At 64.9% G+C, this 55,327-nt stretch carries 56 protein-coding genes, 1 tRNA gene and 2 pseudogenes (1 of these 59 running past the window's edge); 32 read left to right on the forward strand and 27 right to left on the reverse strand.

The window, feature by feature from the left end; translation table 11 throughout:
* Positions 1–50 precede the first annotated feature (50 nt).
* The 4 genes from VHC04_RS21570 to VHC04_RS21585 form a co-directional block, all read right to left on the reverse strand.
* On the reverse strand, positions 51–812 hold the full coding sequence (locus tag VHC04_RS21570; RefSeq protein WP_325684799.1) for an SDR family NAD(P)-dependent oxidoreductase: 762 nt from the start codon (positions 810–812) through the stop codon (positions 51–53).
* Entirely contained in the window at positions 809–1,759 is a 951-nt protein-coding gene (locus tag VHC04_RS21575; protein ID WP_325684800.1) for a 3-hydroxyacyl-CoA dehydrogenase family protein, read from the reverse strand. Before VHC04_RS21575 ends, VHC04_RS21570 begins: the two co-directional genes overlap by 4 nt.
* Positions 1,760–1,763: 4 nt before the next feature.
* Entirely contained in the window at positions 1,764–3,455 is a 1,692-nt protein-coding gene (locus VHC04_RS21580) for a thiamine pyrophosphate-binding protein (protein ID WP_325684801.1), read from the reverse strand.
* A gap of 77 nt (positions 3,456–3,532) precedes the next feature.
* On the reverse strand, positions 3,533–3,904 hold the full coding sequence (locus VHC04_RS21585; protein ID WP_325684802.1) for a hypothetical protein: 372 nt from the start codon (positions 3,902–3,904) through the stop codon (positions 3,533–3,535).
* A gap of 163 nt (positions 3,905–4,067) precedes the next feature.
* Between VHC04_RS21585 and VHC04_RS21590 the strand changes: the two genes are divergently transcribed.
* Both VHC04_RS21590 and VHC04_RS21595 read left to right on the forward strand, forming a co-directional pair.
* The gene (locus VHC04_RS21590; RefSeq protein WP_325684803.1) at positions 4,068–5,111 is read left to right on the forward strand and encodes a zinc-dependent alcohol dehydrogenase family protein; all 1,044 of its coding nucleotides are present in this window, start codon (positions 4,068–4,070) and stop codon (positions 5,109–5,111) included.
* 84 nt (positions 5,112–5,195) lie between these two features.
* The gene (locus VHC04_RS21595; RefSeq protein WP_325684804.1) at positions 5,196–5,396 is read left to right on the forward strand and encodes a YqaE/Pmp3 family membrane protein; all 201 of its coding nucleotides are present in this window, start codon (positions 5,196–5,198) and stop codon (positions 5,394–5,396) included.
* A gap of 4 nt (positions 5,397–5,400) precedes the next feature.
* On the opposite strand, the gene VHC04_RS21600 is transcribed toward VHC04_RS21595, so the two are convergent.
* The gene (locus VHC04_RS21600; protein ID WP_325684805.1) at positions 5,401–5,838 is read right to left on the reverse strand and encodes a hypothetical protein; all 438 of its coding nucleotides are present in this window, start codon (positions 5,836–5,838) and stop codon (positions 5,401–5,403) included.
* Positions 5,839–6,017: 179 nt separating this feature from the next.
* On the opposite strand from VHC04_RS21600, the gene VHC04_RS21605 reads away from it, so the two are divergent.
* On the forward strand, positions 6,018–8,981 hold the full coding sequence (locus VHC04_RS21605) for a glycosyltransferase family 4 protein (protein WP_325684806.1): 2,964 nt from the start codon (positions 6,018–6,020) through the stop codon (positions 8,979–8,981).
* Positions 8,982–9,064: 83 nt separating this feature from the next.
* Here the strand turns inward: VHC04_RS21605 and VHC04_RS21610 are convergent, their stop codons facing one another.
* Positions 9,065–10,105 (reverse strand): site-specific DNA-methyltransferase, encoded by a 1,041-nt coding sequence (locus VHC04_RS21610; RefSeq protein WP_325684882.1) that lies wholly within the window; start codon positions 10,103–10,105, stop codon positions 9,065–9,067.
* A 367-nt stretch (positions 10,106–10,472) separates the two neighbouring features.
* Positions 10,473–11,090 (reverse strand): annotated as a pseudogene (locus VHC04_RS21615) (ribonuclease HII); the annotation flags it as partial.
* Positions 11,091–11,223: 133 nt separating this feature from the next.
* On the opposite strand from VHC04_RS21615, the gene VHC04_RS21620 reads away from it, so the two are divergent.
* Positions 11,224–12,111, forward strand: a complete 888-nt coding sequence (locus tag VHC04_RS21620; RefSeq protein ID WP_325684807.1) for a YicC/YloC family endoribonuclease — start codon at positions 11,224–11,226, stop codon at positions 12,109–12,111.
* Positions 12,108–12,740, forward strand: coding sequence for a guanylate kinase (gmk, locus tag VHC04_RS21625; RefSeq protein WP_325684808.1), 633 nt, complete (start codon positions 12,108–12,110; stop codon positions 12,738–12,740). The genes VHC04_RS21620 and gmk overlap by 4 nt, the downstream gene beginning before the upstream one ends.
* Positions 12,741–12,935: 195 nt before the next feature.
* On the opposite strand, the gene VHC04_RS21630 is transcribed toward gmk, so the two are convergent.
* The 4 genes from VHC04_RS21630 to ettA all read right to left on the reverse strand — a co-directional run bounded on the left by VHC04_RS21630 (position 12,936) and on the right by ettA (position 17,516).
* Complete coding sequence (locus tag VHC04_RS21630; RefSeq protein ID WP_325684809.1) at positions 12,936–13,658, reverse strand: SGNH/GDSL hydrolase family protein; 723 nt, start codon at positions 13,656–13,658, stop codon at positions 12,936–12,938.
* 62 nt (positions 13,659–13,720) lie between these two features.
* Entirely contained in the window at positions 13,721–14,467 is a 747-nt protein-coding gene (locus VHC04_RS21635) for a hypothetical protein (RefSeq protein WP_325684810.1), read from the reverse strand.
* Positions 14,464–15,693: an OpgC family protein gene (locus tag VHC04_RS21640; RefSeq protein ID WP_325684811.1), complete on the reverse strand. Its 1,230-nt coding sequence runs from the start codon at positions 15,691–15,693 to the stop codon at positions 14,464–14,466. Before VHC04_RS21640 ends, VHC04_RS21635 begins: the two co-directional genes overlap by 4 nt.
* Positions 15,694–15,836: 143 nt before the next feature.
* Positions 15,837–17,516 carry an energy-dependent translational throttle protein EttA gene (gene ettA / locus VHC04_RS21645; protein WP_325684812.1) on the reverse strand — a complete coding sequence of 560 codons (1,680 nt, stop codon included), beginning with the start codon at positions 17,514–17,516 and terminating at the stop codon, positions 15,837–15,839.
* A gap of 240 nt (positions 17,517–17,756) precedes the next feature.
* On the opposite strand from ettA, the gene VHC04_RS21650 reads away from it, so the two are divergent.
* Positions 17,757–18,092, forward strand: a complete 336-nt coding sequence (locus VHC04_RS21650; RefSeq protein WP_325684813.1) for a metalloregulator ArsR/SmtB family transcription factor — start codon at positions 17,757–17,759, stop codon at positions 18,090–18,092.
* 21 nt (positions 18,093–18,113) lie between these two features.
* Here the strand turns inward: VHC04_RS21650 and VHC04_RS21655 are convergent, their stop codons facing one another.
* The 4 genes from VHC04_RS21655 to VHC04_RS21670 are packed head-to-tail and all read right to left on the reverse strand — an operon-like array spanning position 18,114 to position 23,061.
* On the reverse strand, positions 18,114–21,314 hold the full coding sequence (locus VHC04_RS21655) for an efflux RND transporter permease subunit (protein WP_325684814.1): 3,201 nt from the start codon (positions 21,312–21,314) through the stop codon (positions 18,114–18,116).
* Entirely contained in the window at positions 21,311–22,303 is a 993-nt protein-coding gene (locus VHC04_RS21660) for an efflux RND transporter periplasmic adaptor subunit (RefSeq protein WP_325684815.1), read from the reverse strand. The genes VHC04_RS21655 and VHC04_RS21660 overlap by 4 nt, the downstream gene beginning before the upstream one ends.
* Positions 22,304–22,333: 30 nt before the next feature.
* A complete protein-coding gene (locus VHC04_RS21665; RefSeq protein ID WP_325684816.1) occupies positions 22,334–22,696 on the reverse strand; it encodes a rhodanese-like domain-containing protein in 363 nt (120 codons plus the stop codon).
* A 29-nt stretch (positions 22,697–22,725) separates the two neighbouring features.
* Positions 22,726–23,061, reverse strand: coding sequence for an ArsR/SmtB family transcription factor (locus VHC04_RS21670; protein ID WP_325684817.1), 336 nt, complete (start codon positions 23,059–23,061; stop codon positions 22,726–22,728).
* A gap of 87 nt (positions 23,062–23,148) precedes the next feature.
* On the opposite strand from VHC04_RS21670, the gene VHC04_RS21675 reads away from it, so the two are divergent.
* The 4 genes from VHC04_RS21675 (at position 23,149) to VHC04_RS21690 (ending at position 26,025) form a co-directional block, all read left to right on the forward strand.
* Entirely contained in the window at positions 23,149–24,441 is a 1,293-nt protein-coding gene (locus VHC04_RS21675) for an NAD(P)/FAD-dependent oxidoreductase (RefSeq protein WP_325684818.1), read from the forward strand.
* Positions 24,438–24,872: a thioredoxin TrxC gene (gene trxC / locus VHC04_RS21680; protein ID WP_325684819.1), complete on the forward strand. Its 435-nt coding sequence runs from the start codon at positions 24,438–24,440 to the stop codon at positions 24,870–24,872. The genes VHC04_RS21675 and trxC overlap by 4 nt, the downstream gene beginning before the upstream one ends.
* Before the next feature lie 11 nt (positions 24,873–24,883).
* Complete coding sequence (locus VHC04_RS21685) at positions 24,884–25,087, forward strand: YgaP family membrane protein (RefSeq protein ID WP_325684820.1); 204 nt, start codon at positions 24,884–24,886, stop codon at positions 25,085–25,087.
* A gap of 80 nt (positions 25,088–25,167) precedes the next feature.
* Complete coding sequence (locus tag VHC04_RS21690) at positions 25,168–26,025, forward strand: phytanoyl-CoA dioxygenase family protein (RefSeq protein ID WP_325684821.1); 858 nt, start codon at positions 25,168–25,170, stop codon at positions 26,023–26,025.
* Between the two features lie 4 nt (positions 26,026–26,029).
* Here VHC04_RS21690 and VHC04_RS21695 read toward each other — a convergent pair whose 3' ends face one another.
* Positions 26,030–26,779, reverse strand: a complete 750-nt coding sequence (locus VHC04_RS21695) for an SDR family NAD(P)-dependent oxidoreductase (protein WP_325684822.1) — start codon at positions 26,777–26,779, stop codon at positions 26,030–26,032.
* Between the two features lie 131 nt (positions 26,780–26,910).
* Between VHC04_RS21695 and VHC04_RS21700 the strand changes: the two genes are divergently transcribed.
* The 8 genes and pseudogenes from VHC04_RS21700 to VHC04_RS21730 all read left to right on the forward strand — a co-directional run bounded on the left by VHC04_RS21700 (position 26,911) and on the right by VHC04_RS21730 (position 35,391).
* Positions 26,911–28,503: a lysine--tRNA ligase gene (locus tag VHC04_RS21700; protein WP_325684823.1), complete on the forward strand. Its 1,593-nt coding sequence runs from the start codon at positions 26,911–26,913 to the stop codon at positions 28,501–28,503.
* A 66-nt stretch (positions 28,504–28,569) separates the two neighbouring features.
* Positions 28,570–30,555 (forward strand): phosphatidylglycerol lysyltransferase domain-containing protein, encoded by a 1,986-nt coding sequence (locus tag VHC04_RS21705; RefSeq protein ID WP_325684824.1) that lies wholly within the window; start codon positions 28,570–28,572, stop codon positions 30,553–30,555.
* Between the two features lie 364 nt (positions 30,556–30,919).
* Positions 30,920–31,147, forward strand: a pseudogene (locus tag VHC04_RS23155) (cold-shock protein); the annotation flags it as partial.
* A 144-nt stretch (positions 31,148–31,291) separates the two neighbouring features.
* Positions 31,292–31,492, forward strand: a complete 201-nt coding sequence (locus VHC04_RS23160; protein ID WP_413789129.1) for a cold-shock protein — start codon at positions 31,292–31,294, stop codon at positions 31,490–31,492.
* 208 nt (positions 31,493–31,700) lie between these two features.
* On the forward strand, positions 31,701–32,723 hold the full coding sequence (locus VHC04_RS21715) for an NADP-dependent oxidoreductase (protein ID WP_325684826.1): 1,023 nt from the start codon (positions 31,701–31,703) through the stop codon (positions 32,721–32,723).
* A 30-nt stretch (positions 32,724–32,753) separates the two neighbouring features.
* Positions 32,754–33,608: an LLM class F420-dependent oxidoreductase gene (locus tag VHC04_RS21720; protein ID WP_325684827.1), complete on the forward strand. Its 855-nt coding sequence runs from the start codon at positions 32,754–32,756 to the stop codon at positions 33,606–33,608.
* A gap of 82 nt (positions 33,609–33,690) precedes the next feature.
* Complete coding sequence (gene phbB, locus VHC04_RS21725; RefSeq protein WP_325684828.1) at positions 33,691–34,413, forward strand: acetoacetyl-CoA reductase; 723 nt, start codon at positions 33,691–33,693, stop codon at positions 34,411–34,413.
* A gap of 102 nt (positions 34,414–34,515) precedes the next feature.
* Positions 34,516–35,391 (forward strand): TauD/TfdA dioxygenase family protein, encoded by an 876-nt coding sequence (locus VHC04_RS21730; protein WP_325684829.1) that lies wholly within the window; start codon positions 34,516–34,518, stop codon positions 35,389–35,391.
* A gap of 162 nt (positions 35,392–35,553) precedes the next feature.
* Here the strand turns inward: VHC04_RS21730 and VHC04_RS21735 are convergent, their stop codons facing one another.
* Positions 35,554–36,333 carry an ABC transporter ATP-binding protein gene (locus VHC04_RS21735; RefSeq protein WP_325684830.1) on the reverse strand — a complete coding sequence of 260 codons (780 nt, stop codon included), beginning with the start codon at positions 36,331–36,333 and terminating at the stop codon, positions 35,554–35,556.
* A 112-nt stretch (positions 36,334–36,445) separates the two neighbouring features.
* Here VHC04_RS21735 and VHC04_RS21740 point away from each other — a divergent pair, with 112 nt between their 5' ends.
* The 6 genes from VHC04_RS21740 to VHC04_RS21765 all read left to right on the forward strand — a co-directional run bounded on the left by VHC04_RS21740 (position 36,446) and on the right by VHC04_RS21765 (position 41,539).
* Entirely contained in the window at positions 36,446–36,856 is a 411-nt protein-coding gene (locus VHC04_RS21740) for a VOC family protein (protein ID WP_325684831.1), read from the forward strand.
* 116 nt (positions 36,857–36,972) lie between these two features.
* Positions 36,973–37,941, forward strand: coding sequence for an aliphatic sulfonate ABC transporter substrate-binding protein (locus tag VHC04_RS21745; protein WP_325684832.1), 969 nt, complete (start codon positions 36,973–36,975; stop codon positions 37,939–37,941).
* Positions 37,938–38,705: an ABC transporter permease gene (locus VHC04_RS21750; RefSeq protein WP_325684833.1), complete on the forward strand. Its 768-nt coding sequence runs from the start codon at positions 37,938–37,940 to the stop codon at positions 38,703–38,705. Before VHC04_RS21745 ends, VHC04_RS21750 begins: the two co-directional genes overlap by 4 nt.
* On the forward strand, positions 38,702–39,487 hold the full coding sequence (locus tag VHC04_RS21755) for an ABC transporter ATP-binding protein (protein WP_325684834.1): 786 nt from the start codon (positions 38,702–38,704) through the stop codon (positions 39,485–39,487). The genes VHC04_RS21750 and VHC04_RS21755 overlap by 4 nt, the downstream gene beginning before the upstream one ends.
* A 179-nt stretch (positions 39,488–39,666) precedes the next feature.
* Positions 39,667–40,716 carry a Dyp-type peroxidase gene (locus VHC04_RS21760; protein WP_408903848.1) on the forward strand — a complete coding sequence of 350 codons (1,050 nt, stop codon included), beginning with the start codon at positions 39,667–39,669 and terminating at the stop codon, positions 40,714–40,716.
* Complete coding sequence (locus tag VHC04_RS21765) at positions 40,709–41,539, forward strand: family 1 encapsulin nanocompartment shell protein (RefSeq protein WP_325684835.1); 831 nt, start codon at positions 40,709–40,711, stop codon at positions 41,537–41,539. The genes VHC04_RS21760 and VHC04_RS21765 overlap by 8 nt, the downstream gene beginning before the upstream one ends.
* 223 nt (positions 41,540–41,762) lie before the next feature.
* Here VHC04_RS21765 and VHC04_RS21770 read toward each other — a convergent pair whose 3' ends face one another.
* Positions 41,763–42,161: a PPOX class F420-dependent oxidoreductase gene (locus VHC04_RS21770; RefSeq protein WP_325684836.1), complete on the reverse strand. Its 399-nt coding sequence runs from the start codon at positions 42,159–42,161 to the stop codon at positions 41,763–41,765.
* 48 nt (positions 42,162–42,209) lie between these two features.
* Positions 42,210–43,355, reverse strand: a complete 1,146-nt coding sequence (locus VHC04_RS21775; protein ID WP_325684837.1) for an amidohydrolase — start codon at positions 43,353–43,355, stop codon at positions 42,210–42,212.
* A gap of 147 nt (positions 43,356–43,502) precedes the next feature.
* On the opposite strand from VHC04_RS21775, the gene VHC04_RS21780 reads away from it, so the two are divergent.
* On the forward strand, positions 43,503–44,246 hold the full coding sequence (locus VHC04_RS21780) for an NTP transferase domain-containing protein (RefSeq protein WP_325684838.1): 744 nt from the start codon (positions 43,503–43,505) through the stop codon (positions 44,244–44,246).
* Positions 44,247–44,347: 101 nt separating this feature from the next.
* Here the strand turns inward: VHC04_RS21780 and VHC04_RS21785 are convergent, their stop codons facing one another.
* On the reverse strand, positions 44,348–45,520 hold the full coding sequence (locus tag VHC04_RS21785) for an acetyl-CoA C-acetyltransferase (protein ID WP_325684839.1): 1,173 nt from the start codon (positions 45,518–45,520) through the stop codon (positions 44,348–44,350).
* A 100-nt stretch (positions 45,521–45,620) separates the two neighbouring features.
* Positions 45,621–46,331 carry a haloacid dehalogenase type II gene (locus tag VHC04_RS21790; protein ID WP_325684840.1) on the reverse strand — a complete coding sequence of 237 codons (711 nt, stop codon included), beginning with the start codon at positions 46,329–46,331 and terminating at the stop codon, positions 45,621–45,623.
* 140 nt (positions 46,332–46,471) lie between these two features.
* Here VHC04_RS21790 and VHC04_RS21795 point away from each other — a divergent pair.
* The 3 genes from VHC04_RS21795 to VHC04_RS21805 all read left to right on the forward strand — a co-directional run bounded on the left by VHC04_RS21795 (position 46,472) and on the right by VHC04_RS21805 (position 47,993).
* Positions 46,472–46,545, forward strand: a tRNA-Cys gene (locus VHC04_RS21795).
* Between the two features lie 32 nt (positions 46,546–46,577).
* Positions 46,578–47,246, forward strand: a complete 669-nt coding sequence (locus VHC04_RS21800) for a YoaK family protein (RefSeq protein WP_325684841.1) — start codon at positions 46,578–46,580, stop codon at positions 47,244–47,246.
* Between the two features lie 57 nt (positions 47,247–47,303).
* On the forward strand, positions 47,304–47,993 hold the full coding sequence (locus VHC04_RS21805) for a cyclase family protein (protein WP_325684842.1): 690 nt from the start codon (positions 47,304–47,306) through the stop codon (positions 47,991–47,993).
* A gap of 31 nt (positions 47,994–48,024) precedes the next feature.
* Here the strand turns inward: VHC04_RS21805 and VHC04_RS21810 are convergent, their stop codons facing one another.
* A complete protein-coding gene (locus VHC04_RS21810) occupies positions 48,025–48,279 on the reverse strand; it encodes an Lrp/AsnC ligand binding domain-containing protein (protein WP_325684843.1) in 255 nt (84 codons plus the stop codon).
* Between the two features lie 403 nt (positions 48,280–48,682).
* On the opposite strand from VHC04_RS21810, the gene VHC04_RS21815 reads away from it, so the two are divergent.
* Positions 48,683–49,714: an aspartate-semialdehyde dehydrogenase gene (locus tag VHC04_RS21815; protein WP_325684844.1), complete on the forward strand. Its 1,032-nt coding sequence runs from the start codon at positions 48,683–48,685 to the stop codon at positions 49,712–49,714.
* Positions 49,715–49,853: 139 nt separating this feature from the next.
* Here the strand turns inward: VHC04_RS21815 and VHC04_RS21820 are convergent, their stop codons facing one another.
* Complete coding sequence (locus tag VHC04_RS21820; RefSeq protein ID WP_325684845.1) at positions 49,854–51,257, reverse strand: PLP-dependent aminotransferase family protein; 1,404 nt, start codon at positions 51,255–51,257, stop codon at positions 49,854–49,856.
* Positions 51,258–51,340: 83 nt separating this feature from the next.
* Here VHC04_RS21820 and VHC04_RS21825 point away from each other — a divergent pair, with 83 nt between their 5' ends.
* Genes VHC04_RS21825 through VHC04_RS21835 form a run of 3 tightly spaced genes read left to right on the forward strand, consistent with a single transcriptional unit; the run spans position 51,341 to position 52,852 of the window.
* On the forward strand, positions 51,341–51,799 hold the full coding sequence (locus VHC04_RS21825; protein ID WP_325684846.1) for a carboxymuconolactone decarboxylase family protein: 459 nt from the start codon (positions 51,341–51,343) through the stop codon (positions 51,797–51,799).
* Between the two features lie 7 nt (positions 51,800–51,806).
* Positions 51,807–52,238 carry a GNAT family N-acetyltransferase gene (locus VHC04_RS21830; RefSeq protein WP_325684847.1) on the forward strand — a complete coding sequence of 144 codons (432 nt, stop codon included), beginning with the start codon at positions 51,807–51,809 and terminating at the stop codon, positions 52,236–52,238.
* Positions 52,238–52,852: an FMN-dependent NADH-azoreductase gene (locus VHC04_RS21835; RefSeq protein WP_325684848.1), complete on the forward strand. Its 615-nt coding sequence runs from the start codon at positions 52,238–52,240 to the stop codon at positions 52,850–52,852. The genes VHC04_RS21830 and VHC04_RS21835 overlap by 1 nt, the downstream gene beginning before the upstream one ends.
* A 46-nt stretch (positions 52,853–52,898) precedes the next feature.
* Here the strand turns inward: VHC04_RS21835 and VHC04_RS21840 are convergent, their stop codons facing one another.
* The 4 genes in view from VHC04_RS21840 to VHC04_RS21855 are tightly spaced (at most 4 nt apart) and all read right to left on the reverse strand, a layout consistent with a single transcriptional unit that may run on beyond the window.
* On the reverse strand, positions 52,899–53,810 hold the full coding sequence (locus VHC04_RS21840; protein WP_325684849.1) for an SDR family oxidoreductase: 912 nt from the start codon (positions 53,808–53,810) through the stop codon (positions 52,899–52,901).
* Between the two features lie 4 nt (positions 53,811–53,814).
* Positions 53,815–54,702: an alpha/beta hydrolase gene (locus tag VHC04_RS21845; RefSeq protein ID WP_325684850.1), complete on the reverse strand. Its 888-nt coding sequence runs from the start codon at positions 54,700–54,702 to the stop codon at positions 53,815–53,817.
* Complete coding sequence (locus tag VHC04_RS21850) at positions 54,703–55,029, reverse strand: hypothetical protein (RefSeq protein WP_325684851.1); 327 nt, start codon at positions 55,027–55,029, stop codon at positions 54,703–54,705. It abuts the gene before it with no gap.
* Positions 55,026–55,327, reverse strand: partial view of a fumarylacetoacetate hydrolase family protein gene (locus tag VHC04_RS21855; RefSeq protein WP_325684852.1) — the final stretch only. It continues 619 nt past the right edge of the window; 302 of the gene's 921 nt are visible here — the last part of the coding sequence; the start codon falls outside the window, past its right edge; the stop codon is at positions 55,026–55,028. Before VHC04_RS21855 ends, VHC04_RS21850 begins: the two co-directional genes overlap by 4 nt.

Here is a 55,327-nt window from a genome sequence, read left to right on the forward strand (position 1 = left end):
TGAAGCCGTGAATCATGCTCGGACGGGTGATGGCGACGCTGGCCTTTTCGTTACAGAGTCAGCCCGCCGTCCACGGTGATCGTCTGCCCGGTCACCATCGCGGCGCCGAAGGCAAGGAACAGCACGACCTCGGCCAGATCCTCAGGCTGGCAGCGGCGCTTCAAGGCCGCGCGCTCGATCGATTGCTGCCGCTCCTCATTCGTCCAGTTCACCATCCAGGCGGAATCGACCGCACCCGGGGCGATCGCGTTCACCCGCACCTCCGGCGCCAGCGCGCGCGCCAGGTTCCGTGTCAGGCTGACGACACCCGCCTTGGAGGCGCCATAGGCCAAGCTGCTACCGGCATAGCCCAGGCCGGCAATGGAGGCGGTGCTGACGATCGACCCGTGCGCGGCCTTCAGGGCTGGAGCCGCAGCCTTGGCGCAGCGGAAGACACCCAGCAGGTTCACCTCCAGCACGGTGTGCCACAGATCCTCGGTGATCAGGTCGAGTTCCCGCGGCTCGATCTTGCGGCTGGTTGCCGGCGTGCCGGCATTGGCGAACAGCAGGTCCAGTCGGCCGAGGTCGGCGACTGCCTTGTTCACCATCGCCACACCCTCGGCGGCATCGCCGACATTGCCCGGCGCCATGATCGCCTTGCCGCCGCCGGCAACCAGCTTGTCGACCGCTTCCGGCCCGCGCGGGTCGTCGGCCAGGAAATTGACCGCGACGGTGCAGCCGAATCCGGCCAGCATCTTTGCCGTCGCGAAGCCGATTCCCGACGCGCCGCCGGTCACCAGAGCAGTCTTGCCAGTCAGATCATACGTAATCATTTGCCCTCCATCGGTCCGATTCTCCGCAGCGCCTGCTTCAGCGCCAGCAGCTTCCTGTCACGTTCACGGAACAGCTCCTCGGGGCTGCGATCGCCCCAGTCGAAATAGCCCTTACCCGCCATCACGCCGGTGCGGCCTTCGGCAATCAGCCGATCCAGCGTCTCGCTGTGATCGCGCGGCACGGGCGGTGCGTAGCTGCGGTTCTTCATCCCCTGCTGCATCAGCAGCAAACCGGTGAAGTCGGCTTTCGCCATGATGCCTAGAATCGGGATGCGCAACGCCAGGCCATGCAGCACCGAATCGTCGATATCCTTCGGCGTTACCAATCCCTCGTCCAGCAGCCGGTACACTTCGAGCTGCATCGCCGCCTGCAGCCGGTTGGCGACATAGCCCTGCACCATTTGCTTGAACACGACGGGCGCCTTGCCCATCGCCGCGACCATCGCGCGGACCGTCTCGACAGCCGCCGGGTCGGTGCTCGGCCCCGGGCACAGATCGACCAGATCGCACAGATAGGGAGGCGTGTACCAATGGGCGATGATTGCCCGTGTCCGCAGTCCCGGCGGGACCAGCGGAAAGATGTCGAGGTTGGAGGTATTGGATGCCAGGATCGCGTCCGGCGCCATCAGCGTTTCCAGCTGGCCATACAGCGCCTTCTTCACGTCCGGCCGTTCGACCACGGCCTCGATGACGACCGCCGCATTCTGCACTGTTTCAGCCAGGGATGGCATACAACGAACCGCCGTTGACAGCCATTGGCGGTTCTTCGCCGCATCCACCTCGCCGGCCTCGGCCAGGGTGGCGAGTGCGGTTGCCATCAGCTCCGGCGCTCGGCCCAGCGTATCGGGGTTGTTATCGGTCAGCCGCACCTGATGGCCGCCCAGTGCAAAGACCAACGCCAGCGCGTGACCCATCAGGCCGGCGCCGACGACCGCTACCTCCGCCATGTCGCTACACTCCTTCCGGCGCCCACGGTTCCGGTGCCTTGATGTCGATATTTGTGGCGACGTCGACCACGACGGTTTCATCCGATGCCATCGCCTCACGCAGGGCTGGGCCGATTTGTGCCGGTTCCTCGACACGAATGCCGCGCAGGCCGAATACACGCGCGACGTCGGCGAAATTGGTCGGGCCGAACAATCCCATCTCGGCCGGGTTGCCGGGCCGGTTGCCCTGCTGGCGCTGGATGCTCACCCAGCTCTGCCCAAAGCCCGAGTTGTTGTTGACCACCAGCGTCACGGCGATGCCGCGGCGGCGGGCGGTTTCCAGCTCCGTCAGGTGGTAATAGGCGCCGCCGTCGCCTGACCAGCAGATCACTTTGCGCTTCCCGGCCGCGCATTTCGCGCCTAATGCGGCGGGGAAGGACCAGCCCAGGGAGCCGGCGGCACGCAGATAAGTCTGGCCCGCGCCGTTCAGGTCGATCAGCGTGCTGCTCCAGATGCCGGACCAACCGGTATCGGCTACCAGAATACCATCTTCGGGCAGCGCGGCGGTGATTTCGGCGCATAGCCGGTCCGGCCAGATCGGCACCGAATCGCTCGCCAGGCGTTGTGCTATGCCTTCGCGCCAGGCCGCCACGATCTCGGCGGCCCGGTCGGCATAGGACGTATCGCGCCGCGGCTTGCCGAGGGTGTCGATCAGCGCGGCCAGCGTCGCTTTCGGATCGCCCATCAGGCTGAGCGTGTCGGGATAGGAACGGCCGAGCTCCGCCGGATCGATGTCGATCTGGATGCACGGCGTGTGAATGGAGGGAATCCGGTATGTGTGGGTCACCTGGTCGCCGGTGTCGCAGCCGACATAGACCACCAGCTCGGCCTCATGGACGATCTGGTTGGCGGGCGGCGCGGCGTAGTTGCCGACGCAACCGATCGACAGGCGGTGGCGGGTCGGAATCAGGCCGCGGCCGCCCAGTGAGGTGCCGATCGGCGCTGCCAGCAATTCGCCCAGCCGCAGCAATTCCTTGCCGGCCTTGGATGCCATCGCGCCCTCGCCTGCGATCAACACGATCTTTCTGGCCTGCAGCAGTCGAGCCGCGGCGCGGTCGATCTCAGTCGCGGCGGCGGTCGGACGATGCGGCGGCATCGTCATTTGCAGCACCGGATCAGGTCCCGGCGTTTCGGCAACCTGGCCGGCTTCCAGCAGGTCAGCGGTGTGGCCGATCAGATCCAGATAGGCCGGCCGCGGCGTGCCCGTCATCGCTTCCCGCCAGGCCTGGCGCAGCAGGCGGGGCAGTTCCGCGGCGGTATCGACGCGCGCACGAAATTTCGTCACCGGCTGGAATAGCGGCAGATGGTCCAGTTCCTGATAGGCATTCCGATGCTGCAGGGCCGGCGGCTTGAACCCGGTAAATGCAATCACCGGCGCTCGGCCCAGGTAGGCATCCTGCAATCCGGACGCCAGATTGGCGGCGCCTACCGCCTGGGCGAAGCAAATACCCGGCCGCTCGGCGATGCGTGCGTAGCCATCGGCCATATAAGCGACCGCCTTCTCGCTATGGCCCAGGATGCGTTGCACACCCAGGCCATCCAGCTCGATCAAGGTGCGGCGCAGGATCGCGTCGATGAAGAAGACATGGGTAGTGCCGTTGGCCGCGAGGCTGCGGGCGAGGTATTCGGCGCCCGTGACCGGGTCTGGGCTGGTCATGGAGGTTTCCCTGGCTGTGCCGGGACACCTTTAAACCATGTCGGTTCAAGCCGAAATCAGGGGGAGATTCGCCAGGATCAGTGAGTCGGGCGGTTCCGCAACAGGTCGTATTGCAGCTGCGCCTCATGCAGATCCCGGGCGCGGTCAATGAACTCCCGGCTGCGCATCAGTCGCTGCTGGCCCTTGGCGTCACGCCCCCGCTCCAGCGTTTCCAATACAAATTGGTTCTTCATCGACACATCGGCGGCCATCAGGCATTCGGCGCTGGTCCGCGGATGCAGTTCTGCCATGAACCGCAGTGTTTCGTACCAACGGCGGACGCGATCGACAAACGTATCCTCCCGCCGAGCGGGAATGTGCTCGCACATCACGCCGAACAGACGCTCCAGAAAGGGATCATCGACGGGCGGCGGCGGCTCCTCGTCCGGCGCACAAGCGGGCTGGGTCATGGGACGAGCGGCAGTTCCATCATAAGAACATAAATAGAACATGACCGGCTTTGGAGTCAAGCGACATGCCACCCTGACCAAGGCAGCGTGCCGCTGAAACAATTGACTGAACGTCACCGCCGCCGCACCGTCATCGCCGCATCGAGATCAACTGGACCACGCCATGAAACCCCTTATCGCCAGCACATTCATGCAGGCCTACCACATTCCCCGTGCGACCGGGATCGAGGCGCTGACACTCACCGGCTCGCATGTTCCGACGCCGGAACGCGGCCAGGTCCTGGTGCATATGCACGCGGCCTCATTGAACTACCGCGACCTGATGATCGTGGAAGGCCGCGCCGCGCGGGGCGCGCCGCCGGAAAACCTGATTCCATTGTCGGATGGCGCCGGCCTCGTGATCGCGGTCGGGCCCGAGGTCACGCGCTTCAAGCCCGGGGACCGCGTTGCTGCCTGCTTCATGCAAAGCTGGGTTGGTGGCCCGTTGAGCGCGGAGGACGGTGCCAGCGCCCTGGGGGGTGCGCTCGATGGCGTGCTGGCGGAGTACCGCCTGTTCGATCACCAAGGCCTGGTGCGGTTGCCGGAACACCTGTCATTCGAACAGGGGGCGACCTTGCCCTGCGCCGCGGTCACGGCCTGGAACGCCCTGTTCGGTGGCCAGCCGCTCTCGCCTGGCGATTCCGTCCTGGTCCTGGGTACCGGCGGGGTATCCGTCTTCGCGCTGCAATTCGCCGTCGCCGCGGGGTTCCGCGTGATCGCGACCTCCTCCTCGGACGAGAAGCTGGACGTGATGCGTCATCTGGGTGCCGACCATGGCGTAAATTATCGCCGGCACCCTGAATGGCAGGAGGAGGTCCTGCGTTTGACCAACGGCGACGGCGTCGCCCGTGTCGTCGAGGTCGGCGGTACCGGCACGCTCGCTCGGTCCATCCTCGCCACACGTCTGGGTGGGGAGATCGGCATGATCGGTGCGTTGACCACGGGCGGGGAAATCAACCCGACCACGGCGATGCGTCGCAACCTGATCCTGCGCGGAATCTATGTCGGTTCGCGCCAGATGTTTGAGGCGATGAACCGTGCCATCAGCGCGCATCGGATCGAGCCGGTGATCGACCGGGTCTTTCCATTCGCGGCGGCGGCAGAGGCGTATCGCCACCTCAAAAGCCAGACGCATTTGGGGAAGGTGGTGATCCGCATCAGCGAATAGGCGGAAAAGCGGGGCACCCAGGCCTATATCCAGTTAAATGTGCCCGGGCATGCCGCCCGGAGGCCTCATGCGAGGGTTTTTTTCGTGCGTCTGTTGATCGCGCTTCTGCTTCCCTGGTTGCTGTTCTTCACCATCGGTCGGCCCATCGCCGGACTGGTGTGCCTGATCCTGCAAGTCACGCTGATCGGATGGGTCCCGGCCGCGATCTGGGCGGTCTATGCGCTCAGCCAGTTCGAGACGGATCGAAAGATCGATCGCGCTTTCGGCGGCCCATCGCGCTGGTAGGCGGTCAGTCCGCCAGCAGAGGCGCCGCCTCCGCCATCGTCAAAGCCTTCGCATTCAGCAATGCGTCGGTGGCGGGCGTCTCCCAAGGGGCTTCGTACGTCATCGCGTAGAGTTGGAAGTCGCCGAAGGCGACCTGCTCCATCTCCCGATAGGCAGGGTGGTATTCGATCCAATCCTCGTCGCGGCCGAACCGGTCGCGCGGATGCAGCACCGCCGGGTGGCGGTCCGCGGTGCGGGCCAGTTCATCCAACCGCCCTCCCGCGAGCTGGCAGAGCCGTTGATAATGCGGCAGCAACCGGTCCAGTACGTCGCCCGGCAGATACAGCGCCAGCGGGTCCCGCAGACCGCGACCGGCCGCGAAAAAATCCCAGCCGGAGCAGTCCGGCGCGATCCAGTCGGAGTCGGAGCGGACCGGGGAGATCGCGGAATCGTCGAGAAGCATGGCTCGTTCCCTGGGCGTCGTTCCCTGAGCGTCGTTCCCTGGGCGTCGTTTTCTGGCCGCGGTTTCAGGGGTATGGTTTCCGGAAATGGACGGTCACGTCCTGCCTTCGGATATGGCCAGCCTAGGGATCCGCTGGTCTCGACCATGAGGCCTGCAGGCCTGGATTGAAGGGAGAGTGCGTGCAGACACCCGAGGCCCTGGTGGCGACCATGTTCGGCTCGCCATTGATCGCTCAGTTGCCTGGGGCATCTCCACTGTCTGACTCCGCCGCGGCGTTCGACGTGCTGGCGGCTCGGCTGGCTGGCGCGTCGGTGGTGCTGTTCGATACGGTTTCACCCGCCCGGCTGAACGACTTCTTCCGGTTGCGCCTGACCCAGGTGCTTCAGGAGGCTCCCCCTTTGCCGGCCCTGTCTGTCGTCCCGCTCACGGTTTCGGACGATTGTGCCGCGGTCCCTGGCGGCTTCGCCGAGCGATTCCGCTCGTCCTGGCCGTTTGAACGGTGCGTTTTCGCGACCTTGGGGGCGGATGTGCCGCCCGCCTTGATGCAACTGGGCGTGCCGGTCACGCGGCTCGATTCGGCGGAGGCTCCGGTCGTGTTGTCGACAGAAGCCGCCGCCGGCCAGCGGGTCGCTCTGCAAATCCAGCGGATCTGGCCGCGCTGTGGCAGCACGACGGCATTCCAGAACCAGGTCGAGGCCCTGGTGCGCGCCGGGTTCCTGACGATCCGGGTCTTTGCCGAATATCAGCACCGGCGCGGGGAGACGCTGAACCGCACAGTTGCGCGCCTCCTGCCCGAGAACAGTGTGGATTGGGGTGCTCATATCGACGTCGTGGCGGTGCCGCGCGGTCCGTATCGGGCGAAGCCGAACCAGGCGGCGAACATCGCTTGGGCATCCGCTTTGGCCGAGGCTGCAACATGTGCCATCGACGATGTGGCGATCGACCAGGCGGCCCGGCGCGCGAGCGCGGTGATGACCAACCATTTGTTCACCGTCGGCCTGGCTTTGAACCTCGCGCCGCAGGCCAAGCTGATCTTCGACCTGCACGACGACATCGCGGCCGCCTACCGGCAGGCGGCCTTGATGCAAGGGGGTTCGGGGTCCGACCTGGCGCAGGCCGAGGCCGCGGCGAATGCCGTGCAAGCCGCGGTCCTGGCCATCCCCGACCTGTGCACGCATGTGAGCCAGATCGAGCTTCAGGCCTGCCGCCTGTTCTCGCGCCAGGCCGCGATCGTACTGCCGAAGCCTTACGTTGCCATGACGACCGTCGAGAGCAAGCCGGCCTTCGATCTCCTGCTGGTCGGTGACCGCCATCCGTTCAACGTCGCCTCGATGACCTGGTTCCTGGAGGAGGTCTGGCGTCCTTATCTGGAACCGGCCGGCCTTCGTCTGGTGGTCGCCGGCCGGGTCGGCGAGTCGATCGACCGGACACGATTCGAGTCGTCCCGGCTCCACATCCCGGGCTTCGTCCAGGACCTGGAAGCCTTGCGGGCATCCTGCCGCCTGAGCGTGATTCCGGATCGGTTCGGCGCGGGACTGCCGATCAAGACACTGACCGCCTTGGCGGCCGGTCATGCGGTGGCCACAACGTCGCATGGGTTGCGGGGGCTGGATCCCGCTCTCGTCGGCGCTTTGCCGGCTTTCGACACGGCCGCCGACCTGGCGGGCGACATCGTCTGCCTGACGACCAATCCGACCGCCCTGGCGGAGCGCACAAAGGTGGTGCGGGAGATTGCGGGAACACTTGGCGGCGGACCTGGCTACGGGGACTGGCTGAGTCGCATTCCACCGCCATCGCAGGCACGTCAGGCGGAGCGGCTGGAGCAGTGGAGTGTCATCGTGGCGCCGGCCGTGCATGCGCCGGTGGAACCTTTCCGTCTGCCGGTTGGCGAACGATTCCCGATGTCCGGCTCCGCCTGGGACGATCAGGTCTTGCTGGAGGGCTGGCATCTGCCCGAACAGTGGGGCCGATGGATGGACGGCACCCGCGCCACCGCCTTGCTGCCGTGCGACCCTTCGTTCCGCGCGCCGCTGGCGTTGGAAATGGACGTCGAGCCGTCACCGATCGACGCGGCGCTGTCGATCCTTCTGAACCAGGCGACGGTCGCGACGCTGCGGCCGGTCGCGGGCTCGAACGTCCTGGTTCTGCCGCCGGCGCTGATCGCACGCCAATCCGCGCTCAGACTGGAGTTTCGTGCCGCCGGGTCGGTCTGTCCCGCTGATACCGGAGCCCGGGATGAGCGGGTCCTGGGGATAGGCTTCCGAGGTCTGCGGCTGGTTCCCTGGGCGCCGTTGCCGCTGTCGCTGCGCCAGACCGTCCGTATCAACCGCGCCGCGCACGTGCCGCGCGGCGCGCTGCTGGGCAGTTGGCACCCGATCGAGGATTGGGGCTGCTGGACCAGCGGCACCGATGCGATCATCCGCGCATCGTTCGACGCACCGTTGAGCGGCCAGCACCGGCTGCAACTCGATCTAGCCGCGACACCCGTTCCGGTGACGTTGACGATCAGCGTGGACGGCGTGGCGTTGCCCACGGGCACCGCCAAGGCGGGACGTAACACCTGGTTGCTGCCCCGCCACCTGACCGAGGGACGGCGCGAGATCGCGCTCGGCCTCCATGTCCTGCGCCCGTATAGCCCGAAGCTGCTGGGCCGATCAGGCGACGACCGGATTCTGGGCGTGGGCGTGCAAGGGATCGGAATCACGCCTGTGCGCGGTCCGGTGACCAGTTTGGGAAGCATGGTCCAGGTGACCGCCGGGGTCGCCGAGGGTGACCTGCTGCCGGATGGCTGGCATGGGGTGGAGGCCTGGGGATGTTGGACCAGGCAACCGGTCGCGACCGCGCTTCTTGGTTTCAATCCGGCTCTGCCGCATGAGGACCTGTTGTTGGAATTGAACCTCACCGCACCCCTGTCGGAACTGCCGCTGACCCTGATCGCGAACGGCGCCCCCCTCCCGCCCAGGCTGGTGCGAAGCGGTTCCAATATCTGGCCGCTGCCACGCAGCGCGACCGCGGGGAAGGACGATCTGCGGATCGACCTAAGGCTTGATCGCACCGTCCGGCCAGTCGATATCGGGGCATCCGCCGACGAGCGGCAGCTGGGCGTCGGATTACGATCGCTCCGGGTTTATCCTAACGCGTGACGGATTCCGCCCGCACGGCCGAAATACTCAGCGGTTGCCGAGGCTGTCCGCCGGACTCGCCGAGCAGGTGATGATGGACGCGTTCAAGCCTGAGCGGATCGTTCGGACTCGGCGATCTGCGCCCGCAGCGTGTCGATGGCCACCAGCGTCCCATCGCGTTCGAAATGCCAGAACGTCCAGCCATTGCAGCTTGGTGCGTTCTGTAGCAGCGCCCCCATCTTATGGATCGACCCGCGGAGCTCGCCCGCGCTGAGCGATCCGTCCGGCCCGACGACTGCCATCACGCGGCGCTGTCGGTCGAACAACATTGTCCCCGGCGTGATGAACCCCTGTTCCACAAGGCTGCCGAACGGCACTCGCGGCGCCTCGCGCTTGGTCGGCGCGGTGGTGGCACCCTCCACCGAGACCGGCCGCGTTCGCCGCACCCGACCGATCGCCGCCTCGGCGTAAGCGGGATGGCGCTCTATCCCGATAAAATGGCGCCGCAGCCGCTTGGCCACCGCCGCCGTCGTGCCGGTGCCGGCGAAAGGGTCCAGGATCAGGTCGCCCTGGTTGGTGCTGGCCAAGATCACGCGGTGCAGCAGCGCCTCGGGCTTCTGGGTGGGGTGCAGCTTCAGGCCATGTTCATTCCGCAGCCGCTCCTGGCCCGTGCACAGCGGAATGAACCAGTCGCTGCGCATCTGGACGTCGTCGTTCAGCGTCTTCATCGCCTGGTAGTTGAAGCGGTAGCGGGCGTCCTTGGACCGGGCGGCCCAGATCAAGGTCTCATGGGCGTTGGTGAAGCGGCGGCCGCGGAAGTTCGGCATCGGGTTGGATTTCCGCCAGATCACGTCGTTCAGGATCCAGAACCCCAGATCCTGCAGGATGGCGCCGATGCGAAAAATATTATGGTAGGCGCCGATCACCCAGATCGTACCGTCCTTGCGCAGCAACCGCCGGCATTCGGCAAGCCAGTCCCGGGTGAACGCGTCATAGGTGGCGAAATCGCTGAACCGGTCCCAGTCGTCGTCCACGCCGTCAACCAGGCTCTCATCCGGACGGCGCAATTCGCCCCGCAATTGCAGGTTATAAGGAGGGTCCGCGAAGACGCAGTCGATCGACGCTTCGGGCAGCATGCGCATCATCTGCACACACTCTCCGCGCAGGATCTGGTCCAACGGAAGCTCCAGGGTGTCCAAGTGCGGCGTCCCAGCCCCCTCAATGCAAAAGCAGGATCATTTCAACCTGTTGATCGTGGCCGGCCCGCCGAAGTCGCGTCAATCGGCAAACGACATCAATGCAGTGGCGAGACAAAGCCGGCACACCGGATCATATCCTGGTCCGCTTTCGCGTGACCGGGATGGTCACGCTCCCCAGCGCGGCAGGGCCGGACACGCGCCCTCGCGTGGTAGTGACAGAAACGCGCTCTTGCTCGGCAGAGATGGAGACGCGCCTTTGCTCAGTAGAGATAGAGACGCGCCTTTGCGCGATGGTGACGGCAGGGGAGAGCGTTGCCGTGGCCTCGAGCTCCAGTTGCAATTGTGCAACCGTCCCGAACCCGGCCCGGTGATGCCAGGTGGGTCCCAGCCGTCCCAGCGCGCTGCGGTGTGCCTCGGTCGCATAGCCGGCGTTGGATTCCCATCCATAGCCTGGCCAGCGCACCGCCAACCGGTGCATCGCCCGGTCGCGCACCACTTTCGCGACGATGGATGCCGCGGCGATAGACAGGCAGGCCGCGTCGCCCCCCACCACGCATTGCACCTTGCAGCCCAGCTTCGGCGGATAATTACCGTCGACCAGAGCCAGATCGGGGGGCGCCTGCAGGCGGGATACGGCACGATGCATTGCCAGCATGGCCGCGTGCAGGATGTTCAGCCGCGCGATCTCGGCGACCGAGGCGGCGCCGATGCCGATCTCCACGCCGGCGAGCCGCAGCGCGGCATAGGCTGTCAGACGCTGCGCCTCGGTCAGCTTCTTGGAATCGTCCAGCAAATCCAACAGCGCCGCGGGCGCGTCGTCCGGCAGGACGACGGCGGCAGCCACCACCGGCCCGGCGAGGGGGCCTCGGCCGGCTTCATCAATGCCTGCAACCCGGCCGCCCGCGGCCCGTTCCATATCCAGCGTGGGCATCCCGCGCACGTAGCAGGTCGGGCCGAGTCGCGGAAATGCTCCAGTGGCGGAATCGGTCGCGGAAGCAGCCATACATGGGCCCAACCAATGAGGCTCTTCGCGTTTCCCACGCCGGCTGTTAAGAACCGCCGCCATGGCCGCTATCGCCTCTATGACCGGTTTTGCCCGCACCGAGGGTGTCACGGCGGGTCTCGCCTGGGTGTGGGAACTGCGCAGCGTCAATGGCCGCTCGCTGGAAGTGCGGTTCCGGCTGCCCACCGGTTGGGACAGCCTGGAGCCATCCTGGCGGGATCTGGCCAGCAAGGCTTTGAAGCGTGGCAACGTGACCGCCAACCTGACCGTCAAACGGCAGTCCGAGGCGCGGCTGGAGCTTGATCCCGCCGCGCTGGAGCAGGTGCTGTCCATCGTCAATGATCTGCATCGGCGCATGCCAGGCAGTCCGCCTCCGGCTGCCGAGGCGCTGCTGTCATTGCCGGGCGTGCTGCGGCAGGCGCAAGCAGACCAGCAAGCGGACATTGCCGCCGCCGCATCCGAAGTGCAGGCCGGCCTCGCCGCCGCGCTACGGGCCCTGACCGAGGCGCGGCGCGCGGAAGGTGCGCGGCTGGGAACCGTGCTGGCGACCGTGCTGGATGAAATCGCGGCTCTGCGGGACACCGCCGCCGAGCAGGCTGCCGATCAACCCGCCGCCCAACGCGCGCGGATGCTGGAAAGCGTCGAGGCATTGCTGGGCAGCGCACCCAAGCTGCCGGACGAACGCATCGCCCAGGAAGTTGCGCTGCTCGCCAGCCGGTCGGATGTGCGGGAGGAGTTGGACCGCCTGACCAGTCATATCGAGGCCGCCCACGATCTTCTGCGCGAAGCCGTCAATATCGGCCGCAAGCTGGATTTCCTGACGCAGGAGTTCAATCGCGAGGTGAACACACTGTGCAGCAAATCGGCCTCCACGGCGCTGACCGCCACCGGGCTGAAGCTGAAGGCGGCGGTGGAGCAGCTACGTGAGCAGGTGCAGAACATCGAATGACATCGGTTGCGCGCCGCGGTGTCTGCCTGGTTCTCGCGGCGCCGTCCGGAGCCGGCAAGACCGCGATCACCGACGCGCTATTGGCCAGCGAGCCGGAGCTTCGGCGATCGATCAGCGTCACGACCCGGGCACCGCGGGCCAGCGAGGTGCACGGCGTCCATTACCACTTCCTGAGTGAGAGGGAGTTCGAGGCTGCCCTGGCGGCCGATGCGCTGCTGGAATGGGCGCGGGTGCTACGGGGCTCCCATGCCTATGGCACGCCGCGCGCGCCTGTCGAGGCGGCTCTGGCGGCCGGTCAGGACCTGGTGTTCGACATCGATTGGCAAGGCCATCGTGCTCTGCGCGAGAAACTGCCAGGCGATGTGGTGTCCGTCTTCATCCTGCCGCCAGACCTGCGGGAGCTGGAGATCAGGCTGCGCCAGCGCGCCGGCGATGCCGAGGCGGAAATCCGGCGGCGTATGGAAGTGGCTCACGAGGAGATCAGTCACTGGCCGGAGTTCGATCATGTTGTCGTCAACGACGATCTGGCGACCGCAACAGCCACCGTGCGAGCGATCCTGCACGCGGCAAGGGTCGCAACTGGCAGGCAGGTCGGTCTGGCCGAGTTCGTCGTGCGCCTGATGCCCTGAAGCATGACAGGGTCGGGTTGACCCTGTCATGCTTTATCAACCCTTTGATTCAAAATCGTGATTCACGCTTTACAACCGCCGGCTTCAGGCGATCGCGCTCTTGGGCCGGGACGTTCACACCGCCGCGCGCCCGCCATCGACGAACAGGTTGGCGCCGTTGATATAGCGCCTGGCGAGCCAGGGCCTGGCTGTATTCTACCGCCTCTGCTCCACGGCTACGGAAACATGGTCGTCCGCCGCGTCGATGATGGCTTTTGCCAGGACAGAGGCCAGGCACGCGTAACCGCGATCGGAGTGATGCAGGTTATCCGGGCCGATCAACCCCTGCACGCCCGCCTGCTTCCAGCGCTCCATCAATGCATTGCGGGAAAACAACGAGTCACGGTGCTGGCGTGCCTGCTGCGCAGTGGCGGCATCATAGAGCCCATGGTCCGGTGCCGCATCGATTCGAGGGGCTTGCTGGCTGTCCATCAGCACGACATCAACTCCGGCCATGCTCAATTTGTCGAGGCCGGCGCTCAGCGCATGGTCGAACTTGTCCGGCGGCATATGCTTCAGGGCGGCGTTCGATCCGACCTGCCAGATCACCAGGACCGGATCGGCGGCGATCGCGTCATGCTCGAGCCGAGCTTCCATGGTGTCGGCCTCCTGACCACCCATGCCCTGGTTGATCACCTTGACCCGATGGTCGGGCCAGGCAGCGCGCAGCGCCTTTTCAAGCAGCGCCGGATAGGTCCATTCCGGGGAGCTTGCCCCGACTCCAGCGGTGGACGAAGAGCCCAGCGTGACGATCGTGATCGGCCGTCCAGCGATGAGCGCAGCCCTGGTTATGGGGAGGGATAGTGCCGGCACCGGTACGGCCGGACAACTTTCGTCGCTTCCGCCGGCCCTCGCCTGGCTGCCGCAGAGGAGAAGCATGGACAGAAACACGCTGAGGCTGATCGAGCGGATGGGTCGCACCTTTATTCTACGCCACTCTTCTAAGCCACTGCCTTGACGATTCCATCAGCGAGCAGCCGGGCGATCCAGGTGTTCGCGGTGTGGGCAACCGAAATTTGTGCCGTCTGGGTCTGGGCGTCGAGATCGAGGATGCCATTGTCGCTCCAATACCGCATCAGTTCGTATCGATCGAGGACAGGGACGGCGGCTTCCTGGGCTTCCTTCAACACCGCGTCGCGGTATGGTGGCAGGTTCATCAGCCGGGCGACCACCGGTGCGTATTGTGGCGTCATCAGGATCATGTCCGCTCCGGCGGAGCGCGTGGTGGCGATGGCGTCGGCAAGCTGGATGTGAAAACTAGCCAGATCGTCACCGCGCGCCGCAGCGGTTCCGCCGACGCCCCAGATCACCAGATTCGGCGTCTTCTGGCTCAATCCGGCCGCCAGGCTGGCCTGGAACAGGGCTGCTTCCATACGGGCGATTGGCAGCAGGCCTGATTGTACTCTCACATCCGGCCATGCGGCCTTCAGCCGGGACGCCAGTACCGCAGGATAGGTCAGCGACGGATCCTTCGCTGCGCTGCTGGCGGTCATCGGGCCCACGATGGTCATCAGCGTGAGTGCCCGCCTGTCGACAGCCGCCCTCACGGCTTCCAGCTTTTCGACGATAAAGGTGAAATCATCCGGGATCGGCACGGCGCTGCCGGGCGGGTCGGCACCGGCGGCCCGGCGCGGCTGCGCCAGCAGCGGCGGCGTCATCATGGCGGTCAGAAACCAGCGTCGCCTCATGTCGCGGCAGGCCGCACGGGCCATTTGCCGCCGGCCCTGAACCAGCTCAGCAGAGTGGCGAAACCGATCATGATGGCGAGCCCGCCCAGATTGACGATCAACTGCGCCGTCACACTGTAGCCGGCCAGGCTGAGGACAAAATTGGCCATGACCGCCAGGATGATGGTCAGGCAGAAGACTTCCAGCGAGTTGCGCCCGCACAGAACAACCGGCCAGCCGATCCGGCTTGCGAACCATTTTGCGTCCCGTGGGATCCAGGCGGCGACCAGGACAGTCAGGGCCAGGATGCTGATGATCCGCAGCGGCGGCAGAGCGGTCTTGTCGAACCACGTGCCGGGTAGCGGAAACAGGGAGGGGACGCGCGGAAACAGACTGGACAGGGTCCAGTTGAGCGAAACCAAACCCGCGGCGGCCGCAAAAACCAGGGCGGCGAGAACCAGCGCGCGCGGCAGGCGGATCCGATCGCGCGACAGGCTGAGCGCGATGGCGATCGTAAACAGGAGTTGCCATGCGAACGGGTTGAAATACCACAACCGCCCGGCGGGATATCCCGGCATGTTCCAATGTAGCAGCGTCGCCAGCCCCCACAGGATCGCTGATGGAATGAGTCCAACCAGAACATGACGGCGCATCAAGAGCAACATCCCGGGCAGGCCCAGCAACAGAATGATATAGAGTGGCAGGATATTCAGCAGGGTCGGCTGGAATTGCAGCAGCAGGACACGGATGAAGGTTTCGCCCTGGCCGCTGAGGTAGTCCGCCTCGGCCAGTTCATCCGCGAACAAGGGATTGTAATGCACCCGCACCGTATAGGCGATTTCGGCGCTGAAGATCATGAACAGCAGTAAATGAGCGACATAGAGCTGCCAGACCCGACGGTAGATGCGGGCAATCCCCATCGCCACCCCCTCGCGCCGGAATACCGGCGCGTAGGCGAGGGCGGCGGTGTAGCCGGAGATGAAGATGAACATCTCGGCGGCGTCGCAAAACGCGATATTATGCAAGGTGAACCGGGCGAAAATATTGTCGGGGATATGGTCGATGAAGATGAAGACCAGGGCCAGGCCCCGAAAGAAGTCCAGACGCAGGTCGCGGCGCTTCGCCGGTGTGAGTGGCGCAGGCCGGTCCGGCCGCGCTTCCTGCGCCGAAACGCCCGCGGTGTTCGCGGCGGCGGGATGCCCGGCGGGTGGAGAAGGCAACTCTCGGGATGCGGTTCGGATCGACATGCCGGCCGAGAATCAGCGCGTCGCCGCCACCACGCAAGCGTGCTCACATGACGGAATGCAACCGGAATTGCGCGCATGAGCAGCCTGTCGGCCGGGTGATGGATCGCCGGACGGCATGCTCCGGCGATCCCTGACGGCTCGTGTCACCGTGCCAGCGGGCGGTATTTGATCCGATGCGGTTCGGTGGCATCGGCGCCCAGGCGGCGGCGCTTGTCTTCCTCATAGGCCTGGAAGTTGCCCTCGAACCACTCGACATGGGCATCACCCTCGAAGGCCAGGATATGGGTCGCCAGGCGATCCAGGAACCAGCGATCATGGCTGATGATGACGGCGCAGCCGGCGAACTCGGCCAGTGCCTCTTCCAGTGCGCGCAGCGTATCGACGTCCAGGTCGTTGGTCGGTTCGTCCAGCAGGATCACGTTGTGTTCAGTCTTCAGCATCTTCGCCAGATGGACCCGGTTGCGCTCACCGCCGGACAGGATGCCGACCTTCTTCTGCTGGTCGGACCCTTTGAAGTTGAAAGCCCCCACATAGGCGCGCGACTGGATGGCACGCTTGCCCAGGTAGATGACTTCTTCGCCGCCGCTGATCTCCTCCCAGACAGTCCTGTCAGGGTTCAAACTGTCGCGTGACTGGTCGACATAGCCGAGCTTGACGGTGTCACCGACGCGCAGCGAGCCGCCATCGGGCGTTTCCTGGCCGGTGATCATGCGGAACAGCGTCGTCTTGCCGGCGCCGTTCGGGCCGATCACACCGACGATGCCGCCGGGTGGCAGCTTGAAGGTCAGGTCGTCGATCAGCAGGTTGTTGCCGTACGCCTTGCGCAGTTCCTTGGCCTCGATGACAGTACTGCCCAGGCGCGGACCTGGCGGGATGACGATCTCGGCCACGCCCGCCTGCTGCTCCTGCGACTTCTGCAGCAACTCCTCGTAACGCTGGATACGCGCCTTGCTTTTGGTCTGGCGGGCTCGAGGCGAGGCGGCGATCCATTCCGATTCCGCTGCCAGAGCGCGCTGACGGGCCGATTCCTCTTTCTCCTCCTGCTGCAGGCGCTTGCGCTTCTGCACGAGCCAGGAGGAATAATTACCTTCAAAGGGATAGCCCCGGCCGCGCTCCAGCTCGAGGATCCAGTTGGTGACGTTGTCCAGAAAGTAGCGGTCATGGGTGACGACCATGACCGTCCCCGGATATTCCCGCAGTGTCTTTTCCAGCCACGCCACGCTTTCGGCGTCCAGATGGTTGGTCGGCTCGTCCAGCAGCAGCAGGTCCGGCTTTTCCAGCAGCAGCTTGCACAAGGCGACGCGCCGCTTCTCGCCGCCCGACAGGTTGCTGACCGGTGCCTCGGCGGACGGGCAGCGCAGCGCGTCCAGCGCGATGTCCACCTTGCGGTCCAGCTCCCAGCCGTCCTGCGAGTCGATCTTCTCCTGCAGCTCGCCCTGTTCGGCGAGCAGCTCATTCATTTCCTCGTCGCTCATGGGTTCGGCGAACTTCGCCGAGATCTCGTTGAAGCGGTTGAGCGCGGCCTTCAGGTCGGCGAAGGCTTCCTCGACATTCTCGCCCACCGTCTTGGTCGGATCCAGCGGCGGCTCCTGCGCCAGGTAGCCGACGGTGGCGCCGGGAGCCGCCCAGGCCTCACCGCCGAATTCGGTCTCGATCCCGGCCATGATCTTCATCAGCGTCGATTTGCCGGCGCCGTTGACGCCCAGCACGCCGATCTTCACGCCCGGCAGGAAAGAAAGTGTGATGCCCTTGAAGACCTCCCGGCCGCCCGGGAACGCCTTGGTCAGGTCTTTCATCACGTAGACGTATTGATAGCTCGCCATGATCCATCGCTTCGCAATTCGGGGCCGCTTTTACCGCGCCGCATCAGGGCTGGATAGCGGCGCTGGCGCCAGGCCGGGGAAAGGCCTGGGCGCCGGCCACGTCAGACGCTCGGACTACCGGTAAGGCACGGAGATGGTGGGCGATGGCGGAGGTTGCAACCGCCAATCGGCCGGCCGGCGACAGTGGCGGCACAGGCTATCTATTAGACAATAAAATATCTCCTGATATAGTGTTCAGCCATGACCGACAACGAGACCACCGACAACGAGACCAAGGTCGACCTGACCCAGATGCGGGCATCGGTCCGTACCGTGACCGCGCTGCTGCGCGCGGTGGCGAATGAGGATCGGCTGCTGCTGCTGTGCCAACTCTGCCAGGGTGAGCGATCGGTCGGAGAGTTGAAAAGCGACCTGGACATTCATCAGCCGTCCCTGTCACAGCAGCTTGGCGTACTGCGTGCCGAGGGGCTGGTGGCGACGCGCCGCGAAGGCAAGCGGATCTACTACAGCATCGCCGACGACAAGGTGCGAACGGTGCTGAACACGCTGCACGGGCTGTATTGCGAGACGTCCTGACACGACCTGGCCAAAGACAGATCACAGCGGCGTTTCGGTACCACGCAGCACCACATAGATCGCCGGGATCACCAGGACAGTCAGCAGGGTCGAGGATGCCAGCCCGAACAGCAGCGAAATCGCCAGACCTTGGAAAATCGGGTCCGTCAGGATGGTCGCCGCGCCGATCATCGCCGCCAATGCGGTCAGCAGGATCGGCTTGAAGCGGATCGCGCCAGCCTCCAGCAGCACGGCATGCAAGGTCATGCCAGGCCGCGCGCCGTGACGGACGAAATCGACCAGCAGGATGGAGTTGCGGACGATGATCCCGGCGAGCGCGATGAAGCCGATCATGGAGGTCGCGGTAAAGGGCGCGCCGAACAGCCAATGCCCTGGCACGATGCCGACCAGGGTCAGCGGGATCGGCGTCAGGATCACCAGCGGCAGCTTGAAGCTCCGGAATTGCGCGACAACCAGCACGTAGATGCCCAGCATCGCCACCATGAATGCGGCGCCCATGTCGCGGAACGTGACATATGTGATCTCCCACTCTCCGTCCCACAGCAGGGTCGGCCTCGACTCGTCCATTGGCTGGCCGCGCAGGCTGATCGTCGGCCTTGGCAGGTTGCCCCAGTCATGCGCCTCGATCGCCTTATCGACCGCCAGCATGCCGTAGATCGGGGCCTCATAGGCACCGGCCAGCTCCGCCATGATCATGTCCGCGAAGTGGCCGTCACGCCGGAACAGCAGGGGTGAGCCGACTTCCCGGTCCGCACGCACGACTTGGCCGAGCTCGACGACCGTCTTATTGCCGGGCAGTGTGTTCGCCGGCACGGGGGTGGAGGCCAGACGCTGGTCCCAACTGAGGTCGCGCTTGGGCACGCCGATACGGATCTCGACCGGGTCGCGTTCCGCACCGCGATAGGAATAGCCAACCGGTAAGCCGCCGAACAGCGAGCGGATCGTGTCGTACACGTCGCTCTGCTCGACACCGAAATATTCCAGCTCGTCCTGATTGATACTGATCCGTAGCCGGGGCCGCGGTCGGCCATAGGAGTCAGTGACGTCTACGATAAAGGGCACCGATTTGAAAAGAGCCTTCACTTCCTCGGCGACGGCCTGGCGGGTCTTCGCATCGGGGCCGTAGACCTCGGCCAGCTGCGTCGCCAGCACCGGCGGTCCGGGTGGCACTTCCACCACCTGGATGGTGGCGTTGTCGGGCAGCTTCAACGCGCCCAGGCGTTGTCGCAGGTCCAGCGCAATAGCGTGGCTGCTGCGGCTGCGATCCGCCTTATCCGCGAGATTGATCTGCAGGTCGCCCCGATCCGGGGACTGGCGCATGTAGTAGTGCCGTACAAGGCCATCGAAATTGAACGGCGCGGCCGTTCCGGCGTAAACTTGGACAGACCGGATCTCCGGCAGCCCACGGGCGATATCCGCCGCAGCGAACAGCACCCGCTCGGTATCCTCCAGGCTGCTGCCCTCCGGCATGTTCAGCACGACTGACAGCTCGGACTTGTTATCAAAAGGCAACAGTTTGACCGTGACTGACTCGACGTAGAATAGTGTGCAGGCGGCAATCGTCGCGACACCCACGGTCAACAGGAACGTCCAGGCCCTGGCCTTGGTCGCCAGCACCGGCGTGGCGACGCGCCGATATAATCGGCCGAGCCGGCCCTCGCCGTTCGTGTCCTCGTCATGTACCGGCGCGATACCAGGGGTCAGCTTGCACAGCAGCCAAGGGGCGACGATCATGGCGACGAAGAAGGAGAACAACATGGCCGCCGAGGCGTTTGCCGGAATCGGGGCCATATAGGGCCCCATCATTCCCGAAACGAACAGCATCGGTAGCAGCGCTGCGATGACGGTCAGAGTGGCGACGATGGTCGGGTTGCCGACCTCGGCCACCGCCTCAATCGCGGCCTGCACGCGGAGGCGACCGTCTCGCATGGTCCAATGGCGTGCGATATTTTCGACCACCACGATCGCGTCATCCACCAGGATTCCGATCGCGAAGATCAATGCGAACAGACTGACCCGGTTGATCGTGTATCCCATTAGCCGCGCAGCAAACAACGTCAGCAGAATCGTCGTGGGGATCACCACCAGCGTCACCACCGCCTCACGCCAGCCAACTGCCAACGCGATCAGCACGACGATGGAGACGGTCGCGAGTCCCAGATGGAACAGTAGCTCATTCGCCTTGTCGTTGGCGGTCCGGCCATAGTCGCGTGTGACCTCGACCCGGATATCCGACGGGATCAGCGTTCGCTTCAGGGTCTGCAGCCGATCGAGCACGGCCTGCGACACGACCACCGCGTTCGAGCCGCCCCGCTTCGCTAATGCCAGGCTGACGGCCGGCGCCCGAGCCCAGCCCTTGTCTGTCGGCGTCAGGTTCCACACCCGCTGCTCCGCGGTGCTGGGTCCGATCACCACTTGCGCGACATCGCGGATATAGACCGGGCGGCCGTCGCGGGTGGTCAGCAGCAGCAAGCCGATATCCGGCACGCCGCGCAGCGTCTGACCGGCCGCAATGGTGCGCATCTGTCCGGCATCGCGCACCGAACCGGCGACGAATTCGCGATTGGCGTCGCGCACCTTGCCGATCAGGTGCTGCAGGGTGACGCCGAACAGCGACAGCTTTTCCGGATCGGGTTCAACGCGGATTTCCTCCGGTCCGGATCCCACGATGTAGGACGTGCCGATATTGTCGACCTTGATCAACTCGCTGCGCAGCTTGCCGGCCAGATCGTACAGGTCCTTGTCGGTCCAGCGATCCGCGGCCGTTGGCTCCGGTGACAGGGTCAGCACCACCATGGCCACGTCGTTGATGCCATGGCCGACGATCAGCGGTTCGGGGATCCCGATCGGGATCTTGTCCAGATTTGCCCGGATCTTGTCGTTGACCCGCAGGACTGCATCGTCCTCGTTTGTGCCGACGTCGAACCGGACGGTGACCATCACCTGGTCGTCCTGGGTCTGGCTGTAGACGTGCTCGACCCCCGTGATCGGCTTGACAATCGCTTCCAGCGGCTTGGTCACCAGTTCCACCGCATCCGCGGCCTTCAGCCCGTTGGCTTGCACCAGGATGTCCACCATCGGCACGCTGATCTGCGGCTCTTCCTCGCGCGGGATGGTCAGCAGCGCCACCAGGCCGACCGCCAGGGCCGACAGCAGAAATAACGGTGTCAGCGGAGAGCGGATCGTCGCCTGCGTCAGTCGGCCGGAGAATCCGAGGTTCATGGCCGGACCAGCACGTCGCCCGGCTGGATGCCGGAGAGGATTTCGAGTCCGTTCGGGATGTCGGGTTCGGTTCGTTCCTCGCCTCGCTGCACCGGCACCTCGACCAGGGTCCCGTCGGAACGGTGAACCGTCACGTAGTCCAGGCCGAAGCGTGTGTGCACGAAATCGGAGGGGATAACGAAGCCGGGCCGCGTGCCAGCGTTGATCCACACCAGGACGCGGTCCCCGACAAAATAGGAACCGATATCGGTAACCGTTGCATCGGCAACGACACGGCCGTCCTGAATTTGCGGATAGATCAGCGTGATGGTACCGGATGCGTCCTTGCCGGCGCCCGGCTGACGGGCGCTGATCCGGATCGGATCACCGACGTTGAGCGAGAGCGCATGGCGTTCAGGAATCCGCAGGCGCAGTTTGAACGGCTGTTCGCCGATCGTGGCGATGGTGTCACCGTTCATGACGACCGTGCCGATGGTCAACGGAACGGTCAGCACGCGTCCAGCGACCGGCGCCAGCACTTTGCCTTCATCCAGATTCTGCTGTGCCACTGCGCGTTCCGCGCTGCGCGCGTGCAAAGCCGCCGTGCCGACTTCCAATGCCGTCCGCGCCTGGTCCAGCGCGGCGCGGGATCCGGCGCCTTGCCGTGCCAGCGTTTCGGCTCGCGTGAAGTCGATCTGCGCCTGTGCCAGCTGCGATTGCAGACCCGCGATCTGCGCGTCCAGTGAGCTGATCTGCAGCAGTAGCTTCTCATCGCCGACTACGGCAATCACTTGACCTTCGGTGACAGGATCGCCCTGCTTGACGGCGAGATTGGCGACGGTACCACCGATGCGCGACCGGGCGGGGACGACGTTGGGGCTTTCGACGGTGGCGAAGACCGCTTTCTGATCCGTGATGTCAGATTGCCGCACGGTGAACTGCGCTTCGGCGTGGGCTCGAGTGGCGGGCCATTGGGTCCACACGGCAACGGCCGCGAGGATCACCAGCATCCCTCTTTTCATACGAATGGTTCCGTCGGGTCAGATGCCATTTCGAAACGAGGGAAAGGCCGGCCTGCATCCATGCGAGTATCCGCCGGCCAGATGCGCGGTGACCGGCGATCTCGCGGTGCGGCACCGAGCGAGCGCCTTCGGCGATCGCACGCCGGAACGGCAATATAGCACGACCTGCTTGTCGGCAACGGGCAAGGCCGCCGGATCGAACCGCGACAGCGGATTCAGCAGCGAACCCCTAATATGCTCCATATGCTCCGCGGCATGCTCTGGCGGCTCCCGCACATCCACCAGGACCACTTGTCCTTGTGCCATGACGTCACGCAGCTGCTGCGGTGTCAGGGCCTGCATGAAGGCCGCGTCGGCAGCCGGCCCGCGCTTCCAGAACATCATCATTCTCCTGCCTGCCTGGCTTTTGCCTACCGCGTTTTCGGCGCGGCCGCGGCGCACGGAACGTTTGGTTTACAAAAGATATCGAACAGCGTTTCCAGGATGCGTCGTGCCGGATCGCTGGCTACGGAATACCAGATGGTCTGACCATTGCGCCGGGCCCGCACCAATCCTTCCCGCCGCAGCAAGGCCAGATGCTGGGACACGGTGGAATCCCGCAGGTCCAGAAAGGCAGCGAGGTCGCCGACCGACCGCTCACCTTGCGTCAGTTGGCACAGGATCAGCAGGCGGTGACGATTGGCGAGCGATTTCAGCAGTTCGCTGGCTTCCTCGGCGGCGGCTGCCATCTGCTTCGGGTCAATCAACCCATGACCAACATATTCCATATTGCGTAATTACGATATTGCGAATGTGACGTCAAGAACATGTGACGGATATGCGGGAGGAAGATCATGGCTGAGATCGTGGTGCTGGGCGCCGGCCTGGGAGGCATTCTGGCCACGTACGAGATTCTGCCAGGGCTGCGCAAGGAAGATAAACTGACCCTGATCGGGGAGGAGCCGCGCTATCACTTCGTTCCCTCCAATCCGTGGGTTGCCCTCGGCTGGCGTGAGCGTCGTGAGATCGAGGTGGATGCCAGCGCCGTCATGCGCCGGAAGAAGGTCACCTACCTGACGCAGGGTGCGCAGCGCGTCGATCCCGACCGCAAGCAGGTGATCATGAATGACGGCGGCATGGTCGGTTATGATTATCTGGTGATCGCGACCGGACCGGACCTCGCATTTGATGAGATCGCCGGCCTGGGCCCGCGGGGACACACGCAATCGATCTGCCACGTCGATCATGCGCAGCAGGCCTATACAGCGTTCGAGGCGCTTTGCAGGAAGCCTGGTCCGGTCGTTATTGGCGCGGCCCAGGGCGCATCCTGCTTCGGCCCAGCCTACGAGTTTGCCTATATCCTGGATACCGAGTTGCGCAAGCGCCGCATCCGCGACCAGGTGAAAATGACCTTCCTGACACCGGAACCATATATCGGCCATCTCGGTCTCGACGGTGTCGGCGACACTAAGTCACTGATGGAAAGCGAGTTTCGTAACCGCCATATCCAGTGGGTGACGAATGCCCGGATAGACACTATAGACGCGGACCAGATGGCGGTGCAGGAAATCGGGGGCGACGGTGCGGTCGTGAGGACCCACACAGTGCCGTACAGGTACGCAATGATCCTGCCGCCGTTCCGGGGTATCGCCGCGGTACGGGAGATCGAGGGATTGGTCAATCCCCGCGGCTTCGTGCTTATCGACCGGCATCAGCGCAACCCGGCCTATCCCGAGGTGTTCGGTATCGGCGTGTGCGTCGCCATTCCACCGGTTGGGCCGACACCGGTACCGGTCGGCACGCCGAAAACCAGGTTCATGATCGAATCGATGGTGACGGCGACAGCGCGGAATATCGGCAGGCTGGTGCGAGGGGAGAAGCCGAACGCCCGCGCCACCCTGAACGCGATCTGTCTGGCCGATTTCGGCGATGGCGGCGTTGCCTTCGTGGCGCAGCCGCAGATTCCGCCACGCAACGTCAACTGGTCGGCGAAAGGCAAATGGGTGCACCTTGCAAAGGCGGTCTTTGAGAAATACTTCCTTCGCAAGATCCGCAACGGCGAGAGCATGCCGTTCTACGAGAAATTCCTTCTGGGTCAGCTCGACATCCAGCGGATCAGGGAACCGGCGGAGCAGGTCCAGTCATGACCACCATAAACCAGATCGTTTGTCCGGTCTGCGGTGCGATCAATCGCGTGCCGGTGGACCGTCCGGCCGCTGCCGCACGCTGCGGCAGCTGCAAGAGCGCGCTGTTCACCGCGCATCCGACCGAAGTGACCGAAGCGATGCTGGACACGCATCTGCGCGCGAACTCCATTCCGGTTCTGCTGGATGTCTGGGCACCCTGGTGCGGTCCGTGCCGCAGCATGGCGCCGCAGTTTGAGCGAGCTGCCGCGATGTTGGAACCCGAAGTCCGGCTGCTCAAGTTGAACGCCGACGACGCCCAGGCCACCTGCGCCAGGTTGAGGGTTCAGGGCATCCCGGCTTTGTACCTGTTCCGCAATGGCCAGCCGGTGGCACAATCGGCCGGGGCCATGGCGGCGGACGCGATCGTGGCATGGACCCGCAATAATCTCTGATGGAGACAACAATGTCGCTCGATCGTGCCGTGATGGCATTTGCCGGTGGCATGGTATTGGCCAGTGTGGCGCTGACCATCTGGATCAGTGCCTGGTTCGTGCTGCTGACCGTCTTCATCGGTTTGAATCTGATTCAGGCATCGTTCACCGGGTTTTGCCCGGCCGCCATGCTGTTCAAGGCGCTGGGCGCGCGTCCTGGCGCTGTCTTCACCTGACCGACATCACTGGACCGGGCAGGTGACGCGGGGCCCCGCTTGCGGCAGACTCCCTGGGACAAGAACCAGGGAGGATGGACATGAAAGCCTTGACCCGGGAACAGGCCGATTTCTTCCACCATAACGGCTTCCTGTTTCCGATCCCTGCTTTGACTCGGACGGAAATCCAGACCTGTCTCGACGGCCTCGCGCGCCTGGAGGCCGAGCTGGGCGGCCCCGTCGCCGATGCCGATCCCAAATGGCGATCCCACGGCCACTATCACGCGCCCTGGCTCGCTGATCTCGCTCGGCATCCGAAAATCCTGGACGCGGTGGAGGACGTGATCGGTCCTGACATCCTGGTCTGGACCAGTACCTTCTTCATCAAGGAGCCAGGGTCGGCGACTTATGCCGCCTGGCACCAGGATGGAGGCTATTTTGGCATGGAGCCGAACGTCTCGGTCTGTGCCTGGGTGGCGCTGACCGACGCCAGCCGGGAAGCGGGATGCATGGAGCAGCTTTCCTTTCACGGTCGTCCGAGGTTGTATCACCACGCGCCCAAGGGCCTGCCCAACAGCATCAATCGAGCCGGGCAGACGATCGTGGAACCGTTCGACGAAGCGGATCCGACGGCGATGGCGCTGCAGGCCGGGTCGTTTTCCCTGCATCACGAACTGGCGATCCACCGCTCCGCCCCGAATCACGCGGCGCATCGGCGGGTCGGAATTGGCATCAATTACGTGCCGCCGCACGCGCGGGTCGACAGCGATGTGCGCTGCCTGGCGATGCTGGCGCGCGGGCAGGACCGGTACGGCCATTTCGAGCTGGTCGAGCCCGGTGGCGGCGAACGGGATGCGGCGGCCCTGGCCCTCCATCAGACGGCGACCGACCGCTACAGGGCAAATTACCGCATCCAGGTCGACAGGCATGCCGCCCGCTTTGCCAGAGCGGCGGAGTAGGTCTTCACGACCCCACGAAGGCGCCGCCGTTTACATCCAGGATCGCGCCGGACAGATAGCTGGCGGCGCTGGTGCACAGGAAGGCGATCGGCCAGGCCAATTCCTCCGGCCGTCCCATGCGCCCAAGCGGCAGTTGCGGCCCCAGGTTGGACCCGCGCGTCATCGGCGTCTCGACCGGACCTGGCGCCACCGCGTTGATCATGACACCGCGGCCGACGGCGTTGCGCGACAGCCATTTCACCAGCGCATGAACCGCCCCTTTGGAGGCCGAATAGTCGGGTGGCGTGCTGAGCGAGGTGCCACCGGTCTTGCCGGCCACCGACCCGACCAGCGCGATATGGCCACCGCCATGCTCCGCCATGTGCTCGATCGCTGCCCAGGTGAGCTGAAGCGGGACCCGAACATTGATATCCATCACCCGGTGAAACCGCTCATGCCACTTGGCATCCTCATGCCAGGGGCGGCCTTCCAGGATCGCGGCGCAATGGGCCAGCGCATGGATGCGCCGGTCCGCGAACAGGGCAGCGATGAAGGCATCGTCCGTCAGATCGCCCTGCACGGTCGAGCAGTTGCCGCCCGCATCCTCGATCGCCGCCTGCGTCTCCGCCAGCGGGGCGCGGTCCGTCGCCACCACATGGCCGCCCAGGGAAGCCAGTACCAGGGCCGTCGCCTTGCCGATCCCGCTGGCGGCGCCGGTGACGAGCACGTGCCTGTCGTGCAGCGACAGGGCGGCAGGCAGGGGCAACGGCGTCATCGTGTTTCCTCCATAATGTGTGTTGACCGGCAGCATCCTGCGTGCGTGAAAAGATGTCCATGACCACCACCCCGCGTGCCCTTGCCATGCTTGCGATTGACCTTGACCGGGGGCGTACCTAGCTTCGCGCCATGTCAGACACAGTCCGCAACGTCCCTGCCGGTCCGCTGGACATCCCGAAGGCCTGGCCTTTCGAGGAGGCCCGGAAGGTCATCAAGCGTCTGGCTGGCACCGGCAAACGGCAAGCCCTGTTCGAGACCGGGTATGGTCCCTCCGGTCTGCCGCATATCGGCACATTCGGCGAGGTTGCGCGGACGTCATGGGTGCGGCACGCCTTTACGGAACTGACCGGTCTGCCGTCGCGGCTGCTGGCGTTCAGCGATGACATGGACGGGCTTCGCAAGGTGCCGGACAACGTGCCCAACAAGGACATGCTGGCACAGCACCTCGGCAGGCCGCTGACCCGCATCCCCGATCCGTTCGGCACGCATGAGAGCTTCGGGGCGCACAATAATGCCAGGCTGCGGTCGTTCCTGGATTCATTCGGGTTCGAGTACGAATTTGCATCCTCGACCGACTACTACGCCGCCGGTCGCTTCGACGGCGCCCTGGTCCGGGTTCTGGAGTGCTACCAGGAGGTCATGGCCGTCATCCTGCCGACACTGGGGGCGGAACGGCGAGCGACCTATTCCCCCATCCTGCCGATTCACCCGGGCACCGGGATCGTCATGCAGGTGCCGATGGACGCAATCGATCCCGCGGCCGCGACCGTGATGTGGACGGATCCGGCAGACGGCAAGCGTTATGAGACGTCGGTGAAGGGTGGCGCCTGCAAGCTGCAATGGAAGGCTGACTGGGCGATGCGCTGGTACGCGCTGGACGTCGATTATGAGATGTCGGGCAAGGACCTGATCGACTCCGTGAAGCTGTCCAGCCGGATCTGCCGCATCCTGGGCAAACTGCCGCCGGAAGGCATGACGTATGAGCTGTTCCTGGACCAGGAAGGCCAGAAGATCAGCAAGTCCAAGGGCAATGGCCTATCGGTCGAGGATTTTCTCACCTACGGCCCGCCGGTGTCGCTGGCGCAGTTCATGTACAACCAGCCGCAGCGCGCCAAGCGGCTGTATTTCGACGTCATACCCCGGGCGGTGGACGAGTACATTGCCAATATAGAAAAAGCGCCGACCGCCCAGGACCCAAGGACCAACCCAACCTGGCACATTCATGCCGGCAAACTTCCCGACCATGCGGGCAGCCCGGTCTCGTTCGCCATGCTGCTCAACCTGGCCAGCGTGGTGAACGCCGAATCGGCCGAGATTCTGTGGGGCTTCATCCGCCGCTATGTCCCAGGCGCCGGTCCGGACACCGAACCGTTGCTCGCGCGGCTGGTCGACCACGCAATCGCCTATTACCGGGATTTCGTGCGCCCGGCGAAGCGCTACCGCGACCCGGATGCCAATGAGCGTGAGGCGTTGGAGGATTTGGCCGTGACCTTGGGCACATTACCCGCCGACAGCTCCGCCGAGGCGATCCAGAACGCGGTGTTCGAGGTTGGCAAGCGCCACGCGTTCCCAGAACTGCGGGCGTGGTTCGGCTGCCTATACCAGGTCCTGCTCGGCCAGCAGGAAGGTCCCCGCTTTGGCGGATTCGTTGCACTATATGGAATTCCGGAAACCATCGCCCTGGTCCGGGCCGCGCTGACCCGCCATGCGGACGCGGCGTGATCCATGGCAGGTGACGGCAAGAGCGGTCTGAAAGGAGCTCTGAGGCATCTGCCGGCGGTGATTGGCGTGATCCTGCTGGTCGGCGCCGTGTATGTGGTGCAGCGGGAGTTCCGCCATCTGAAGTTGCACGACATCGAAGCGGCCCTGAGCGACATCCCGAAATCAGCGCTCATCTTCTCCTTCGTCTGGACGTTCTTCTCCTACTTCATCCTGACATTCTACGACCGGTTGGGCACGATCTATGCCGGGCGCGCCGTGTCCTACGGCAAGGTCGCCTTCGCCTCCTTCTGCGCCTATTCATTGTCGCATAATCTGGGTTTCGCGGCCGTGTCCGGCGCCGCGGTGCGCTACCGGCTATACGCACATTGGGGCCTGACTCCGCTGCAGATCGCCAAGACGGTGGCGTTCTGCAGCCTCACCTTCGCCTTGGGCGGCATGGTGCTGGGCGGCGCGATCCTGTTTGTGGAACCGGGGTCGATCCCGTTCTTCGGTCAGCATTTGCCGCACGCGGCGCTGTACGGCGTTGGCGCCGGGCTGTGGCTGATCGTGCTGGGCTACGTCACCTTGTCCCGCGCTGTCGGCAGGATCAGCCTGTTTGGTCATGTGGTGGAGCTGCCGGGCTGGCGGATGGCGATCGTCCAGGTCATTCTGGCGACCGTCGACGTGGCTGTCACGGCCACCATCTTCTACGCGCTGTTGCCGCCGGCCGAGGGACTGACCTGGCTGATCTTCCTTGGCGTGTATGTCGCGTCCTACACCGCGGGTCTGGCGGCCAACCTGCCCGGCGGCATTGGCGTGTTCGACACCGCCATGCTGTTCGGCCTGGAACCCTATATCAGCGCGCCCCGCATCGTCGGCGCGATCCTCATCTTTCGCCTGTACTATTATGTCATCCCGCTGTTCCTGGCCGGCTTCATGTTTGCCGGCAACGAACTGATCTTGCGCGGCGGTGGTGTCTTCCGGTACATGCGCCGGCTGCCGCCGGTTCAGGCGGTCGCCCGTTGGAGTGAGCCGGATTTCGCCGCCACTGCGGCGACCGGAACCGTCGCATTGTGCGGGGTGCTGATGTTGGCGCTGGGTATTCTGGCCCCGCAGACGGATTATCGCTGGCTGGACTCCGATTATGGCGACTTCGCTCGGCAGGCCGGACAATTCGTCCCATCCCTGATCGGGGCGGGCCTGGTGATCATGGCGATCGGCCTGTCCCATCGGGTCAATCTGGCGTGGGGCCTGTCCATCGCGCTGCTGATCTTTGGCGCCGCCTTCGCGGCGACCCAGGCGAACAGGCTGTGGGTGTCGGGTACACTGGTCGCCACCACGTTGCTTCTGGCGCCGTTCAGAGCCTGCTTCTACCGGCACGCCAGCCTGTTGAGCGGGCCGCTGCAGGGGCGCAACGTATTATCGTTGATTGTGCTGGGTGTCTGCCTGGTCTGGCTGGCATTGATCAGGACACAGACGCAGCTGCTGGAAAACAATGCGTTCTGGGCCATCATCCTCTCGCCGCAAGTATCGAATTCCGTTCGTCTGGCTGTCGGGATCGCCGTGTTCCTGGGCCTGACCGCATTATGGCTCCTGGTGCGGCCCGGCAAGGTGGCGATTTTGCCTTGGGACGATAACAGCCGTCGGTTGCTGCAGGCGTTCGGCTCAACCTGTCCGCCGCCGGCCGCCGATGGGGTGGTGATGGGGGAAGCCGGGCGGTCGGCAATCCCGTTCCGGCGTTGCGAAAGCGTGCTGCTGGGGATCGGCGATCCGGTAGGGGAGGAGAGCGACCGGGTATCCGCCATCTGGCGGTTGCGCGACCTCGCCTCCCAGGAAGGCCTGGATGCCGCAATCTGGCGCGCGGGGCCGGATCTGCTTCATATTTATGGCGATCTCGGCCTGGCGGCCCTGCCGCTGGGTGAAGACGGGTTGCCGATGCCCGCGTCGGATACCAATGACGAAACCATGGCGGCGGAGCATTACCTGGCCTGTGTGGCGGAGCGCGACCTGTCCAAATTGTTGCCAGTGCTGCCTCGGCTGGCGCAGACGATGAAACCTCCGGTTGCGGCTTAGCGCGAGCCTGGGATGCTGCCGGCGCGGGTGCAAGCGGATTTTCATCGTTCGGCCCCGGAATCCGTGCATTGGGGTATGGGCGAAAGCCACGTGCCGCGGTATAAAGGCCCACTGTCGTGATGATCGGTGGTGGTTTGGGGTCGTGTGGGCGGGTATCTTGCCGCCTTCTTGTAGGGTCCTTTCCGCTGTCGGGCGCGGGAGGCTAGCAGGCGGCGCCGTCCAACTTGGACGGCGATGGCCAGATACAACGCGTGAGTATGGGGACGATTTTCTCTTGAACATGACCAACCGTGGCCGCGGACGCCCGAACCGGCGGCGCGGCTTCGACGATGATTTCGCCTACGACCGTGCCCCGCCTGGCGACATGCCGCGATCCGCACCGTCCTGGCCCTCTTCGGCCGGTTTTGGACCGGAGCATGACGCGACAGTCAAATGGTTCAATCCCGAAAAGGGATTTGGCTTCGTCGCCCTGTCCGACGGATCGGGGGATGCTTTCCTCCACGCCAATACCCTCAGCCAATCCGGCCATAATGCGGTCAGCCCCGGCGCTACGCTGCGCGTGCGGATCGGCCAGGGCCAGAAGGGCCGTCAGGTATCGGAAGTCCTCTCGGTAGATGAGAGCACGGCAACCCCGAACGCCCCGCGTTCCGGTCCGCGGCCGGGTGGCTTCGGAAGCGGCGGCGGCGGTGGCAGCAGCGGCCCCCGTCGCGGTGCGCCAACCGGCCCGTCGGTCGAGATGCAGGGGACGGTGAAGTGGTATAATGCCACAAAGGGCTTCGGCTTCGTCGCCCCGGCGGAAGGCGGCAAGGACGTGTTTGTGCATGCCTCCGCGCTGCAACGCGCCGGTGTGATGCAACTTGCCGAAGGCCAGACCATCTGGATGGACGTCGTGCAGGGTGCCAAGGGCCCCGAGGCAGCCTCGATCCGACTGAGCTGACGCCTCTTCCGGCAGCGGCGCCGCCGCAGCCGATCGGCAAGAAACAAGCGGCCGGATCCTCGTGATCCGGCCGCTTTTCGCATGAGTGGCCTGGTTTCCCGCACCATGCTCCGACAAGCGCCGCGCTGGCACCCTGGCCGGACCGCGGCTAGAATCACGCGGCGGCAGACAGCGCGCGCCATTCTCGGCGCGCCATTCGAGGGACATCATGAGCGGTATCAATAATCTGCGTCGTTCCATCGTCCTCAAACGCCGGCCTAAGGGAGAACCATCCGCCGCCGACTTCGACATCATTGAGGAGACGATCCCCAACCCCGATCCAGGGGAAGTGCTGACCCGCACGCTTTGGCTCTCGATCGATCCCTACATGCGTGGACGCCTGCGCGAGGAGCAGACCTACGCCGCGGGAGTCCAGATCGGAGAGGTGATGACGGGCGAGACCGTGGGGCGGGTCATGGTGTCGGGCGATCCGCGCTTTCACGCGGGCGATTTCGTGGTGGGCGCGCGGGGTTGGCAGACGCACACGATCAGCCAGGCCGACCAACTTACGAAGATCAGTGCCGACGCCGCTCCGTTGTCGACCTATCTGGGTATTCTGGGGATGCCGGGTGCGACAGCCTATGCTGGCGTGACCGAGATCTGCAAACCGAGGCAAGGCGAGACATTCGTCGTTTCCGCGGCATCCGGTGCCGTGGGCTCCGTCGCCGGCCAACTGGCGAAGCGCGCGGGTGCTCGGGTCGTCGGGATTGCGGGAGGCGCGGAGAAGTGTCTGTGGGCGCAGGACAAGTTGGGCTTTGATGACTGCGTCGACCATCGTTCACTCGATCTGCAGCGGGAACTCCAGACCGCGTGTCCGAACGGGATCGACTGCTATTTCGAAAATGTCGGCGGCGCCGTGCAGCAGGCGGTGTTCAATCTGCTGAATCCGTTCGCCCGTGTCGCGATGTGCGGCATGGTGTCCCAGTACAATGCGCAGGAATTTCCACCCGGACCGAATCTGGGCTTTGTCGTCGGCAAGCGCGTGCTGATCCAGGGCTTCATCGTGACCGACCGCCCGGAGCGCCTCACCGAATGGCGCGCCATGGCGGAGCCGCTGGTGGCCGATGGCAGCCTGGCCTATCGCGAGGACGTCATCGAGGGACTGGAGAACGCACCGGACGCCCTGGCAGGTATTCTGGATGGGCGGAATTTCGGCAAGCTGCTGGTTCGGGTCGCGCATGAGGCGGACTGAACAGGCGCCGGCAGGATGGGAGGAGAGACGATGAAATTCGGTGCATCGATGTTCTTCACCGACTACTCCATCACGCCCGCGCAGATGGCGACGGCGATGGAGGAGCGTGGCTTCGACACGCTATGGGCGCCGGAGCATTCGCACATCCCGGTCAGCCGCAAGACGCCGTTCGTGCTGGGTGGCGATCTGCCGAAACGATACTACGACGTGATGGATCCGTTCGTGACCTTGTCCGTCGCCGCGGCGGTCACCAGGACTCTCCGCCTGGGCACCGGCGTTTGTCTGGTGGCGCAGCGTGACCCGATCCAGCTCGCGAAGCTGGTGGCGTCGATCGATCAGGTTTCCAATGGCCGGTTTCTGTTTGGGATTGGCAATGGCTGGAACCAGGACGAGATGGAGAATCACGGCACGGTCTTCGCAACGCGGCACAAGCTGGCGCGTGAGCGGATCGAGGCGATGAAGGAAATCTGGACCAAGTCGAAGGCCGAATATCACGGTGAGTTCGTCAACTTCGATCCGGTGATGGCCTGGCCGAAGCCCGTGCAGAAACCGTTTCCGCCGATCCTGGTCGGGGGAGCCTTTCCCTATTCCGCCCGCCGCGCCATCCGCTACGCCGATGGTTGGATGCCGCAGGTGACCAACGCCAAGGCGGCGCCGTTGACCGACGTGATACCCCGGTTCCGGCAGATGGCCGAAGAGGCCGGCCGGGATCCGGCATCGCTGACGATCATCATTGGCGCGCAGCCGCCCGACCGCGGATTGATCGAGAGATACGCCGCGCTGGGTGTGGAGATGGTCTACCCAAGCCTGCCTTCGGAACCGGCGGATAAGATATTGCCGATGCTGGATCAGTGGGCTGCACTGAAGCAGCGCATGCAGGCATGACTGCCGTACGGTAAGGACTGTGCAGAATCCATCGGCGTGCTAAGAACAATTTGCCTGTGACAATCAATCAAGGGAGGGTCGAATGGCACGTGTTGCACTGGTAACGGGCGGGACCAGGGGGATTGGCGCGGCGATCAGCAAGGCCCTGAAGGCACAGGGACGGCAAGTCATCGCGAATTACGCCGGCAACGACGCGGCGGCCGAGGCCTTCACGAAGGAGACCGGTATTCCGGTCATCAAATTCGATGTCAGCGATTTCGGTGCCTGTGAGGTCGCGTTGGCCCAGATCACCAAGGAACACGGTCCGATCGAGATCCTGGTGAACAATGCCGGCATCACCCGTGATTCCACGTTGCTGCGGATGCGGCGCGATATGTGGGATGCGGTGATGCACACCAACCTGGGCTCATGCTTCAATCTGTGTAAGCTGACCTTCGAGGGAATGCGGGACCGGAAGTTCGGCCGCATTGTGAATATCGGCAGTATCAATGGCCAGGCCGGCCAGTATGGTCAGGTCAATTACGCAGCGGCCAAGTCGGGCATCCACGGATTTACCAAGGCGCTCGCGCAGGAGGGTGCGCGCTATGGCATCACCGCCAATGCGATCGCGCCTGGCTATGTCGACACAGAAATGGTCCGCGCCGTACCTGGCGAGGTGCTGAAGAAGATCGTGGCGAAGATCCCGGTCGGACGCCTGGGCCATGCCGAGGATATTGCCCGCGGCGTGGCTTTCCTGACCGCCGACGACGCCGATTTCATTACGGGATCGACGCTGTCGATCAACGGCGGCCAGCACATGTATTGATCGGTCCGGGCCGGGGCGCCACCGAGCCGCTCCGGCCCTGGCCCTTTCCATCCGCGGGGTTGCGAGTCATCATCTTCCTCAACCAGCAAGGAGGAGGATCGGATGAACGCGCCTGCCAACACCATCTACCGCCATCTGACCGTCGAAAAGATCGCCGGCGCGGGTGGGGCGGAGATCAGCGGCGTCGATCTGTCAAAGGACGTGCCGCAGGACGTTCTGGCGGAAATCCGTGCGGCGCTGCTGGACAACCTGGTGATCGTGTTCCGGAACCAGGAGTTGACTCCGGATCAGCAACTCGCTTTCGCCCGCAAATGGGGTGAGATCCATCTGCATCCATTCATGCAAGGGATGCCCGACTATCCGGAGATCCTGGCGATCATCAAGCGCCCGACCGATAAGAAGAACTTCGGCGGTTCCTGGCACACCGACCAGATGTTTGCACCCAGTCCGGCCATGGGGACCATGCTATACGCGAAACAAGTGCCCTCGGCCGGCGGCGACACGCTGTTCACCAATCAGTACCTTGCCTATGAATCGCTATCGGACGGCATGAAGGCGCTGGCGCAGAAGCTGCGCACGGTTTGCGTGGGCGACAATTTCAAGCAGGCCGATGGCCGGTCGCGCAAGGACCGCTATGCCGACACCATGAGCGAGATGAAGGTGAAGGATCCGGGCAATGTACAGACCACCAGCGTCCACCCGCTGGTCCGTACGCATCCCGAGACGGGGCGCAAGGCGCTGTACATCGGCGGCCACGTTCAGCATTTCGACGGCATGACCGACGAGGAAAGCCAGCCGCTGATTGATTTTTTCATGAAACATTCGGTTCGGCCGGAATTCACCGTGCGTGTGCGCTGGCAGCCGGGCACGCTGACGTTCTGGGACAATCGCTGCACCCAGCATTTCGCGGTCAACGACTACCCGGCCGAGACCCGGATCATGCACCGCATCACGATTTGTGGTGATCAGCCGTTCTGATTTCCGATGCGCAGGCAGCATTCGTGGAGGGGCTGATCCGCATGCCGGGCCAAAGCCCCGCATGCGACGCCGTCACAGGTCCGGTCTGCACCGTGCTCTTCGAACGCGGCGTGGAAGGCGGCCTTCGCTGTCGCTGTGACGGCAGGGACGGCCGCTGCCCCCTCAGGCCGCGCGGCCCAGATAGGCCTCGATCACCGCCGGATTCTGCCTCACCGCCTCAGGCGTGCCGTCTGCGATCTTGCGGCCGAAATTGATGACCACGACCTTGTCGGAGACCGACATCACCAGGCTCATGTGATGCTCGACCAGCAGGACGGTCACAGCCTGCAGATCCCGCAAACGGCGGATCTGGTTTTCCAGCACATGGACCTCATCGTGGTTCAGGCCCGCAGCAGGCTCGTCCAGCAACAGCAGCTTGGGTTCAGCCGCCAGCGCGCGCGCCAGCTCGACGCGCTTGCGAATCGGAAAGGGCAGTCCCCCGGCGGTGTGGTTGACGTAGGGGTCCAGGTTCATGAAGTCGACCAGTTCCATCGCCTTGCGGCGGGCGGCGGCTTCTTCCCGTCCCACCCGGGGAAGCCGGAAGGCGTCCGTGACGAAGCCTGACCGGGTCTGACTGTGCCGGCCCACCAGGATGTTCTGCAGAACCGTCATGCGGTCGAACAGGGCGACATTCTGGAAGGTGCGTCCCAGCCCCACGGCCGCGATACGGTGGCGGGGCACGGCCAGCAGTGACGACCCTTCAAACAGGATTTCGCCTGCGCTGGGCTGGTACAGGCGGCTCAGGCAGTTGAACAATGTGGTCTTTCCAGCCCCGTTCGGACCGATCAGGCCGGCGATCTGTCCTGACATGACGTCGAAGCTGACGTCATCCAGCGCCACCACGCCGCCGAAACGCAGCGTAATGCCGCGGACCGACAGCAGCGGATTCGATCGATCGGACATGCGCCTGGCGAGCCTCCCGGTGGTGGGCCGTTCCCTCGGCCCTTGACCGCGGCACTCTATGGATGCGCCGCGCGCTCTACAAGCCGGCGTGCGCATGCCGTAAGCTCCGCGGATGGGAACATTCAGCTTCGATCACGTCCATATCCGTGCGCACGATCCCGACGGGATGGGCCGGTTCTTTGAGACGATGTTCGGCGCCGAGGTCCGCCGCGGCACCTATCCGCCGGGAACCCTTTATCCGGGCCAGATGCGCGTGCTGATTCAGGCAGGCGGGCAGAAGATCCTGGTGGCGCCGGCGCATCCGCACGATCCGATGACGCCGGCGCCGGCATTTCCCTACTATGGCATCGAGCATATCGGCTTCACGGTTCCGGACCTGGATGCCGCGATCGTCGAGTTGCGGGCGAAAGGCGCGGACGTGGCCATCGGTCCGCTGACCCGGGATGCCGGCACGTATCTCGCGTTCATCCGGGGGCCGGAAGGCATCATGGTCGAACTGGTGCAGGACCGCTCCTCTTCGTAGCAAAAACAAACTTCCATGCCCGGGATAAGGGAAAATATTTACCCTCCTTTGCTTCAGGTCTTGCGCTGAGGGAGAAAACGGCTCTTTTGGCGCACTTTGTGAGTGAGGAGACATCTGTGACCTTCGCCCTGACCCGGCGCGCGCTTGGCGCCGCCGCCCTTGCCGCGCTGGCCGTTCCGGCTCGTGGCGCCGCCCCGACCGAGATTCGGATCGACTGGGCAACCTACAATCCGGTCAGCCTGGTGCTGCGCGATCAGAAGCTCCTGGAGCAGGAATTCGCCAAGGATGGCATCGCCATCCGCTGGGTACAATCGGCCGGATCGAACAAGGCGCTGGAATTCCTGAACGCAGGCTCATTGGATTTTGGCTCCACGGCGGGAGCGGCCGCGCTGATCGGCAAGGTCAACGGCAACCCGATCAAGTCGATCTATGTCTATTCCCGGCCTGAATGGACGGCGTTGGTCGCCCAGAAGAGCAGCCCGATCAAGACGGTCGCGGATCTGAAAGGCCAGCGTATAGCGGTGACGCGGGGGACCGATCCGCATATTTTCCTGATCCGGGCGCTGGCGGGCGCCGGCTTGTCAGAGAAGGACGTGAAGCTGGTGCTGCTGCAGCATCCCGACGGACGAACGGCGCTGGACCGCGGCGATGTCGCGGCCTGGGCCGGGCTGGACCCGATGATGGCCGCCGCGGAGGTGGAGAACGGAGACCGGCTATTCTACCGCAACCCCGACGCCAACACCTGGGGCATCCTGAACGTCCGCGAGGAATTCGCGTCAGCCAACCCGGAGATCGTGCGTCGTGTCCTTGCCACCTATGAGAAGGCGCGGCGTTGGTCGGTGGAACATCCGGCGGAGTTGCAGGCGGCGCTGGTGACCGCCACGAAGCTGCCGGATGCCGTGATCGCGCTGCAATTGCAGCGAACGGATATCTCCAGCGGACATATCGGACCGAAGCAGGCCGAAACGATCATCGCTGCCGGCAAGGCGCTGCAGCAGGCCGCTGTGCTGGCGGCGGACCTTGATATTGCCGCGACCACCGGCGCGATGATCGATCCCTCCTTCGGGAACGCCATTGGCGCATGAAGCTGCCGGACTGGCTGGTGGGATTGATCATCCCGATCGCCTTCGCGGTTGCGTGGGAGTTGGCGGTACGGCACGGCCTGACACCGGGCCGGTTGATGCCGCCGCCATCCCGCCTCGCCCAGACGGCATGGACCCTGGCCCGTTCCGGTGAGTTGTGGACGCATGTCGCCGCCACCATGCAGCGGGTGCTGCTGGGCTTCCTGATCGGCGCGGCGGCGGGGACGCTGTTCGGGATGCTGTGCGGCGCCAGTACCTGGGCGTTGCGCTTGCTGGATCCATCCATCCAGGCGTTGCGGGCGATCCCGTCGATCGCCTGGGTGCCGCTGTTCATCCTGTGGCTGGGGATTTTCGAAACCTCCAAGCTCGCGCTGATCGCATTGGGGGTATTCTTCCCGGTCTATCTCGGCCTGCTGACCGCGATCCAGGGCGTGGACCGCAAACTGGTCGAGGTCGGACGGGTATTCGGCCTGTCCCGCTGGGGGATTGCGCTGCGTATCACCTGGCCGGCCGTGATGCCGGTATGGGTCGCCTCGCTGCGGACCGGGCTCGGTCTCGGCTTCATGTTCGTGGTGGCGGCCGAACTGATGGGTGCATCCGAAGGGCTGGGGTATCTGCTGCTGGACGGACAGCAGATGGGCCGGGCGGATTCGATCCTGGTGGCCATGATCGTCTTCGCATTGCTTGGGAAGGCCTGCGACAGCGCCGTGGTGCACGTCACCCGCCCCGTCCTGCGCTGGCAGGACACGCACAGGCTGTCGCTATGACGGCACTGCACATACGCGGCCTGGGCAAGACCTACGCCGATGGCACCGAAGCACTGCGCGGTGTCGATGTGCACGCCGATGACGGGGAGATCGTGGCGATCTTGGGCGGGTCGGGCTGCGGCAAGACCACGCTGTTGCGGCTCATCGCTGGTCTGGACAAGCCTTCCGTCGGGGCGATCAGTGTCGATGGTCAGGCGTTGCTCGGCACACATCCCGCCATCAGTGCGGTGTTCCAGGAGCCAAGGCTGTTGCCGTGGCTGAGTGTGTCCCGCAATATCGCCTTCGGTGGCAAGCGGTTGCCGAAGGCCGAGCGCCAAAGCCGGGCCGACTCGCTGCTGGCCCGCATCGGCCTGCCTGCCGCCGCGAAACGCTGGCCGCGTGAGTTGTCGGGCGGTCAGCAGCAACGTGTCGCCATTGCCCGCGCCCTGATCGGGCATCCCGGCGTGCTGCTGCTGGATGAACCATTCTCGGCGCTGGACCCATTTACGCGTGGCACGCTGCATGATCTGGTATTGGATCTGTGGCGCGAACTGCGGCCGACCATCCTGATGGTGACCCACGATATCGAGGAAGCAGTGGTGCTGGCAGACCGGATCGTGGTGATGCGTCCCCATCCCGGCCGGGTGCAGGAAGTGATGGCGGTGGATTTGGCGCGCCCACGCGACCGGCTCGCTCCGGCCTTCGATCTGATGAAGCGGAACGTGCTGCGGGCGATCAATCGGTCCCTGGCGGAAGATCCCGCGCGGCGTGTCGGTGAGGGTGGCGTGCCGGCCTGGATTTGAACCAAATGCAACGGCGGGTTGCCGAGCCCCCTTCCGTCGGGGCCTTACCGGTTATATTGATCCGGCATCATTGATGGGCGCGATCGCTATGCCTTGCCTCGAGACCGTCGGACATTCTGGATGGGTTGGCTTTATCCAAGGATGCCGGCCGTGGACCGGACGCCGTGATGAGGCGTCCCATGCCGGATGATGGACCGCTGCCCATCCCTCAGCCGATTACCACGCCCCATACCGGCGCGGCGATCTTTCTGACGCTGACGATCAGTCCGGACGCCGAAGCTCCCGCCGTGGTGCGTGATTTCTGCAGCGCGTTGAGCGGCCTGGTGCGCACGACCGGCTCACGGGAACCGGAAGCGGGGCTGACGTGCGTCATGGGGATCGGCTCGAATGCCTGGAACCGGCTGTTCAGCGGTGCCCGTCCGGCAGAGCTGCATCCATTTCGGGAATTCCGGTCGGGTAGCCGCCACGCCATGGCAACGCCGGGCGATCTGCTGTTTCATATCCGCGCGACCCGCCCCGACCTGTGCTTCGAGCTCGCGGCGCTGATCATGACAAGCCTCGGCGGGGCGGTGTCGGTCGAGGATGAGGTGCACGGGTTCCGCTACTTCGACTGCCGCGACCTGACCGGTTTTGTGGACGGCACCGAAAATCCGCAGGGCCAGGAAGCCATCGATGCCACCCTGATCGGCGACGAGGACCCGGTCTTCGCCGCCGGCAGCTACGTCATCGTGCAAAAATATCTGCACCACAGGGAAGCGTGGGAAGCACTGCCGACAGAGCAGCAGGAACGCATCATTGGTCGCACCAAGCTGCAGAATGTCGAGCTGGATGACGCGACGAAGCCAAGTTGGGCGCACAACGCGCTGACGGTGATCGAGGAGGATGGCGAGGAAAAGGCAATCCTGCGCGAGAACATGCCGTTCGGCCGGCCGGGCCATGGCGAATTCGGCACCTATTTCATCGGCTATTGCCGGACACCGCGGATCACCGAGCTGATGATCGAGAACATGTTCGTCGGGCGTCCGCCCGGGAATTACGACCGGCTGCTGGATTTCACCCATCCGGTGACCGGTTGCCTGTTCTTTGTCCCCCCCGCCACGTTTCTGGATGCGGTCCCCGCCTCCCCCGATGCCGCGCTGTCCGCTCGGCCATCGATACCGGCATCACCGGCGGCATCCGTTGGCTCACTGGGCATAGGCGCCCTCAAAGGAGAACCCAGGCATGAATAACCTGCACCGCGAGCTTGCGCCGATCTCCGACGCAGCCTGGGCCCAGATCGAGGAGGAGGCGGCCCGCACCTTCAAGCGCCACTTGGCCGGCCGCCGGGTGATCGATGTCATCGGACCATCGGGATTTGCGACGTCGGCCGTGGGCACTGGCCATATCCGGCCGCTGGACCCGCCCGGCACGGGGATCAAGGCGAACCAGCGGGACGTGCAGGCGATGGTGGAATTCCGGGTGCCGTTCGACCTCGACCGCCAGGCGATCGATGACGTGGAACGCGGCGCAAACGATTCCGACTGGCAGCCGGTCAAGGATGCCGCCAAGGAGCTGGCCTTCGCCGAAGATCGGGCAATCTTTGAAGGTTATGCGGCCGGCGGTATCGGCGGCGTTCATGCGGCGCTCAGCAATCCGGCCCTGACCCTGCCCGCCGATGTGCGGCGCTATCCCGAGGTGATCGCCAAGGCGCTGACGGAACTCCGCCTGGAAGGCGTCGACGGGCCTTACGTCCTGCTGCTGGGGGCCGAGGCCTATACCAAGCTGTCATCCGGCGCCGATAACGGTGAGCCAGTGTTCGACCGTGTAGCTCGCATGGTGAAGGATCAGGTGCTTTGGGCCCCGGCCCTGGCTCTGGCTGGCGGCTACGTGCTGAGTGCGCGTGGCGGTGATTTTGAAATGCATATCGGCCAGGATGTCTCGATCGGTTATCTGAGCCACACCGACAGCAAGGTCACGTTGTACCTGCAGGAGACGTTTACCTTCCTGATGCTGACGGCCGAGGCGGGCGTGGCGCTCCGGCCGCCGGAGATCATGGCTTCGGCACCGGCCTAGCATCCGGGCTCGGCGGGCGTGGGTCCCCGATCTGGCCACGCTTCGCCGAGCCCGGATGCGCCGATACGAGCCTGTCCGCCCGATCCGACGCCCGGTCATCGAGGACTCCGCATGAACCACCATCCACGCGGTTCGCTGTTTCCGGCTTCTGCGCTGACCGGGAGCGGGCTGGGCATGCTGTGGGGCCAGACGACGTTCGAGGAGTGTGTCGCCACAGACCGCCTCAGCCCATGGTGTGCACGGCGGCGGGCGTGATCTCATACATCACGCGCACATCCTTTGGATTGTGCCAGGGATAGGTATCCTTCCCCAGGTATTTCTTGGCAAGGCTGTCGATATGGGCGACCGCGCCATTCGTCGTTTCCTTCGTCACCGTCCCGCGAATCTGTATGTGGCGATAGGGATTGTCGGGATCGACGATCGATAGAGCGACCTTCGATCCTTCCGACATGTTGCGCGCCTTCACCCGGCCTTTGGCCGTATTCACCCGAACCGTGCCGTTCGTGTAGTCGAACCACACCGGCGTAACCTGCGGTGAGCCGTCGGGCTGGATGGTAGCCAGGTGGGCCAGTGCCTTCTTCCGTGTCAGCAGGTCCAGATAGGCGGCGGGGACATCTGCCATTGCGCTCTCCTGTGCGGCTGGTCCGCCTGGGAGATTGGGGTGGTCCCGCTAGCCGGCAAGCGCCAGCTTGGCGACCGATGCCAGGAACCCCGATGCAGCCGGAAGGATATCGTCGTTGAAGTCGTAGTTGGCGTTGTGCAGATCGCGGCCGCCCTCGGCGGGTCCGTTGCCGATCCAGACGAACGCGCCCGGCTTGCGTTCCAGGTACCAGCAGAAATCCTCCCCGGTCATGGCCGGCGGCAGGTCGCGCCGCAGCGGCAGCCCGGCGGCCTGGACGGCATCGGCTGCAATGTCCCGCTCCGCTGGCGAATTTTCCGTGACAATGTTGCCGCGCGGGATCTCGACGTCGATCTGCACGCCAAAGGTGCGGGCAATGCCGTCGGCGATGCGATGGATATCCGCCTCCACCTGGTCACGTACAGTGTTGCGCAGGGTGCGCATCGTGCCGCGCATCACGGCCCTGTCGGGGATCTGGTTGGCGGCGGAGCCGGCCTGGATAGTCGCCATGGTCAGCACGGCGCTGTCCAGCGGGTCGACCGAGCGGGAGACGATTGTCTGCAGCGCGAGCAGGAGATGCGCGGCGGCGATCATCGGATCGCGCGTCTGGTGTGGCATGGCGGCATGGCCGGAATGGCCGGTCACGGTCAGGTAGACGCGGTTGCCGGCCGCCATGACCGGGCCGTCATGCACCGCGACCGTGCCGGCCTGCAGCCCTGGCCAATTGTGGTAGCCGAAGATGCGCTCCATCGGGAACCGCTCGAACAACCCGTCGGCGATCATCGACTTGGCGCCACCGCCGCCCTCTTCGGCTGGCTGGAACACCAGGTGCACGGTACCGGTCCAGGAAGCGTCCGCCGTCAACAAGGCGGCCGCTCCCAGAAGGGAGGTGGTGTGTCCGTCATGGCCGCAGGCGTGCATCACGCCGGGATTGGTGGACATATGCGGGACACCGCTGGTTTCCTGAATCGGCAGCGCGTCCATGTCCGCCCGCAGGCCGACGCTGCGGTTGGAGTCGCCGCGTGAGATCGTGGCCACCACACCATGGCCGCCGATATTCGCCTGGAAGGGAATACCCATCTCCCGCAGCCGGTCCTGCACGAAGGCGGCGGTGTTCTGTTCATGCAGCGTCACTTCCGGATGGGCGTGGAGATGCCGGCGCCATCGCGTCAGCGTCTCATGCAGGGCCTTGTCCATCGCTGCGGTCATGAAGGCGGACGCTAACGGGTTGCCGGTGGCGCGGCAACGGTCAGGCGCACCGGTGGAACGGTTTCTCAGACCGGACTATAGCGGAACGGTAAGCATTCCGGGTCGGAAGCGCCCCCAAGAAGAGGAGTGTGCCGCATGCGTGGTCTGATCCTGGCCGCCGGCCAAGGCGCTTTTGCCCAAGCGGGCCTGCCGCCGGTCATGACCGCCCTGGCTGGTAAGACCCTGCTGGAGCGCCAGATCGCCGCGCTGCGGGCCGGCGGTGTGGCGGAAATCGGCGTGGTTCGCGGCTATTGCGCCGACGCGATCGTGGTCGCCTCCGAAGTGACGTGGTTCGATCATCTCCGTTGGAAGGAGACCGGCGATGTCACCGCCTTGCACGCGGCGTCGGAGTGGCTGCGTGGCGGCACCGTCATCGTCTGTGACGCCAATATCTTTTATCGGCACGAACTGGTGCACATGATCGGTACGGTTCGCGGTGCGCTGGTGGTCGGGTATGACCGCAAATGGGGTGATCTGTGGGCACGCCGGTTCTCCGATCCGCTTGCCCATGTGGCTGCATTCCGGCGCGGCGCGGCGGGCAACCTGATGGATATCGGAGGCGTGGCTGAGCGGCCGGCGGAAGTGCAGGGGCAGCCAATGGGCGTAGTGAAGTTCACGCCAACCGCCTGGCAGGCAGCGGAAACCCTGCTGGACGCGTTGGGGGACAAGGAGCAGGGCCGCCTGGATATGACCGCTCTTCTGCGCCAGTTGCTGCAGGCCAAGACGGTCGCGGTCGGTACGGTCGGCACCGACGGTCAGTGTGGCCGGATCGACAGCGCGGATGACCTGGCTCTTTATGAGCACATGGTCGCGACCGGTGAGCTGGTTCTGGAAGGCTGACACGAGCGGGCCCGGCCGCGAAAGCCGAGCCCCAGGTGATTGTTTATTGTCCTGAAGGCAGGATTCCTGCCTTCAGACCGCCCGGTTCAGGCCGTTGCCCTCTACCGTTCAACCGCCATGGCGACGCCCATTCCGCCGCCGATGCACAATGTGGCAAGGCCCTTCCTGGCGTCGCGCTTCTGCATTTCATACAGCAGCGTCACCAGGATGCGGGCACCGGAGGCACCGATCGGATGGCCGATGGCGATCGCGCCGCCATTGACGTTCACCTTGCTGGTGTCCCAGCCGATATCCTTGTTCACCGCCAACGCCTGAGCGGCGAAGGCCTCATTGGCCTCGATCAGGTCCAGATCGTCATGCTTCCAGCCTACGCGGCCCAGCACCTTGCGGGTGGCCGGAATCGGGCCGGTGCCCATCACCGCGGGATCAACCCCCGCGGTGGCGAAGCCGGCAATGCGGGCCAGCGGGGTCAACCCGCGCTTTTTCGCCTCCGACGCCGTCATCAGCACCAGCGCGGCGGCGCCGTCATTGATGCCCGACGCGTTGCCGGCGGTGACCGTTCCATCCTTGGTGAAGGCGGGGCGCAGCTTTGCCATCGTTTCCAGGTTCGCGTCGTGGCGGATATACTCGTCGTCGGCCACCACGATGTCACCCTTGCGGGCCTTGATCGTCACCGGCGCGATCTCATCCTTGAACTTGCCGGCCTTCTGCGCCGCCGAGGCCTTGTTCTGGGATGCGACGGCGAACGCGTCCTGCTCTTCCCGGCTGATCTGATACTTGGTGGCAACGTTCTCGGCGGTGTTGCCCATGTGGTAGCCATGGAACGCGTCCCACAGCCCATCCTTCAGCATCGTGTCGATGAACTCCACGCCGCCCATCTTGGTGCCGTTGCGCAGGTGCGCGCCGTGGGTGGAGCGGCTCATGCTTTCCATCCCGCCGGCGGCGACGATGGCGCTTTCGCCGGTGCGGATCTGCTGCGCCGCCAGGGCGACCGCGCGCAGGCCGGAGCCGCAGACCTGGTTGATGCCGAAGGCAGTGGCGGAATCCGGCACACCGGCCGCGCGGGCGGCTTGGCGGGTGGGATTCTGGCCCTCGGTGGCAGCCAGCACCTGGCCATAAATGACCTCGTCGATCGCCGCCATGTCGATGCCGGCGCGCTCCGCCGCCGCCTTCAGCGCGACGGCGCCGAGTTCATGGGCGGACAATGAGCCAAGAGCGCCGTTGAAGCTGCCGACCGGTGTCCTGGCCGCCGAGACGATGACGATATCTTCCATATCCCTGCTCTCCCCTGAAGTCGGATGAAGCCGCCCGGCCGGCGTTGGTCCGCCGTCCTGGGCCGGATGTGCGGCACGGTGCGGGGAAAAGCAACCCGGATCAGACGCCGAGCTGGGTTGCCAAGTCCTGGATGTCCTTGGCGACGATGGTCCAATCCTGTTCGGCGGCCTTATCCTTCGTCTGTTCCGGTCCGTATTCGGTCGGGCGGGGAAAGAAGGCGGTCTGCAGGCCGCATTTGCGGGCGGCGCCCAGATCGCCGTTGTGGGCGGCTGCCATCATCACCTGGTCCGGCCGCAGGTTCAGCAGCCTGGCAACACCAAGATAGGTCTCGGGGTCCGGCTTGAAATGGCCGAACAAGTCGGATCCGAAGATCATGTCCCACGGGATGCCCGCCTGTTTCGCCATGTTCAGCAACAGGGAGACGTTGCCGTTGGATAACGGGCCGATGATGAAACGGGTTTTCAACCGCATCAGGCCGGGAACGGAATCCGGCCATGGCTTCAACCGGTGCCAGCCCAGGTTGATATGCGCCTTGTCTTCCTCGGTGAGGCCCTGAATCCCCTGCTCCTTGACCAGCCGGTCCAGAGAGGCGCGGTGCAGGTCGTCCAGCAAGGTCCAGCCGCGTTCCCCGCTGCGCACACGCTGCATGGAGGGCTGGTAGGCGGCGCGCCAGGCATCCACCAGAGCCTGCCAGTCGGCCGTGATGCCGCGCTTCGCGCCATAGGCCGAAAGGTCCGCGATCAGGCTGGAACGCCAGTCGACGACGGTGCCGAAGGTGTCAAAGACGATTGCGACGGGTGGTTGGGGCATGGGCAGGGTTCCTCCTGCGGTGAGGAGAGCGGGCAGTCAGGGGACGGTCAAGCACTGCGGCGGCGGAGCGGCTCGCGCCAATTTCAATCTGCCCTTGACCCTTCGCCCCCAGCCGACCCATATAGCGCGCCTGCGATCGGGGTCCGGTGGCAGAGTGGTGATGCAACGGACTGCAAATCCGCGTATGCCGGTTCGATTCCGGCCCGGACCTCCAGCAGTCTCCATCGCAGTGACCAATTTTTCCGCATGAACGAACCGGCGTCAGGTGAGACCACGGACAACGCGCCGGCCGACCTGGCCACGGTATGGCTGCTCGCTGCACTGGCCGGGGCGGTCGACGCGCGCGGAATCGCGCTGCTGCACAACGTCTTCCTGTCTTTCATGAGCGGCAACAGCACCATGTTCGCGGTTTCCCTGGCCAGGTCGGATTGGCCGCAGGCGCGGTTGATCGGGCTGGTCATCGCGACATTCGTCGCCGGCGCCGCTGCCGGGCAGGTGGTGGCGATCGTCAGCGGCCGCTGGCACCTGCCGGTGGTCATTGCATGCGTCACCGCTTTGCTGCTGGTGCCATTATTCGATCACCGCGTCGGGATCGTGGCATTGACGTTCGCGATGGGCGGGCTGAACGCCGCCATGCAGCATGTGGGTCGCACGTCGGTCAGCCTGACCTTCGTCACCGGCGCACTGGTGCGGTTCGGTCAAGGCGTCGGAACCCTTCTCACCGGCGGCGGCAAGGGGTGGGACTGGCTGATGCAGGCGGTTCCCTGGACGGGACTGGTCACCGGGGCCGCGCTGGCGACGCTGGCATCCATGCAAACGGATGCCGTCATCGACCGTGCCCTGCCGCTCCTGGGGGCGGCCCTGACGGTGCTGACCGCCGCCGCGGTCCGACAGGTTGCGGTGCGGGCCGGCTGACGGACCGGCGTATTGCGCCCATACTCGGCCCCGAACCCAGCCGGAGGCCCGTGACGCATGGAACTGATCGATCTCAGCCGCGACATCCACCACAAGATGCAGCGACTGCCGAACCATCCGATGGTGATCATCGCGCCGTTCACGACGCACGAGGAAAAGCGGGAGGCCGACGGCTACGTCTTTTCATCGGCGGTCATGTCACTGAACATGGGTGATCATTCCGGCACCCATGTCGACGCGCCCGCGCATTTCGATGACCGGCCGGATGCGATGACGATCGACCGGATGCCGCTGGAGAATTTCTTCACCGAGGCGGTGTGCCTGGACCTGTCGCACAAGCCGCTGAAAAGTGACATCAGCGTCGACGACCTGCAGGCTGCCGAGGCCGCCGCGGGCGTCGCAATCAAGCCGGGCGATACCGTGCTGCTGCACATGGATTTCTGGCGCCGGACCCACGACACCGACGCCTTCATCACCGACTTTCCTGGCCTGACCAAGCACTCCGCCACCTGGCTCGGCGGCCGCGGCATCCGCATGTTCGGCGTCGAGGCAGTGAGTCCTGGCCGCCCGGGCCGCAACAACTTCGAGGTTCACCACGTCTGCCGAGACATGGGATTTACCCACATGGAGGGCCTGGTGAACCTCGACAAGCTGGTTGGCCGCGGCCGGTTTCGGTTCATCGGCTTTCCGCTGAAGATCCGCGGCGGGTCGGGCAGCCCGATCCGGGCGGTTGCCTGGCTGGATTGACGCCGATGAGCGATGGATGGCGGGCGCGGACCTAGCCCGTCCCGCCCGTAAAGGCGTTGAAGGTGATCAGTGTGTAGGTATCCTTGACGCCCGGTAGCGCCTGAATCCTTTCGGTGACGAACAGGCCGATATCCTGATCGCTTTCCAGATAGAATTTGCCCAGCAGGTCATACTGGCCGGAGGTGGAGAACAATTCCGACATCTCCGGGATCGTGTCCGCCGCCTCGCGCGCGACCTCGTATGCCTTGCCCATCTCGCACTTGATCTGAACGAAGATCGCCTTCACCGCCACCTCCAACACGCTTGTCGGAGCTTAGCCGGTCTGCCGGCCCGGACCAACGCGTCACCGACACGCGTCACCGACACGCGGCGGCGGCCGACATCCGAGCGGTCTCGAATGCCGGCCTGCTTTGCGTACAGGCCATGACGCCTGGCGCGCGGTGCCGGACCGCCGATCAGAGCGGGAAATGGAAGCGCAGTCGGCCGGAGCCAACACCAGAAAATGGAAATCGCGCTTTTGAATCAAGGAGGCCCGAGGCATGTCGGGCTAAGCCGGTCCTGTCGCGCGCTGGCTGGAATCACCCTCGATCGGTCCGCCATCCCCAATTGCTTCATTCCGTGGAAGTCCTTGCTTCCACCGGTATTCACCGCTAACCGTGCGTGCTTCCATCCATGCAGGAGACCTATTCATGTCGTACAGGGTCGCGGTTGTCGGCGCCACCGGGGCAGTCGGACGCGAAATGCTGAAAACCCTGGCGGAGCGCAATTTTCCGACGTCCGATGTCGCCGCCGTGGCGTCTGGCCGGTCGGCGGGCGCGGAGGTCTCCTTCGGCGACAAACGGGTGCTGAAAGTCCAGAACCTCGATACGTTCGATTTCGCCGGCTGGGACATTGGCCTGTTCAGCCCGGGCGCGTCCGTCTCCGCGGTGCACGGCCCGCGGGCGGCGTCTCAGGGCTGTGTGGTAATCGACAACACCTCGCATTTTCGCATGGAGCCGAACATCCCTCTGGTGGTGCCCGAGGTGAACCCCGAGGCGCTGCGCGGCTTCACGCGGCGCAATATCATCGCCAATCCGAACTGTTCGACCATTCAGATGGTGGTGGCGCTGAAGCCGCTGCACGACGAATTCCGGGTCAAGCGCGTCATCGTGTCGACCTACCAGTCGGTGTCCGGCGCCGGCAAGGAGGGCATGGACGAGCTGTACAGCCACGCGAAGTCGTCCTTCGTGCATGAGCAGAGCCCGCCGGAGCAGTTCACGAAGGAGATCGCCTTCAACTGCATCCCGCATATCGACAAGTTCATGGATGACGGCTCCACCAAGGAAGAGTGGAAAATGGTGGTCGAGACGCAGAAGATTCTCGATCCGAACATCGCCGTCTTCGCCACCTGCGTGCGCGTTCCGGTCTTCATCGGCCATGGCGAGGCGGTGACGGTGGAATTCGAGAAGCCGGTGGCGCCCGGCGAGGCACGGGCCCTGTTGCGTGACGCGCCCGGAGTCGAAGTCGTCGATGTCCGAGAGGATGGCGGCTACGTCACTCAGCTGGAGTGTCAGGGTGAGGATGCGGTGTTCGTCAGTCGCATCCGCAAGGACCCGACGGTGGAGAACGGCCTGTCGTTCTGGTGCGTTTCCGACAATCTGCGCAAGGGTGCGGCCTTGAATGCCGTGCAGATCGCCGAAACGATGATCGCGATGAACCTGCTGACGCGGAAAGCGGCCTGACATCGCCCTCCGCAACAGTCGCCTGAGGGTATCGGGCGGCGGTTGCGGATCTGCATGTCTGATCGTCATTAACCAGGCGATTGACCGCGCACCGAACCGCGATCGGTCGAGGGGTGCAAAAACCCCCTGGCCCGGGCGGTCACCGGATGGCTTTTGCGAGCCGGCGGGTCAGTGCCAATGCGTCGGCTTCCGGCACGTTCGTGAAACCCAGTAACAACCCCTCACCGGCATGGCCGGCCACCGACTGCGCGGACAACGCATTGGGTCCAAGCCCCACGTCCAGCGCCCTGCGAACCATTTCGGCGTCCGATGGTCCGTCGGCCAGCCGTGCCAGCAAATGCATCCCGCCTGCCTGCAGCTGCAAATCCAGGCGGCTGCCGAAGACCGCCCGCAAGGCAGCCGCCAAAGCTGACCGCCGCGATCCGTACAGCGAGCGCATGCGCCGCAGGTGCCGCGCGAAATGCCCCTCGGTCATGAACGCAGCGACGACCTGCTGTTCCAGCACCGGCAGGCCTGCTTGGAGGGTCCGCGCGGCGGCCAGAAGGGGGGCCTGCAACGAGACCGGGGGCACCAGGTAGCCCAGCCGCAGTCCGGGAAACAGCACCTTGCTGAAGCTGCCCGCGTATAGAACCCGTCCCGTCAGATCCAGGCTCTTCAGGGCAGGCAACGGGTGACCCGTGTACCGGAACTCGCTGTCGTAATCGTCCTCGATCACCCAGGCTCCGGTATCGGCGGCCCAGTCCAGCAGCGACAGCCGCCGCTGCAACGACAGCGCCACGCCCATCGGCGCTTGATGTGTGGGTGTAACCACGGCGAAGCGGGCGGCTGGGGCAAGGCTGGCCGCCAGCGCGACATCCAGGCCGGCTGCATCCACCGCGCTCGGCACCAGTGTCCCGCCGGCCTGTGCCAAGGCATCCCGAGCAAGGAAATAGCCGGGGTCCTCGATGATGACCCGATCGTCAGGGCGGAGCATCGCGTGCGTGATCAACGCCAGGGCCCCCTGGAAGCCGGCGGTTATCAGCACGTCGTGCGCGTCACATGCGATGCCGCGGGCCACGCGCAGATAGGTGGCGATCGCCTCTCGTAGCACGGGCAGACCGGCCGGGTCCGGATAAGCCAACGCGGCCGGTGCGATCCGCCGAGCCGCGCGGACGGTGAGGCGGGACCACAGCGTACGCGGGAAGGCATCCAGCGCCGGCAAGCCCAGACGGAACGGCAACGGCCCTGGCAGCGCTCGCGCCGCGGCGGCAACGGACTTCTCGACCGGCGGACAAGGCGGCACCGCCGGCACTCTCAGGCCTGGCGCGACCACGGTCCCGGCAGGACCGCGGCCCTGGACATACCCTTCTCCGGCCAGCAGCGCGTAGGCGGCGTCGACGGTGCCGCGCGCCAGGCCAAGCTGCGCCGCCAGGCTTCGGGCGGACGGCAACCGATCATTCGGCGCCAGCAACCCGTGCGCAATCCCTTGCCGCACGCGCTCGGCGATCTGACGGAACACTGGCGTGCCGTCAGGACGATCAAGCCTGATGACGAAACGATCCATGGCTTAGTCCGATACGCCATTTTTGGCTCTGTCGGATAGTCCATGGCGGGAGCATCTTCAGCGCTGAACAGAGGAGGCCCTTCATGCACGCGCAACGTCTCAGCCTGCAGACCGTCCCCGAGGCCTATGCCGCGGTCGGCGGCGTGGAACGCTATATCCGCGCCTGCGGCCTGGAAAAATCGCTGATTGAGCTGGTGAAACTGCGGGCGTCGCAGATCAACGGCTGCGCCTTTTGCATCGACATGCATTCGCGGGATGCACGCCAGGCGGGTGAATCGGAGCAGCGTCTGTATCTGTTGTCCGCGTGGCGGGAGTCGCCGCTGTTCACACCGCGGGAACGGGCGGCACTGGACTGGACCGAGTGCCTGACCCGCCTGCCCACGGATGGTGCGCCGGACCCGGTCTATGCGGCGTTGCAGACGCAGTTCTCACCGATCGAGATCGCCAACCTTACGACCTTGATCGGGTTGATCAACCTGTGGAACAGGATCGGCGTCGGCTTCGCCCTGCAACATCCTGTGCCGGCCCAGGCGGCGGCGTGACGCCGCGATGTTGCGCCATGCCGAAACCGACGCCGATTTGCTCATTTGTTTTCCGCTGATGCAGGACCTTCGCCCGCATCTCGCCGACCCTGCGACCTTTATCGCCAGGGTCCGCCGGCAGCAGCAGGCGGGTTATCGGCTGTTGGCGGCGTGGGATGGGGAGCGGCCGGTCGGCCTCGCCGGCTACCGACCGCAGGAGAACCTGATACGCGGGCCGTTCTGCTATGTTGACGATCTGGTGGTCGCGCCCGCAGGGCGGCGTCAGGGCGTGGGGGCGAGGCTTCTGGACGCTGTCGCCGCCGAGGCGCGGGCGGCCGGGCTGCCGCATCTTGTGCTGGATACCGGGCTGGATAATGGCTTGGGCCAGCGTTTCTACTTTCGATACGGCATGCTGCCCGCGGCGCTTCGCTTTGCCATGCCACTGAAAGAGGCGACGTGATGGGGTCGATCCTCTATGTGGCCGCGAGTCCGCGGCAGACCGACTCCGTCAGCCGGCGCTTCGCCGGCGTTGTCCTGGCTCGCCTGCTGGCGGGGCTGCCCGGAGCGTGCCTGGTCGTGCGCGATCTCGTGGCCGATCCGGTGCGGCCCCCGGACGCTGCGTTCACCCGTGCGATCCTGGCCCCGCCGGTGCCGGATCACCCGGCGCTGGCTACCTCTGAAGCGCTGATCACGGAGCTGGAGGCGGCCGATGCGGTGCTGATCGCCACGCCGATGCACAATTTCACCGTACCGGCCGTGCTGAAAGCCTGGATCGATCAGATCGTGCGGATCCACCGCACCTTCAGCAGCACACCGATGGGCAAGGTCGGGCGCCTGCCGGACCGGCCAGTCTACCTCGTCGTCACCTCCGGTGGCTGGTTCACGCGGCCGTCACCGGCCGGTGCGCCGCCGCAGCCTGATTTCCTTACCTCCTATTTGCGCGCCATATTTGAAACGATCGGGCTGCGGAGCCTGACGGTCCTCCCGCTGGAGGGTGTGACGCGCGGGGCCGACGCCCTGGCTGATGCCTGGGGGCGGGCGATGGCACTGCTTGACGACGCTCTCCCGCCATAAGCGCAAAGCCCCCGATTGCCGGGGGCTTTGTCGTGGAGAGACTGTGCTATTTGATCCGCCCCATCTCCCGCAGCTTCTCCACCACGTTCCCCATCATGCCGAAATACGGCTTCACATGGGTCAGGTCGCGGATCTGGTCCAGGCTGTCGCGGACCATTTCGATCGTGACCGGTTCCGCCGGATCGAACTGCTTGCCTTCGGTGACGAAATACTGGACGCGCGCATAGCCGCCGGCGGTCGCCGCCATGATTTCGCCGTTCTGGTCACACTCCTCGCTGCATAGCCAGGCGACCATCGGCGACACCAGTTCCGGCTTCATCCACGGCGCCATGTCCGGCGGCAGCAGCGATTCCGTCATCCGCGTATAGGCGGAGGGCGAGATCGCGTTCAGGCGGATATTGTATTTCGCACCCTCGAACCGCAGCACGTTGATCAGCCCGTTCACCGCCATCTTCGCAGCGCCATAATTGGCCTGGCCAAAATTGCCGACGGTGCCGGACCCGGATGTCGTCACCACGATGCGGCCGTAGCTCTGCTTGCGCATGATCGGCCAGGCCGCCTTGGTGCAGTAGACGGTACCGAAATGATGCACCTGGTTGACGAACTCGTAATCCTCCATGGTCATGTTGTTGAACGCCTTGTCCCGCAGGATGCCGGCGTTATTGACGAGGATATCCACCCGGCCCCAGGTGTCCATGGCGGTCTGGATGATGCTGCTGGCTGACTTTTCATCGGCGACGGAGGCATAGCTGGCCACCGCCTGCCCGCCGGCCGCCTTGATCTCCGCCACCACCTTGTCCGCCACGGCATTGGCGCCGCCGGTGCCGTCCACCGAACCGCCCGGATCGTTCACCACCACCTTGGCGCCGCGTGACGCCAGCAACAGCGCATGGCAGCGACCCAGGCCGACACCGGAACCGGTGACAATGGCCACTCTGTCATCGAAACGAACATCCATGGTCTCAATTCCCCCTCAGGGCTGTGCGAACAAAAGCACCGCCGGAGGCCAGCGCGCGCCGCCCTGCCGTCAGCATCGGAAAGAAGATGTGCCAGATATGGATCATTTCCGGCCAGATTTGCAGGTCGACGGGCACCTCGTCGATCCCGGCCTTACGCGCCAGGGCAATCGAGTCGTCCAGCAACGTCTCGACCGACCCGACCTGGATCAGCAGCGGCGGCAGGCCGCGCAGGTCGCCGTGGATCGGTGAGGCATGGGGGTGTTTGGGATCGGCGTCCCCCAGATACCACTTGGCCATCATTTCGATAGTGGCCCTCTGCACGGTGGGATCGGTATCGGCACGATCGGTGAAGGATTTTCCGGTGGCTTCCATGTCCACCCAGGGAGAGATGCACCAGCCGCAACCGGGTTGCGGCAGACCGGCCTGCTTCAACGCCAGCATTGCCCCGACCACCAGCCCGCCGCCCGCGCTGTCGCCGGCGATACAGATGTTCTTCGGTTTCATTCCGCTGTCCAGCAGGTAGCGATAGGCGGCTACCGTATCCTCGACGGGCGCGGGGAACGGATGCTCCGGCGCCAGTCGGTAATGGAGCGCCAGCGTGCGGGTGCCGGCCTGCCGCCCGGCTTCGGCGGCCAGATGGCGGTGGCTGTCGAGGGATCCGATGACATAGCCGCCGCCATGCAGATACAGGATCGCCTTGTCCTGCCCGGCATCCGGCGTCGACGTCCATTCCGCTGGCACACCGTTCGCGACCACGGGCGTTACGGTGACGTCCTTGGCGAGCCCCAGGTTCTTACCCCGCGCATCGGCATCGATTCGCATCTGCGCGATTTCCGCGGCGCGCGGCCTGGCGGCGATGGCTTCACGGATTCTGGCGATTTCGGGGTCCATCTAATGCGATCCTCCAATCAGTTCGTCGGCGATTACCAGGACATCGCGCGTGCGATGGACACGGTCGCCCCACACTTTGTCGAACTCAGCGATCAGGGTCTTGATGGCCGCGCCACCGGTGGCGGATTTCGCGGCCTCCAACGACGGGAAGCGATAGAAGGCGGTGTGTACCGTGGGATCCTGCTCACTCCATCCTCGCATCGCTGCTTGTGCCTGGAATGCCTTCATCGCATCCGGCAGATGTTCCTTTTGATACCAGGTATCGAAGCGGGCGCGGTCGGTCATTTCGGTCAGCACCGCGCGGACGACGAGGTAGGCCGCACTCATTTCGCGTACTTTCCTGTCAGTTGCGAGGTCGGGCCTTCCTGGCCCTTCTTCTGGCGATCGAGCCTGGTCTCCCGTGACCAGGTCCGCTTCAGGTCGTCGCGGACGTTGAAGCGCAGCCGGCCCAGTCCCTCTGTCTCCAGCTCGATCACATCGCCGTCCATGAAGGCGGACAGGCCCCGATGGTTGGTACCGGTGGCGAGGATGTCGCCCGGTTCCAACGTATGGATTGACGTCACCCACTCGATGCAGTGTGCAATCGAGTGGGCCATGTCGTCGGTGTTGAAGGACTGCTTGAGTT

The organism is Rhodopila sp. (genome assembly GCF_035548095.1).
Taxonomy (GTDB): domain Bacteria; phylum Pseudomonadota; class Alphaproteobacteria; order Acetobacterales; family Acetobacteraceae; genus Rhodopila.

Coding starts and splice junctions, on each gene's coding strand:
- VHC04_RS21570 (WP_325684799.1), bottom strand. CDS start 812: ATGATTACGTATGATCTGACTGGCAAGACTGCTCTGGTGACCGGCGGC.
- VHC04_RS21575 (WP_325684800.1), bottom strand. CDS start 1,759: ATGGCGGAGGTAGCGGTCGTCGGCGCCGGCCTGATGGGTCACGCGCTG.
- VHC04_RS21580 (WP_325684801.1), bottom strand. CDS start 3,455: ATGACCAGCCCAGACCCGGTCACGGGCGCCGAATACCTCGCCCGCAGC.
- VHC04_RS21585 (WP_325684802.1), bottom strand. CDS start 3,904: ATGACCCAGCCCGCTTGTGCGCCGGACGAGGAGCCGCCGCCGCCCGTC.
- VHC04_RS21590 (WP_325684803.1), top strand. CDS start 4,068: ATGAAACCCCTTATCGCCAGCACATTCATGCAGGCCTACCACATTCCC.
- VHC04_RS21600 (WP_325684805.1), bottom strand. CDS start 5,838: ATGCTTCTCGACGATTCCGCGATCTCCCCGGTCCGCTCCGACTCCGAC.
- VHC04_RS21610 (WP_325684882.1), bottom strand. CDS start 10,105: ATGATGCGCATGCTGCCCGAAGCGTCGATCGACTGCGTCTTCGCGGAC.
- VHC04_RS21620 (WP_325684807.1), top strand. CDS start 11,224: ATGGCCGCTATCGCCTCTATGACCGGTTTTGCCCGCACCGAGGGTGTC.
- gmk (WP_325684808.1), top strand. CDS start 12,108: ATGACATCGGTTGCGCGCCGCGGTGTCTGCCTGGTTCTCGCGGCGCCG.
- VHC04_RS21630 (WP_325684809.1), bottom strand. CDS start 13,658: ATGCTTCTCCTCTGCGGCAGCCAGGCGAGGGCCGGCGGAAGCGACGAA.
- VHC04_RS21635 (WP_325684810.1), bottom strand. CDS start 14,467: ATGAGGCGACGCTGGTTTCTGACCGCCATGATGACGCCGCCGCTGCTG.
- VHC04_RS21640 (WP_325684811.1), bottom strand. CDS start 15,693: ATGTCGATCCGAACCGCATCCCGAGAGTTGCCTTCTCCACCCGCCGGG.
- ettA (WP_325684812.1), bottom strand. CDS start 17,516: ATGGCGAGCTATCAATACGTCTACGTGATGAAAGACCTGACCAAGGCG.
- VHC04_RS21650 (WP_325684813.1), top strand. CDS start 17,757: ATGACCGACAACGAGACCACCGACAACGAGACCAAGGTCGACCTGACC.
- VHC04_RS21655 (WP_325684814.1), bottom strand. CDS start 21,314: ATGAACCTCGGATTCTCCGGCCGACTGACGCAGGCGACGATCCGCTCT.
- VHC04_RS21660 (WP_325684815.1), bottom strand. CDS start 22,303: ATGCTGGTGATCCTCGCGGCCGTTGCCGTGTGGACCCAATGGCCCGCC.
- VHC04_RS21665 (WP_325684816.1), bottom strand. CDS start 22,696: ATGTTCTGGAAGCGCGGGCCGGCTGCCGACGCGGCCTTCATGCAGGCC.
- VHC04_RS21675 (WP_325684818.1), top strand. CDS start 23,149: ATGGCTGAGATCGTGGTGCTGGGCGCCGGCCTGGGAGGCATTCTGGCC.
- trxC (WP_325684819.1), top strand. CDS start 24,438: ATGACCACCATAAACCAGATCGTTTGTCCGGTCTGCGGTGCGATCAAT.
- VHC04_RS21685 (WP_325684820.1), top strand. CDS start 24,884: ATGTCGCTCGATCGTGCCGTGATGGCATTTGCCGGTGGCATGGTATTG.
- VHC04_RS21690 (WP_325684821.1), top strand. CDS start 25,168: ATGAAAGCCTTGACCCGGGAACAGGCCGATTTCTTCCACCATAACGGC.
- VHC04_RS21695 (WP_325684822.1), bottom strand. CDS start 26,779: ATGACGCCGTTGCCCCTGCCTGCCGCCCTGTCGCTGCACGACAGGCAC.
- VHC04_RS21700 (WP_325684823.1), top strand. CDS start 26,911: ATGTCAGACACAGTCCGCAACGTCCCTGCCGGTCCGCTGGACATCCCG.
- VHC04_RS23160 (WP_413789129.1), top strand. CDS start 31,292: ATGCAGGGGACGGTGAAGTGGTATAATGCCACAAAGGGCTTCGGCTTC.
- VHC04_RS21715 (WP_325684826.1), top strand. CDS start 31,701: ATGAGCGGTATCAATAATCTGCGTCGTTCCATCGTCCTCAAACGCCGG.
- VHC04_RS21720 (WP_325684827.1), top strand. CDS start 32,754: ATGAAATTCGGTGCATCGATGTTCTTCACCGACTACTCCATCACGCCC.
- phbB (WP_325684828.1), top strand. CDS start 33,691: ATGGCACGTGTTGCACTGGTAACGGGCGGGACCAGGGGGATTGGCGCG.
- VHC04_RS21730 (WP_325684829.1), top strand. CDS start 34,516: ATGAACGCGCCTGCCAACACCATCTACCGCCATCTGACCGTCGAAAAG.
- VHC04_RS21735 (WP_325684830.1), bottom strand. CDS start 36,333: ATGTCCGATCGATCGAATCCGCTGCTGTCGGTCCGCGGCATTACGCTG.
- VHC04_RS21740 (WP_325684831.1), top strand. CDS start 36,446: ATGGGAACATTCAGCTTCGATCACGTCCATATCCGTGCGCACGATCCC.
- VHC04_RS21750 (WP_325684833.1), top strand. CDS start 37,938: ATGAAGCTGCCGGACTGGCTGGTGGGATTGATCATCCCGATCGCCTTC.
- VHC04_RS21755 (WP_325684834.1), top strand. CDS start 38,702: ATGACGGCACTGCACATACGCGGCCTGGGCAAGACCTACGCCGATGGC.
- VHC04_RS21760 (WP_408903848.1), top strand. CDS start 39,667: ATGCCGGATGATGGACCGCTGCCCATCCCTCAGCCGATTACCACGCCC.
- VHC04_RS21765 (WP_325684835.1), top strand. CDS start 40,709: ATGAATAACCTGCACCGCGAGCTTGCGCCGATCTCCGACGCAGCCTGG.
- VHC04_RS21770 (WP_325684836.1), bottom strand. CDS start 42,161: ATGGCAGATGTCCCCGCCGCCTATCTGGACCTGCTGACACGGAAGAAG.
- VHC04_RS21775 (WP_325684837.1), bottom strand. CDS start 43,355: ATGGACAAGGCCCTGCATGAGACGCTGACGCGATGGCGCCGGCATCTC.
- VHC04_RS21780 (WP_325684838.1), top strand. CDS start 43,503: ATGCGTGGTCTGATCCTGGCCGCCGGCCAAGGCGCTTTTGCCCAAGCG.
- VHC04_RS21785 (WP_325684839.1), bottom strand. CDS start 45,520: ATGGAAGATATCGTCATCGTCTCGGCGGCCAGGACACCGGTCGGCAGC.
- VHC04_RS21790 (WP_325684840.1), bottom strand. CDS start 46,331: ATGCCCCAACCACCCGTCGCAATCGTCTTTGACACCTTCGGCACCGTC.
- VHC04_RS21800 (WP_325684841.1), top strand. CDS start 46,578: ATGAACGAACCGGCGTCAGGTGAGACCACGGACAACGCGCCGGCCGAC.
- VHC04_RS21805 (WP_325684842.1), top strand. CDS start 47,304: ATGGAACTGATCGATCTCAGCCGCGACATCCACCACAAGATGCAGCGA.
- VHC04_RS21815 (WP_325684844.1), top strand. CDS start 48,683: ATGTCGTACAGGGTCGCGGTTGTCGGCGCCACCGGGGCAGTCGGACGC.
- VHC04_RS21820 (WP_325684845.1), bottom strand. CDS start 51,257: ATGGATCGTTTCGTCATCAGGCTTGATCGTCCTGACGGCACGCCAGTG.
- VHC04_RS21825 (WP_325684846.1), top strand. CDS start 51,341: ATGCACGCGCAACGTCTCAGCCTGCAGACCGTCCCCGAGGCCTATGCC.
- VHC04_RS21830 (WP_325684847.1), top strand. CDS start 51,807: ATGTTGCGCCATGCCGAAACCGACGCCGATTTGCTCATTTGTTTTCCG.
- VHC04_RS21835 (WP_325684848.1), top strand. CDS start 52,238: ATGGGGTCGATCCTCTATGTGGCCGCGAGTCCGCGGCAGACCGACTCC.
- VHC04_RS21840 (WP_325684849.1), bottom strand. CDS start 53,810: ATGGATGTTCGTTTCGATGACAGAGTGGCCATTGTCACCGGTTCCGGT.
- VHC04_RS21845 (WP_325684850.1), bottom strand. CDS start 54,702: ATGGACCCCGAAATCGCCAGAATCCGTGAAGCCATCGCCGCCAGGCCG.
- VHC04_RS21850 (WP_325684851.1), bottom strand. CDS start 55,029: ATGAGTGCGGCCTACCTCGTCGTCCGCGCGGTGCTGACCGAAATGACC.